Origin of the sequence: Pseudomonas sp. Snoq117.2 (genome assembly GCF_900110545.1) — a bacterium.
Lineage (GTDB): Bacteria > Pseudomonadota > Gammaproteobacteria > Pseudomonadales > Pseudomonadaceae > Chryseomonas > Chryseomonas benzopyrenica.
The window spans coordinates 1-49994 of sequence record NZ_FOED01000019.1; the positions used below are offsets into that span (position 1 = coordinate 1).

The following is a 49994-nucleotide window of genomic DNA, read 5'->3' on the forward strand; positions in this document are numbered from 1 at the left end:
CTTCCCAGCAAATCCAGGGCTCCCATGTGCTAACAGGTGCGGAATGCGCAAATGCGCACACACTTAAGCAAGCACCTAAGCACCTAAGCACCTAAGCACTTAAGCCCTTAAGTGAGCGGCTATTCCAATTTGTTTGATGAGTGATCAGGTCGCCGCTAAGAGCGCATCGTAGATACCCGTGCTCGCATAAGCACCCAAGCACCCAAGCACCCAAGCACCCAAGCACCCAAGCACCCAAGCACCCAAGCACCCAAGCACCCAAGCACCCAAGCATGTGTGGGGGTCGCCATTCCGGCAAGCGAGTTGGCCACCGGTCTCTACGAGAACGACGAAAGAGTCGCCGCATTGATTTCGGTGCATGAACCGTTACTAACGGGCGGCCTAGCGATACCCGTTATGGCTTACATCTATCTGCTTTCACCGGTTAACTATCTCCGACTTCAACCCAAAACTACCGTTTGTGACGCGCATGCTTATATAAGCAAATGCTTGGTTACGCACGTAGAGGGTGTCGATACCCGGGCCTCAGACTTGATTATTTCTAAGCGCCCCAAGCAACCACCTGGAAATCATAGGGCACACGCAAGCATTTACGCATTAAAGCACATGAGTGCTTACCTACGCACGCGTACGCTTGAGCGTGCGAGCATGCAAACGTATACTCGCACGAATTGCTTGCATGAACGCTCGCGTAAGCACGTACGTAAGCAAATGAGCAAACACGCACCTAAGCGGGCGAGCGCGTACTTAAGGAGATCTCTAGTGAAAACAGTGGTGATTGCGTCGAGGAAAGGCGGTGTTGGTAAGACCACTACGACGGAAGTCCTGGGAGTGGAGCTGGCTCGCCGTGGAAATCGGGTAATGCTGATAGATACGGATCCGCAAGGCAGCCTTACCGAATGGTGGCAAGAGCGTGAAATTGAAGAGCCGCAAATGTCAAACGTCCCATACGAGAGCTTAGGGGCGGCACTCAGCGTGCTGGAAGGGGAGGGGTACAACTACGTCCTCATCGACACACCCCCCGAGTCTAACGACGTTATCACTGCGACTGTAAAATTCGCTGACCTCGTGATCATTCCGGTCAAAGCAGGCCCACACGATTTGCGTGCAGTAAGGCAGACGCTGACGTTGGTGAAGGATGAGAACAAGCCCTTTGTGTTCCTTCTGAACGAAGTGACGCTCAACACGAACATTACTAAAGACGTGATGGTGGCCCTGTCTCAGCACGGCAAGCTGTGCCCACCGATGCCGCGCCGTACCATCATGGTCGAAGCCGGTATTGACGGTAGGGTACCGCAGGAGCTTCGACCAAGCTGCTCGGCAGCGCGGGACATCAGAAAGCTGTGCGACTACGTTTTGGAAGAGTTAGAATTCCAGCAAGCACGTGCTTAAGTGCTTGCTCAAGCACTTAAGCACTCGCATGCATGTCTAAGAATTTGCATAGAAGGTAGGACCAAATGGCTCGCACTCCTCGAGATCTCGGCTCAATGCTCAACACCTCCAAAGCGGCGGAGCCTGTCACATCTGCAGCACCGTCAGTACCTAGTGTTACTCAAAGCAACCCGGTCGCTACACAGCATACGACCGAGGAGCCTGCGCCAGCAGCGAAAGCTGGACAAAACAGGACGCTCAGCGTGAAGTGCGACGCTGACCGATACAGGAAACTCCAGTTGGCGCGTATCGACCTAGGGCTGACAGGCCAGGACATCTTCATCGAAGCTTTCGATCTTTGGTGCGAGAAATACGGGCGATAGGCCGCACGTTGCCTGAAAGCGATGTCTGGCATGCGATATCTCAACGCTTCTGCCAGATATCATGAAGTAGGTCAGCGCAAGCTGATGCATATCCTCAGCGCCGACACCTTCAGTCACAGCGGTGAACGTCTCAAGCTTGTTGGCCGCGGTAGGCTGATAGCTGCTTACAACGTAATTCACCGACCGGTGTGTCTAGCGCTGGCTAGCTTTAAGCTGGTGTTGTCGTCACTAGCTCGCTTGCCAGCGCGCCGCGTCTAGGATCCCATCCTCAAAGCCTCCCAGGACTGCTTCTAATAGCTGTATTGGGATTCGTTGCCAGCGTTCCGCGCGCTCCTGCGGCACCAGATCATCAAAACCCCTTAAACCCTAATGGGGAGCTGGTATTCGTGGCAGGCGAGGGCGGGGCGACTGTGCATCGTGGCTGGTTAGCTGCGTGAAGCACTCATCAGGTACTGATCGCCCAGAGCTGCTCGATACTTGCTAAACCTCCATGCTTGCGCACCTCAGTTAGCCAACCTGGTCGTACCAGCGTTTTTTGGTAGGTGCAAAGCTGCCGAGACCTCGATCAGTGAGGTACCTCAGTGCGTTAGGGTCAATATCCGGTGCTTAGGCTGTATGCCTTGGACATCAATGAATTTGGCGATCGGTGCCCTTCTGAGCAGAAGGTGATCACGTGCCATCTAGGAAGCTTGCTGTTTTGTGGGTGGGGCGACGTCGACTCTAGAATCGGGCGCATGGCGCTAGTACGGCCCGTTTTCGGTGTATTCCCGTCAGGATCACAGCGTTAGGTATTTGACGAGGGTCTTAACAAGGTCTTGATGGTTTGCGAAGCCGGTTGGATCCCCTGGACCTGCTGTCGACGAATATTTCGTTGGGCTGCCATCCGGTGGAAAGGGTAGGTGCGCAGACGTACAGGACCTTCACTACACAGGCTACGGTCCCTCAGCCGTGATCTGTAGTCGATTACAGATCAACGTCTATGCCGAGGCGTGCTTATCCACAGCTGCCTTCCCTTTAAGAGCTTTTTAGATCTTTATTTCTTGTTTTTCTCTTGTTTTTAAGACGCTGGAAGCCGCGCTAGCAAAGGGTTCCAAGGGGGGTATCGACTACAGAATCCGGTAATGCGACTAGGCATTACGGCTGACGCGACTACGAATTCCGGGTCGGTCGACTACAGATTCCGGCAGTCACGACTACGGATGCCGGCTGTTATCCACCGGTGAGCAGTCCCACCTGCTACAAATTGCGGCTGTCCAGATGCACAGCGCTAGCACGAAGGCGATAAAACGCGGGGTTAAGTTCGCTCCCCCTCGAGGCGTTCAATGTGAAGACCGCAGGAAAACCTTCCTAAGGTGCTGATTTTAAACGATAAAATCTGAGATCGTGCCTATCCGAGGCGGGCTTGCAGGTTGCACCTGCCATCGTCATCAAGCGCCTCGTACCAGTGGCGAGAAAATGCGTCCATCATGTCTAGCGACTACAAATTCCGGTAGTCATCGCAGCAATACTTCTCGGTCAACGACTACAGATTACGGCTTGGCCGTCCTCTAACCTGCTGAAACGACTACAGATTCCGGTATCTCATACCGCATGATCGAGTGACCCTCCTCCTTACGACTACAAATTACGGCACTAAACAGACGCTTAGGGAGCAAAAAATCGTTTTGCTCGGCCGATCGACTACAGATTGCGGCTGTTTAAGGGCTGACCTCTCCTAATGACTACAGATTGCGGTATAGGCGCAGCTAGACACCTATTCCGCGGTTCGAGCACGGTCACCGCCCACCCGATACGACTACAGATTACGGTACCCAGCCGCTCAGACCGATCACTGCGAGCCTAGAACACGTGTCGGCCATGCAATGCGACTACGGATTACGGTAGTGCAGCGGTCAGACCCGCTATGCCGCACCAAAGGGATTTCTAAGGTGGGTGTTGCGACTACAAATCACGGTATAAACGCCTCTCAGCAGGCCTCTCGGTAGCACGCTACGCTCCCTCTGATCGATCCGACTACAAATTACGGTACTCGCGTGTCCGCTCGGACGATGTTTTACTACCTGCCAATGCGTCTCCTCGAGACGACTACAACTCGACTCTGCCTGACTGCCAAGGCAGTTGATTGTCGCGCGGAAAGCGCGCCGTGCGGGCTTTTGACTCTTTTTTCGCTTGACCCGGTATCGACTACAGGGGAAGGCACTAGTAGGGTTTAAGGCTTCCTACCAGGTCCCTCCATGTCAAAGGTATCCACCCCCGTTCCTGATCAAGCTGACCCTCGGCCGATTCGGGTAACGAAGTCAAATACGCTCATCACAGCGTCGTATCGGCTTACCCTCAACGAGCAGAGGCTCATTTTGGCTGCGATAAGCCAAATCGACCCTCGGAAAGGGATGCCGAAGAAGATTTCTGTGTCTGCACTGCTCTATTCAGAGATATACGGTGTGCAGCTTCGTCATGCCTACGAGCAGATGAAGGAGACGGCCGACGTTCTGTTTGAGCGCGAGGTGAAGACCTTCGATGGATCTGCAGTGGAACGTAAGCGCTGGGTCGATGCTGCGCGTTACATCGCTGGCGAGGGGAGGGTGGAGCTGTCCTTCACGATCCACGTTATGCCGTACCTATCCCGACTTCACACCAAGCTCACCAGCTACGACCTCCGCCGGGTCGCACGTCTCGACTCTACTCACTCGTTTCGGCTCTTTGAGATGCTCATGCAGTTCAAGAAAACCGGATGGGCATACATCGAGATCGAGACACTCAGGACCGCTTTAGGGCTTTCTGACGCCTACCAGCGCTTTAACAATCTCCGCCAGCGCGTGATTGATCCTGCTGTGGAAGAGCTGCGTACCAAGAGTAGATTGGATGTCACCTACGAACTGAAGCGTGAGGCGAGAAGAGTCGTTGCGATCAAATTTATGTTCAAGGATCTCGCTCAACAGTTACCGCTCAACCTGGGTGACGAGGAGCTTGTGCCCTTGACTGAAATTGATCTGCCGGAGGATCCCAGCTTGCTGCTGGCGTCCGCCTTCGAAGATTTGAGCGAGGACGATCCGAACTTCACCTTCCCCATTGATGTAGATGAGTCCGGTGGCGCTTAGCCGAATTCTGCATCGGTTAGCGTGGAACCGTGTCGCTCACGATCCGCAGGTCTTGCCAAAGGTGTTTCACCGACAGCTCAGCATTAGGCGACCTGCGTAGAAAGCTCATCATCGCGCGATCCTGCCACCCAGGTTGTGGAGTGCCTTTGCGGCTTGCGGGTCTCCCTAACACCCCTTTCATTCCAAATGGCGCTAGACCTCCCACAAAATGGCGTCGTACTGGTCGTTCGGCAAGCCATGGGGGCTCGGCTTGCAAAGGACGCTGACGGCTAGGGTTAGCCACGTCGGCTATAGGCTGGGGTACTGCCTTGGTCGCCGCTGTTTCACGCTGAGCAGCACTACTTCTCATCCTTCCATCAGTACCTACTCACCTTCCTGTGAGGCTATCCAAAAAACCACATATTCCACAAATCCTAATTTTCTATGCTTGACCGTGACCTCGCTTCGCTGTTCAATGCCGCTCAGACACCTGAGCTGCGAAATGGTCTGGAATTCTATGCAAAAGCTGGATTTAGAGGGAATTGTACTCGATGTAATCAGCTCCGCCCAGCGCATTCGCGAAGGTCAACTGACTTCGGTCACGCTTGTGCAGGCTTGCCTGAAGTCCATAAAAGCCACTAATCCAACGCTTAGGGCTTTTGGAGACGTCTACGTCGATCATGCGTTGAACCAGGCACAGCTGCTAGACGCCGAGGCGCGTGAAGGACGCTTCCGCGGCCCGCTGCATGGCGTGCCTTTCGGCATCAAGGACCTGTTCCACACCGCTGGCCTGCGGACGACCCGGGGGTCGCTCACGGCGCTCGACTATGTACCGACCCAGGATGCTCCTATCATCCAGCGCCTCAAGGCGGCGGGTGGGATAGTGCTGGGCAAGACGGCGACCACCGAATTCGGCTGGACCGGCGCCAGCACCTCGCGGGTATTTGGCGACGGCCGCACGCCGTGGAATACGAGTTTGACCAGCGGTGGTTCGAGTTCCGGCTCCGCCATCGCCACGGCGGCGTTCATGGTGCCGGCGGCCCTGGGCTCGGATGGGGGTGGTTCGGTCCGGATCCCCAGCTCCTTTTGCGGCACCTTCGCCCTGAAAGGCTCTCTCGGCCGCATTCCTACCTGGCCGTGGTCGGCGACGGAAACGCTCAGCCACGCGGGGCCCATCACCCGTACCGTGCGGGACAGCGCCTTGCTGTTCGATGTGTTGTCCGGGCCGGATGCGCTCGATCACCAGGCGCTTCCGGCGCCGACGGAGTCCTACCTGGCGCGCTGTGATCAGCCATTATCCCCGCTGCGCGTAGCCTATTGTCCGACGCTGTTCGAGACCCCCGTCCATCCAGAGGTGGCCGCTGGCGTGGACGCGGCAGTGGACATCCTGGCACGCCAACTACCGCTCGAGGTCGAGCGTCTGGCCCTGGACTGGCGCGATCCGCTGACGACCTTCGAGACGCTCTGGGTAGCAGGGCGCGGCATCGCCTATGGCAAGACCTTGGGCGGCCGACTGGGCGAGCTCGATCCCGGCTTCGCCACCTTGATCGAGAAGGCGCGTCAGTACGATCTCGCCGACTATCTTGCGGCTTCCCAGCAGCGCGCGATGTTTGCCAACCAGGTCCACGCGTTGTTCGAGTCCTACGATCTATTGCTGCTGCCGACCTTGCCGATTTTGCCTTTTCCCGCCCACCTGACCGGGCCGGAGGAGGGCTACGAGGCAGCCGGCAGCGGCACCCCTTGGGCGCGCTGGACCCCCTTTACCTATCCCTTCAACCTGTCGGGAAATCCTGCGGCGAGCCTGCCCTATGCCTAGAGTGCCGACGAGTTGCCCATTGGCCTGCAGGTGGTGGGGCCCCGGCATGCGGATGCCGCGGTCCTGCAGTTCTGCGCCGCCGTCGAGGCCCTGCTGCCTTGGGCTCATAGAGTACCACCCCTGCTGCGTTGACCTGATCCACACGGCGCTCGCCCGCTAAAGAGGCTGGCCCGTTGCACCACCTTTCCAACCTGCCTTTCACCGCTCCATCCGTGAAAGGAACGTTCCATGGCTTCATCCGTCCCGCTATCGCCTCGCCTGTTCTCGCCGCCCAAGGTCGCGGCGAGGCTGCACGCACGCCGCGCGAAATCAGCCGGAGCAGCCCGTTACACTGAGCGCTTCTCTCTGTTGCGGACGACTCCTGCCATGCTGAACCAGCCTCGCCTTGACGAAATCTTGCGTCTCATCAACCTGCAGCAGCGCGTCAAGGCCGCAGACCTGGCGCAAGCCATGCAGGTATCGGAAGAGACGATCCGGCGTGATCTCAAGCACCTTGAGGAGGCCGGCAAGCTGCGTCGGATCCATGGCGGTGCGGTGCTGCCCAAGCCCAACGAAGAGCAACCCCTGCAGGTGCGTAGCCGCATCCAGACGCGCGCCAAGACCCGTCTGGCGGCCTGTGCGGCGGAACTGGTCCAGGACGGCATGGCGCTGTTCCTGGACACCGGTACGACGACCCTGGCGCTCGCGCAGCAGCTCACCCGGTTCAAAGCCCTGCGGGTGGTGACCAACTCCCTGGATATTGGCCTGCTGCTCACACAGCACAGCGCCAATCAGGTGCTGATGACCCCTGGGGATATCCGCCGCAACGATAACGCCCTGATCGGCCCGCATACCCTGGCGTTCGCCGCGGGCTTTCACTACGACATCGCCTTCATGGGGATCGGCGCGGTGGATGCCGAGCTGGGGCTCATGGACTACGAGGAACCCGAGGCGCATCTGCGTCGCACGCTGACGGTGAACTGTCGCCGCAGCGTCATCCTGGCGGACGACGCCAAGTTCGGTCACCGCACCTTCATCAACACCCTGCCGCTCTCGGCGGTGGATACGCTGGTCAGCAACCGGCCGCCATCCGCCGAGTTCGTGCGCTGTCTGGAGTCAGCCGATGTCGAGCTCGTTTACCCGTGACTTTCCCGTTGCCGACGCGGCGGACCTCGATGCCTTCGATGCGTTGTTCGCGCAGAGTTCGGCCATCGGTGCCACCGCCAACGGTGGCCTGCAGCGCCTGGCCGCATCCGCAGAGGATGGCGCCATGCGCGATGTTTTCAGCACCTGGCTCCGCGCCCATGGTTTCACGGTGCAGGTCGACGCCGTCGGTAACCAGTTTGGCCTGATGACCTTCGACCCTGCAGCGCCCTATGTGCTCTGCGGCTCCCATCTGGATACCCAACCCAAGGCCGGTCGTTTCGATGGTGTCTATGGCGTGCTCGCCGGTGCGGTCGCCATCGCTAGCGTGGCTCGCCAGCTCGAGGCGCGCGGTGAAGCGCCGGTCTTCAAGCCGGGGTAATCTGAAACGATAGCCTATCTTAATGAAAAATATGAGAAAAGTTCGGTTTGATATTTGTCTGGAATACCATTTGGAATACCGGGCGGCTGGATTTGAACTCAGGATGTCGGGGCGCTGAGAAGATCCATGGCTTGGGATTTAGGTGGCAGGCTCGAAATTTGCTCAGACTGACCTCGGGCTCAGCATCTCATGCTTGGCGACGGAGGCATCGATGGCCTCTTGGACTACACGCATTCGGCGTTCTGCAAGAGCTGTTGCGGCTGCTTCGTCTTCGTAGGATAGCTCGGGCAGTTCTTCTTTTAGAAAGGTTTCCCACCGCGCGAGCTGCTTCATGCAGTGGTGCAGCTGCTTTCTGGTCTCATCAATCCGAACTTTGTCCAGCTCCTGCGTAAGCTTGCGCGCATTGCGTGTGACTTTGGCCATTTGAGCGTCGCGACGCATCACCTCTTTCTGTTCTGCGGCTGCCTGGGCGGCGACTTCGATCAAGCGCTGAATCAGCGCTGTTTCGGTTGTTTTGTGCCCTTTGGCGAGGCTTTTGAGTGTGGTCTTGGTTTCGAGTGGGAGCGTGAAGGAGCAAGTCTTTCTGCCGCCTTTGGCTAATCGATACCGCCTTTGTCTGATGGCGTTTCTCAATCGCTCGATGAGCTTTACACCTTCAGCCTCGGATTCGAGGGCATGGATCGATCTGACCAGATGGCTGAAACCACTGTCGGCAAGGAAGCTGATCTTGCCTTGCAGCGACGGAGAGCACCGGCTCGATAGGTAACTTGCTGCCCATTGCCACTCTCCTCTGTCCTTCTCGTTCAGCCAGCCTGGTGCTGCTTCGGTCTCGCTCATTTTCGAGTTTCCTTCTCCGTCGCCATATTCAGGGTGCGATCAGTCGCCTCACTACTGGACGGTGTTACATGACCTGATGGTAGGTCTGTTGATCAGAATTTTTGTAAATGTTAGCGGTCATGTTATCGACGTAGTTAACAGATACGTTACATGATATTGATAAGCTGATTTTATAGGGTATAAAACGTGATCTAAATTTCCAGTTTTTCGGTAGGTGAAATGGCTAATCTTCTGGCTTTTTATGAAGACCTAGAGGTTGGTGCAGAGTCTAGGTTTTTCCTGCAAGCCCTGATATGCCGAGAGCAGGCACTCTTGACCGCCTCGTTCAAGGTCAAACCAGTTGCGAGACTCCTCTGCTTGACGGATAGATTGGTCAGAGACGCAGTGCGGGAGTTAGCCGAAGCTGGGCTGTTAGTGGCCAAAAAACAGGCTGACAAGGTGGGTCGTCCGGGGCAGGAATATGAGGCGTCGCAATACCTCCTCGATCTGCTTGCCCAGCCAAGAGGTAGTTCGCTTACTCATCGGGACCTGGTCCTGCGTCTCTTTAATGAGCCGGAGATTTATGCCGAGGGACCTCGGCCTGAAACAGATACCGGGAGCGAGAAGGTTGCGCGCAAACAGGTATGCAAGGACGGGCGGCCGGCAGCACCTGGGGCTTGTGGACGCCTGGGGACAGCCACGAGAGTGCTTTTGGCTGCCCTTTTAACCTTTGCCGATCAGTGCGGGGTTGTGGCCGGGGTGGGGGAGGCGAAGCTTCGTGCAATGACGGGCCTGAATCCGATTGCGCTCAAACATCAGGTGAGGCGACTAGTCAGCCTGGGCTTCATACGTGTTCATGTGCCGGGTGTATCCAATGGTTTCTTCGTTGGAGCCAAGGTTCCCAGTACCTACTACCTGAACCTTGACCACACGCAGATGGGGGCGCGGCGCCCTCATTGCGCAGTGCTGGTTTACGCGGAAGCTAAGCAGTCCCGTTATGAACGGTTGACCAGCGGGCTTACGCAGCCTGATGTAGCAAGAGCTCTTCTCGCTTTGGGACCTGCTGCGCTGGATGTCCTCTATCACAAGCTGGCCTGGTACACGTCGCATCTGCTGTCCCTGACATGGGGAAGGCCAGGCGAAAGGTACGGCGAAATTCCTGCTTCTCTGGAGGGCATGATTGGTCGAGAGTTAGATCAACTGAAGGTCGGTAAGCCGGGGCAGGACGAGGCTGGCTACTACTGGCCTGGAGTGCTCGATCACTTTTTTGAGGTGGCGTTTGAGTGGGCCGAGCATTTGAAGCAGAAGTTCAATGGCAAGGCATGGTCGGGGTACCAACCCCAGGTGATTAGGCTGATACCTGTGCCAAAGCCAGAAGGGCGCGATGATGCCTTGGAGGTCGTTTCTCTGATCGTCTATCCGGCTCCCGAGAATCAGAACTGCTGCATTGTGTACAAGGATGTCCGGGGCGGGTTTCTTCGTGAGTTCGACAGCGAGGCTGACCTGGATGTGTGGAACCGCTATCAGTTTGGCTTGCTAACCGAGTAGGTGACGGGGCTTCAGGTTATTTCTTACTGCTCCTGCAGATCCTCTGAACGAATATGAGGAGCCCCGTTCATGAGGATCATTCGCCTGAAAGAAGTCATCGATTCGACTGGTCTTGCCCGATCGACCATCTACAAACACATCTCGGAAGGTACCTTCCCGAAGCCGGTCTCGTTGGGCGACCGCTGTGTCGGCTGGGTCGATAGCGAGGTGCATGACTGGATCCTGGCAAGGATCGAGGAGCGGGACCTGGCAGAGGGGGCTGCGGTGCGCCCCACCGGCCACCTGAGTATGGCTAGCTAGAACTATCACCTACGCCATGACCGGCTAAGGCTGGTCATGGCGTTTATGCCGCTTGGAAAGTCCAGCGCTCTCAGCTAACTCTCCCAGGATGCGATTGGGTGAATCTCTCGGCAGGCTCGGTAATGTTGCTCCCCATTGCCAGGCCAGCCTGGGGTGATCGCTGAGTCTTGGAGCGGGATCTAGTTATATAGTTCTAGGCTATCACCGTGTCAATACTCGATAGGCTGAGTTTTTAGTAACCACACCGGCACTATCACCCTGCCTCCGGGTTAGGTCATCGGTTAATAAATACACATCCCGTACCTGGTATGCGAAACCACTCACCAGGTACAGAGCCATGACCAAACAAAACGCCAACACCCTCCAATCCCAGTCCGATATCGCAATTCGAATTGAGCGCCTCATCAACGCCATCCAGCGTACAGATAGCCAGGCCTGCCGAATCTCATATTCAAAGCATGGAGATGAACAGGTCAGAGAAACCATGCTTTCAAAATACTTCGATGGGATCGTGCAGATGGTCGCGCTGCTCGACGGAGATGTGGCGTATCAGTACAGCTGGCACTTGAGCCTTCTTCAGGAAGCCTGCCAGGCCATTGGGATTGAGCGCAGCCCCTTTGGCATCACCTGCTTGAACGAGGGTGAAACGCGCTATCTGAGCACCAGTGAGACGCTGAACGAGCTGACCAAGTGCATCCGTACACTCCTTGCCCAAAAGAGATTCAAGCGTAGGGAGCACGATCAGCGCTACCAGGCGATTCAGCAAGAGGTCGAAGTCGATCGCTACGTTGATGCCATGTTTGATCGCTACGCCCGGATCTGCGTGATCAGGGTTGATCTGTATTACCGTGCAGAGGTCCAGGCGAGGTTGCGTGTGGAGCGCGTATTCGACGATCTGAATCGGCTGATAGCTGAGCGTGAACGCAACCTAATTTTCGACCATGAAATTGGCTACATTTGCAGCGTCGAGCAAGGCGAGGACCGGGGCTATCACATCCATGCAGCGTTCTTCTTTAACGGTGCTGAAGTGAGTGCCGATATCTACAGGGCTCAGCGGATCGGTGAGCTATGGGAGCGTATTACCCGTGGTCAGGGCTACTTCCACAACTAGGGGCAGGCAAGGAAGGTTTCCGGGATTCCTAATCGATCCATTCCCCTGCGAGGTGCCGAACAAACATGTCGATGAGCCCAGCCTGCCGGCCGATCACCCGTTCAGCGAAACCAACCTGAACCCTGGCCTAAATGGTCGCGACATGCGCAAGGTGTCCGACACAGATGCTGGGACAGTGGCTGCACTCGCTTTGAAACGGTCATTGGAGACGATTCACGCTGAGGCAAGTACTGTCGGCCGCATTCGGCCGCTACTGGATGCTACGGTCGGGAAGCTAGCTGAGCGTGCATCTGATGCAGAACTGGTTCGGCTGACCAAGGCTACCAACGGCTGGCGCTTCGACCGCAAGGCCGGCAGCGCCGAAATCCACGCCCGGCGCATCGGCCGTAACGAGCTGGCTGCATTGCAGTCGGTCCTAGCCTATCACGACGCGCAGATGGACTACGCCTCGAAGGACCGCAACAGCAACGGCGCGCTGGAATATGCCCAGCAGATCTTCAGCACGCCCGGCAAGCATGACGGCCTGTTCTGGGAGGACGAAGAGGGCGGCGAGATCAGCCCGCTGGGGCCGCTGTTCGGCAAGGATGTGGTGGGCGATGCCTGGTACGGCTACCACTTCCGCATCCTTGATGGCCAAGGCTCGTCGGCCCCGGGCGGCGCCTACAGCTACCTGATCGGCAACCAGATGAGCCGCGGCTTCGCCCTGGTCGCCTGGCCGGCGAAATACAACGATAGCGGTGTCATGAGCTTCATGATCAGCCACGACGACCAGGTGTTCGAGAAGGATCTGGGGCCACAGGGCGACAAGATTGCCAAGGCCATGAAACGCTTCGATCCGGATGACAGCTGGAAGAGGTGGATGTCAGCGCCAGCGAATGACGGCCGGCGCGCACCGCCGACGGCAGGCTGCGTGGAAACTATCCAGTGCTGTTCCGCGTTGGTGCGCGCCCGCATCAAAACAGGTCTTAACGCACAGGTTTAATTCATCAATTCGGCAAAATAGTGTGCAAGGTGAACAGGTAAAGTTGTGCCGATTGCCCGCAAATTTCCTGTTTTTCGCGCTTGGCAAAAGCGGCCCGCATATTGCTCCCCTAGTCGCAACGACAACCCGGAGCACCGTGCCATGAGCTCACCTACCGAATTCCCGCTTTGCGAAGCCCCGCCATCCTCGCGCAAAGGGCTGCTGCCCATTGCCATGGTGTTGTTCAGCTTTACCTTCTTCACCGGCACCATGTTCGCCGGTGGCAAGCTGGGCATGGCCTTCAACTTCGTCGACATGCTGTGGGTCGCCGCCATCGGCAACACGCTGCTGGCGTTGTACGCGGCGGCCTTGGCCTTCATCGCCTCGCGCAGCGGCTTGAACAGCGTGCTGATGGGGCGCTTCTGTTTCGGCGAGGCGGGCAGCCGGCTTTCCGACTTCATCCTGGGCTTCGCCGAACTTGGCTGGTACGCCTGGGGCACCGCGACCGTGGCGATCGTGCTGGTCAAGTTGCTGGGCCTGGCGGGTGGTTTCACCGTGCCGCTGATGGTGCTGTTCGGCCTGGGTTTCAGCATTACCGCGATCATCGGCTTCAAGGGCCTGGACCTGCTGTCGCGGGTGTCGGTGCCGCTGATGTTCGCGCTGCTGCTGGTTTCGATGTATATCGCCACCGCCGATGCCGGGGGCTTTGCCGGCCTGGCGGCGGTGGTGCCGCATGAAACCATGACCTTCTCGGCAGCGGTGACCATGGTCTTCGGCACCTTCGCCAGCGGTGCCACCCAGGCCACCAACTGGACCCGGTTGTCGAGCAGCGGGCGGGTGGCGGTGGTGGCCAGCATCGTCGCCTTCCTGCTCGGCAACGGCCTGATGGTGGTGGCCGGGGCCTGGTGCGCGATGGTCTACCAGCAGGCCGACATCGTCGAAGTGATGATGCTGCAAGGCCTGTCGTTCGCGGCGGTGGTGATGCTCTGCCTGAACCTCTGGACCATCCAGGGACCGACCATCTACAACGTCTCGGCAGCGGCCTGCCACTTGCTGCGCAGCGAGCGTCGACGCATCGCCACGCTGGTCGCGGCAGCGGTGGGCATCGTGCTGGCGATTGGCGGGATGTATGAAATGCTGATCCCGTTCCTGGTGCTGCTGGGCTCGATCATTCCGCCAGTGGGTGGGGTGATCATGGCCGACTTCTGGTACCGCCACCGCGGCAAGTACCCGGCGCTGGCCTCGGTGCAGCTGCCGCGCTACAACTTCTTGGGCCTCGGGTCCTATGCGCTGGGTGCGGTGCTGGCCTACGCCTCGCCGTGGGTCGCGCCGCTGGTGGGCATTGGCGCCTCGGCCCTGTGCTACATCGTCATGCTTGAACTGAGCGGCCGGCGCCGGGCGCTGGGCCAGGCGGGTGTCGAACCGTGAGCCTGGCGCTGGACGAAATCCTGCACCTGCCCGGCCTGCAGGACATGACCGTCCGGGCCGGCGCGCGCAACCTGCAGCGGCGGGTGCGCTGGCCGTATGTGGCCGAGAACGAAGGCATTGCCGAGTGGGTGATGGGCGGCGAGCTGGTGTTCGTCACCGGCATCAACCACCCACGCGGCGAGGCCAACCTGCTGAGCCTGGTGGAAGATGGCGACGCCGTGGGCATTGCCGGCATGGTGATCCTCACCGGCGGCACGTTCATCCACGGCATTCCGCCTGTAGTGATCGAGCGCGCCGAGCAACTGGGGCTGCCGCTGATCGAGCAGCCGTATGCGCTGAAAATGGTGGTCGTCACTCACCTGATCGGTACGGCCCTGGTGCAGATGACCCAGGTGCGGCGCTCGCGCAATGACATCCTCGGCCAGTTGCTGACCGGCGACTACCCGAGCCTGGCCATCGCTCGGCAGCGGGCCGCGCACCTTGAGCTGGCGCTGGACGAGCCACGGCGCCTGGTGACACTGCGGCTGTCTGGCGTCGATGGATTGTTCGAGCGCCATGGGCTGGCCCAGGGCGAGCGCGTGTGGCAGGGCATTCGCCAGGCGCTGGAAGATCAGCTTGAGGCCTGGTGTCGTGGCAGGCCGGGGACTGTGACCGCGCAATTGCCGGGTGACCTGTTCGTGTTGTTACTGGCCGATGCCCACGGCCTGCACGCCACCCTGGCCGCGCTGCACCGGCAGTTGGCGGGCGTGGTCGGTGAACTGGGCCTGTTCATGGGCCTGTCGCGCCTGGCCGAGGATTGCGCCCACTACCGCCAGGCGCTCAATGAAGCGCGCCAGGCCTTGGAAGTGGCGCAGAACCTGCGCCCGGCCACCGGTTTCTGCGACTTCAGCGAGTTGGGCGTGCTGCGCCTGCTGCAAGGCATCGTCGATCGCTCGCTGATCGACGACTTCGTCGCCGAAACCCTTGGCCCACTGATCGCGCCCGGCCGCAAGCACCCCCATGTGCTGGTGCATACCCTCGACGCCCTGCTCAAGGAAAACGGCAATGGCCTGAAGGCCGCCCAGCGTCTGAGCCTGCACCGCAACACCATCAACCAACGTATTCAACGTATCGAACAACTGAGTGGGCAGTCACTCGACGACCCGCTATTTCGTATGAACGCTTCGGTCGCCATGCTGGTATGGCGCATGAGCGAAGCCCAATGCAAGGAGTAACAGCATGAACATCATCAACGCCCGTCTGCGTGGCAAGTCGGGCCTGTTTCGTATTGAACTGAACGGCGACCGTATCGCCGCCATCGAGCCCCAGGCCGATGTGGCGGTGCTGGCCAACCCCGACGACCTGGACGCCCAACAGAACCTGGTGGTGGCGCCCTTCGTCGAGCCGCACATTCACCTGGACGCCACCCTCACCGCCGGCGAGCCGAAGTGGAACATGAGCGGCACCTTGTTCGAAGGCATCGAACGCTGGGCCGAGCGCAAGGAAATCACCACCCACGACGACATCAAGCAGCGCTCGAAGAAGACCATCGACATGCTGGTGGACCATGGCATTCAGCACGTGCGAACCCATGTGGATGTGACCGACCCCAAGCTCACCGCGCTCAAGGCCATGGTCGAGGTGCGCGAGGAAGTACGCCACCTGGTTGACCTGCAAATCGTCGCCTTCCCCCAGGAGGGCATCGAGTCGTTCGCCAATGGCCGGGCCCTGATGACCGAAGCGGTGGCCATGGGCGCCGATGTGGTCGGTGGCATTCCGCATTTCGAGAACACTCGCGATCAGGGTGTGTCGTCGGTGAAGTTCCTGATGGAGCTGGCTGAGCGCACCGGTTGCCTGGTGGACGTGCACTGTGACGAAACCGACGACCCACAGTCGCGCTTCCTCGAGGTGCTGGCCGAAGAGGCCCGGGTACGTGGCATGGGCGCTCGGGTCACGGCGAGCCACACCACGGCCATGGGCTCTTATGACAACGCTTACTGCTACAAGCTGTTCCGCCTGCTGAAAATGTCGGGCATCAACTTCATCTCGTGCCCGACCGAGAGCATTCACCTGCAAGGGCGCTTCGACACTTACCCCAAGCGCCGCGGGCTGACCCGCGTGGCCGAGATCGACCGCGCCGGGATGAACGTGTGCTTCGGCCAGGACTCCATCGTCGACCCGTGGTACCCGCTGGGCAACGGCAACATCCTGCGCATTCTCGAAGCCGGGCTGCACATCTGCCACATGCTCGGCTACGAAGACCTGCAACGCAGCCTGGATCTGATCACCGACAACAGTGCCCGCACCCTCAACCTTGGGGAGCGTTATGGCATCGAGGTCGGGCGGCCGGCCAACTTGCTGCTGCTGTCGGCGCCGGATGATTACGAGATGGTCCGCAGCCAGGGCCACGCACTGGTTTCGGTGCGCAACGGCAAGGTGTTGATGCGCCGCACGTCGGCGCAGGTCGAACGCTTTGCCTGACGCCACCCTCTAGCAACGGCATTCATCATGCCCCGCCGGCTTTGGCCGGGCGGGGTGCTTTGCCATGGGCGCAGGATAATTACTGATGCCAAATTCGGTATCAATGGCTAACGAAATACGAATTATCAGAATCAAAGCCGCCCCTTAGACTCGAGTCCATGGCAACCCAGCCAGGTTGCCCGGACAGTTCTGAACCTGTGGAGTCAGTGCATGTTATCGAAGCAGACAATCGGGCTACGCCGCGTGGTCGTGACCGGCATGGGCATCGTCTCATGTCTGGGCAACAGCCCTGCGCAGGTCCTCCAGGCATTGCGCCAGGGGCGCTCGGGAATCGCCTTCAACCTGGCCTATGCGCAAGCGGGGCTGCGCAGCCATGTCAGCGGCCGGCTGGAGGTCGACTTTCAGCGCATCGACCGGCGCCACCGGCGCTTCATGGGCGATGCCGCAGCCTATGGCTACCTGGCCATGGCCGATGCCATCGCCGATGCACGGCTGACGCCCGAGCAGGTGGCCGACACCCGCACCGGCTGCGTGATGGGCTCGGGTGGCGGCTCCAGCGAAGACATCGTCGAGGCCAACCAGCTGCTGCACAGCCAGGGCGTACGCAAGGTGGGGCCGTACCGTGTACCCCGTACCATGACCAGTACGGTCTCAGCGTGCCTGGCCAGTTTCTTCGGCATCAAGGGCCTCAACTATTCCATCGCCTCGGCCTGCGCCACCAGCGCCCATTGCATCGGCCACGCCTTCGAGCAGATCCAGTTCGGCAAACAGGATGTGGTGTTTGCTGGCGGTGCCGAAGCCGAGCACTTCAGCCAGAGCTGCATGTTCGACGCCATGGGCGCGTTTTCCACCGGCTACAACGACCGGCCGGCCACTGCCAGCCGCCCTTATGACGTGGCCCGTGATGGCTTCGTTATCAGCGGCGGGGCAGGGGTGCTGGTGCTGGAGGCGCTGGAGCATGCCCAGGCGCGCGGGGCGACCATCCTCGCCGAAGTGATCGGCTATGGCACTGCCTCCGATGGCCAGGACATGGTTTCCCCCAGCGGCGACGGCGCACTGCGCGCCATGCAGATGGCCCTGGCCAGTTGCGCCGAACCGGTGGATTACCTCAATACCCATGGCACCAGCACCCAGGCCGGCGACCTGGTGGAACTGCAGGCGGCACTGGCTGCCTTCGACGGTGAACTGCCGCCGTTCAGCTCGACCAAGTCGCTGAGCGGGCACGCGCTGGGGGCGGCCGGGGTGCACGAGGCGATCTATGCGTTGCTGATGATGCGCCACGGTTTCATGGCGGCTTCGCACAACATCGAACAGCTCGACCCGCAGGTCGAGGGGCTGCCCTTGGTACGCAGCGTGCGCGAAGGGCAGCAGGTGAATTGCGTGATGTCCAACAGCTTCGGTTTCGGCGGGGCCAATGCCTCGCTGGTGTTCAGCCGTCGGGGGCTGGAGGCGCAGGGCGCACATTGACGGTGACGGCCCACCAGAGGCCCGCCCGGACTGAGCTTGAGGGCTGCGCCTGCAGCCCACTCGCTGCGTGAAGGTTTCGAACTGCCAATCGCTTGTTCTCCAACAGACAGTGAGGTGGATATGTCGGGTACGTCGCAGCAGCCGGTCGCGCCGGAGCAATTGAAACGCGTGGTCTGGGCCGCGTCCATCGGCAACTTCGTCGAGTGGTTCGACTTTGCCCTGTATGGTTTTCTGGCGACCACCATCGCCCAGTTGTTCTTCCCCTCGGGTGACAGCACCACGGCGCTGCTCAAGACCTTTGCCGTGTTCGCCGTTGCCTTTGCTTTCCGCCCGCTCGGCGGGCTGGTGTTCGGCATGCTGGGGGACCATTTCGGGCGGCGCCGGGTGTTGTCGATCACGATCCTGCTGATGGCCGCAGCCACCACCCTGATCGGGCTGCTGCCGACCTATGCCAGCATCGGCCTGGCCGCCCCGTTGCTGTTGACGCTGATCCGCTGTGTGCAGGGTTTTTCCGCCGGTGGCGAATACGCCGGTGCCTGCATTTACCTCATCGAGCACGCCCCGGCCGGGCAGCGCGCCCGCTATGGCAGTGCCGCGCTGGTGTCGACCTTCGCCTCGTTCGCGGCCGCCGCCATCGTCACCTATGCCCTGAACCGCTGGCTGACAGCCGAGCAGATGGCAACCTTCGGTTGGCGCCTGCCCTTTCTGATCGCCGCGCCCCTCGGGCTGGTGGGCCTGTACCTGCGCTGGCGCCTGGACGAGACGCCGGCGTTCAAGGCGCTGGCTAGCGCCGAGCGTGCCGTGCATGCACCGCTGGGCCAGACATTGCGCGAGCAGGGCGGGGCGATGTGCTGCCTGGCGGCGTTCATCTCGCTGACCGCGCTGTCGTTCTACATGTGCACCACCTACTTCGTAACCTACCTGCAACTGCAAGGCGGCCAGCCGCAGCCCACAGCGCTGTTGATCTCTTTGCTGACCTTGCTGTTCGCCGCAGCCTGCTGCCCCTTTGCCGGACGCTTTTCCGACCGCGTTGGCCGGCGCCCGACCATGGTCACGGCTGCCGCCTGGCTGGTGCTGACCATTTACCCGGCGTTTCTGCTGGCGCGCTCCGGGTTGTTCTACCCAGCATTGGCGGGGGCATTCCTGTTGGCCATCGGCGCGGTGCTGTGCGGTGTGGTCACGGCCGTGCTGTTGTCGGAAGTGTTCCCCACCCGCAGTCGCTACACCGCCTCGGCCATCACCTACAACATGGCCTAAACGCTGTTCGGCGGTACCGCGCCGCTGATCGCCACCTGGCTGATCGAGCGCAGCGGTGACCCGCTGTCGCCGGCCTATTACCTGGCCGGTATCGCCCTGTTCGCCCTGGCGGGCGGGCTGTCGTTGCCGGAGACGGCGGGGCGCCCCTTGAGCCACGCCGCCGATCAACCCGCCAACCCCTTGGCATAAAAAAAACAGGCCCCGCTTGGGGCCCCCGCACCTCAACAACAACCATAAGACCCACGTGCGAATCGGCTCGGCGGCGCAGTTGCCGAGTGCATTCGCGATCACCAGGAGTGACGCAGAATGGCCCGTATAGGCGTAGATGTCGGCGGTACCAACACAGACCTGATCCTGGAAACCACGGAGCGCGACTCCATCGGCCGGCGGATCTTTTCCCACAAGGTCCCCACCACCCTCGAAGACCAGTCCATCGCTGTGATGCGCGGGATTCTCGAGCTGTGTGCCAAGGCCGGAATCGGCGCCGAAGAAGTGGACCTGATCGTCCATGGCACTACGGTGGCGACCAACATTTCCATCGAACACAATGGCGCCGAGGTGGGCATGCTCACCACCAGGGGCTTCCGCGACATTCTGCACATTGGCCGGCACAAACGGCCCTACAACTTCTCGCTGCAGTTCGATGTGCCATGGCAGAGCACACCGCTGGTGCGTCGGCGTAACCGCATCGCCATCAACGAGCGCATCCTACCGCCCCATGGCCAGGTCGAGACGCCGCTGGACGAGCAGGAAGTCCGCGAGGCCGCGCAGTTGCTCAAGGCCCGTGGCGTGCAGGCCGTAATCATCGGCTTCATGTACGCCTTCCTCGACCGCTCCCATGAGCTGCGCGCCAAGGCCATCGTGCAGAAGGTGATGCCCGAGGCGTTCGTCTGCTGCTCCACCGATGTGGTGGACGTGATGCGCGAGTACGAGCGCTTTTCCACCACGGCCATGAACGCCTACGTCGGACCGCGCACCGCCCACTACCTGACCCACCTGGCCAGCCAGCTGCGTGAAAACGGCATCCAGGCCGACCTGCGCATCATGCAGTCCAACGGCGGTGTGGCCACCGTTGAAAGCTGCTGCGAGCGGCCGGTGAACATCCTCATGTCCGGCCCCGCCGGTGGCGTGATGGGCGGGCATTACTTCGCTGGGCTCGACGGTGAGCGCAACATCATCACCGTCGACATTGGTGGTACCTCGGCGGACATCTCGACCTTGGTCGATGGCCAGATCAAGGTGATGAACCCGCGCGACTCCTACGTGTCCGGGCACCCGGTGCTGGTGCCGATGATCGACCTGATCACCATCGGTGCCGGTGGCGGATCGGTGGCCTTCATCGACCCGGCCGGTGGCTTCCAGGTCGGCCCACGCTCGGCCGGTTCCAACCCCGGCCCGGCCTGTTACGGCCGCGGTGGCGAGGAGCCCACCGTGACCGACGCCAACATCGTGTTGGGCCGTCTGGACCCGGACCAGATGCTGGGCGGCGACCTGAAGATCGACCCGGCGCTGTCGTTCCAGGCCATCGAGGCGAAGATCGCCAAGCCGTTGGGCCTTAGCGTGCACCGGGCGGCCCTGGGCATCCTGCGGGTGGTCAACAACAACATGGCCCTGGCCATTCGTTCCAACTCGGTGGCCCGTGGTATCGACCCCCGCGATTTCGTGCTGATGCCGTTCGGCGGGGCAGGGCCGGTGCATGGTCCGGCGCTGGCCGATGAGGTCAATGCCAAGTCGGTGCTCATCCCGCCAGCGCCGGGCATCACCGCCGCCGCAGGCCTGCTGACCACCGACCTGCAGTACGAGGCCCTGCGCTCGTTGCTGTGCACCCTGAATACCATCGACGACACGCAATTGAATCGGCTCGAAAGCGCCTTGCAGGAACTGGAAGCCAATGTTCGGCAACAACTGCGCAACGATGGCGTGGACGATGCCTGCATGCAGCTGACCCGCATCGCCGAATGCCGCTACGACGGTCAGGGCTTCGAGTTGCGTGCCCTGATCCCTGGCGGCAGGGTGGACCACCAGGCCATTGCCCAGGTCATGGCGCATTTCCACCAAGTGCATGAGCAGGACTACGGCTATTGCTACGCCGATGCCCCGGTGGAAGTCGTCAGCCTGCGTGTCATCGGCCATTCCCAGTCCGAGAAGCTGGCCTGGCAGCCGCTGCCGGCGGCGGTCGACAGCGACACCGGCCAGGCCTTCCTTTACGAGCGCGACACCTGGTTCGACGATGGCCAGTGCCTGCCCACGCCACGCTATGACCGCAGCAAGCTGCACGCCGGCCAGTACATCGAAGGCCCGGCCATGCTCATGCAGCACGACTCCACCTCGCTGGTGCCGCCGGGTTGGGTGGCCAGGGTGAGCGCCCACGGCAACCTGATCATCTCCCGCCAGTAACGCCAGAGGACACAGCCATGAATACGCAACCGGTCGATCCGATCACCCTGCAAGTCATCAGCGGCGCCTTGAAGACCATCGCCGAAGAGATGGGCCACGTGCTGTACCGCATGTCGTTCTCATCGATCATCCGCGAGTCCCAGGACATGGGCGCCGGGCTGTTCGACACCCGCTACCAGACCATCTGCGAGTCCGAATCCACGCCGATGCACATCGGCTCGATCCCGGCCTACCTGCGCGGCATCGAGGCCACCCTGCAAGGTGGCGCCTGGCACGAGGGCGATGTGGTGGTGCACAACCATCCCTATCACGGCTCCAGCCACAGCCCGGACCTGGCGGTGATCGTGCCGATTTTCCATGAAGGCGAGCTGGTGGGCTTTTCCGGCAACACCGCGCACCACATCGACATCGGCGCAGCTACGCCGGGGTTGATCATCGACGTAGGCGACGTGTACGCCGAAGGCATGCTGATGGCCGGGCTCAAGCTCTATGAGCGCGGTGTGCGCAACGAAGCGCTGGTGCAGATGTTCCGTTACAACAGCCGTGCATCCGACCAGCTGATTCGCGACATCGAAGCCCAGGTGGCCTCGGCGCAGCTGGGCGCCCGGCGCTTCAAGGAACTACTGACCCGCTACGGCAAGGACTTCAGCTTTACCGCGATCAACCAGTTGATCGACTACGCCGAAACCATCATGCGCCAGCAGATCGCGCAGATTCCCGATGGCGACTACCGCGCCGAAGGCTTCCTCGACGACGACGGCCGCAACCGCGAGCGGCGCCTGCCGGTGGTGGTCACGGTAAAAGTGAGCGGTGATGCCCTGGAGGTGGACCTGACCGGTTCGGCGTTGCAAACCGAAACCGCCTATAACGTGCCGTTCGAAGGTTCGTGCAAGGTGGCCGCCTACGCCGCCTTCCGCAAGCTGCTGCTCGACGCTGCCACGCTGCCCAGCCCGGTGCCGTCCAACGAGGGGTCGTTCCGCCCGATCAGCGTCGTGGCGCCGCTGGGCACGATTTTCAACCCAGTGTTCCCAGCCGCTGCCGAGGCGCGCTTCACCCAGTGCAACCGGATGATCGATCTCATCATCAAGGCCCTGGCCCCGGTGCTGCCGGAGCGGGTGATCGCCGGCAGCTCGGCGTCGATCTCCTTCGCTGCCTATTCCGGGGTGAAGGCCGATGGCGACTATTGGGTATTCCTCGAAGTCAACGAAGGGGCATACGGCGGGCGGCCGAAATCCGACGGGCCCGATGCCATCGACAACCTGATGGCCAACACCCGCAACAACCCCATCGAAGACCTGGGGATGCACCTGCCGATGATCTGCGACCGCTACGAGCTGCGTGACGATGTGCAGCCAGGCGCTGGCAAGTACCGCGGTGGCATCGGTGTGGTAAAGGCCCAGCGGGTGCTCACGGCGGGCTTCATCACCCACGAAAGCGAACGGCATTTCGATGTGCCCTGGGGGGTGTTCGGTGGCTGCGACGGGGTGGTAGGCAAGACCGAGATCTACAATGTCGCCAGCCCCGGGCAGGTGGTGTCGATGCCGTCGAAGTTCTCCGGGTACGCGTCCAAGGCGGGGGATGTGATGGCCTACTACTCGCCCTGTGGCGGTGGCTATGGCAACCCGCTAGAACGCAGTGCCGAGCAGGTGCGCGAAGACGTGCTGGATGACTTCTGCAGCCTCGAACAGGCCTTTGAGGTGTACGGAGTGGTGCTCGACGAGCAGGTGCGCCTGGACATCGAGGCCACCCGCGCCCGGCGCCAGCAACTGCAGGGCTGACCACAGGTCTGCCCGCCGCAGCCTTTGCTGGGTTGCTATTCGCCAGCAAAGGCCGTTGCCCACGTTCGTTCCTTTCCCCAAGAGCCTGCGGCCATCGCCATGGCAGGTAGGTTGCGCCTTCCATTCATGCACAGGTGCTTCGATGAACAGCCCCGAATTGACTTCTGTCTCACCGACTCCGGCCGTCTCCCGTCACAACCTGTTGGAACCGTCGATTCTTCCGGTACAACGACGACATCGCTCGATCGGTACCCTGGGTTTCACCTGGATCTGGATCGGTATCGCGTTCATGATCGCCACCTTCCAGCTGGGTGCTACGGGTGTTGCCGGCCTGCCGCTGCCACAGGTCGTAGCGATCATTCTGCTGGCCAACATCGTCCTGGCGCTACTGATGACCCTGACCGCGGACATCGGTACCGAACATGGTTTGTCTTTCGCGGTGTATTTGCGAGCGCCGTTCGGCGTGCATGGCACACACATTCCGTCATTGTTTCGCGGCCTGGTCGCGGCGATCTGGTTCGGTATCCAGACCTACCTCGGCGCCCTGGCCCTGAGCGGTATCGTCGAGTACTTGACCGGGTTCGACAACTGGGCCTTGTGGTATGTGATCTTCGCAGTGGTGCAAATCATCAATACCGCGCTGGGTATCAAGGCGGTAGAGTTTCTCTCGTCCATCGCAGCGCCGGCGATCATTGCCATCTCGGTTTGGATGTACCTGACCCTCGATGTGCTGGCAGTCACCAAAGGGGTCAATATCTGGACGTTCGTCGGCGACAAGCAGCTGACCATCATTACCCTGTTCCTGGCTAACGTGGCTTTCTGGTCGACCTTGGCCATCGACATTCCCAATATCACCCGTTACGTGCGGACACCAGTCAATGCTCGGGGGTTCCTGTCTCGTAACCGGCATATCTTTCTTGCTCAACTGGTCGCATTACCGCTGACTCAGACCTGGATCGCGGTCATTGGCGCGGCATCTTTCGTCGCCGCCGGAGACTGGAATCCAATCAATGTCATCCAGGCCCAGAGCACCGGGCTGAGCCTGGTCGTGCTGATGGTCCTGGTGGTGCTGGCACAGTGGTCGACCAATACTGCAGCCAACCTGATCCCGGCGGCGCTGACCTTCGTCAATGCTGGAGCACCACGAGTCAGATACCCGACTGCAGTGATGATCGCGGGAGTCATCGGTACACTTTCGATGCCGTGGGCCATCCTCGATAACCTGTTCGCCTTCCTGTTTTCGTATGGATCGTTCCTCTCGGCAATTGGCGGGATCATGGTGGCTGACTATTACCTGATTCGGCGACGCCGGTTGAACGTGCCGCAGTTGTATGAGCTGCAAGGGCAATTCCACTATTGGCGCGGTTTCAACCCTGCCGGCTTGTTAGCGTGGGCTGCGGCCAGCGTGTTGGCGTACTGTTCCGGTGACTGGGCATTTGTAGTCGGTTTCGTCAGCGGTTTGGTGATCCATGCCATGCTAATGAAGTTCTGGATCGTTCGGCGCTATCCCCAGCAAGAGCTCACCGGCAATGGCGCGCAGTGGCTGGCCAGCAGTGTCGGCCACGACTGGCGCTACGATGCCAGTACCGATCGCTTCGGCCTTACGCCATCAGATCAGGCGTGAAGCTCCGCAGCTCGGTGCCCTAGTAGGGCTTTGAAACGCGCGGCGGTAGGGCTCTGGTATTCCTCGTTCCACGCGGCGATGGTCTGCACCTGGGCATGCTCGTCCTGCAGCGGCACGATGACCACGCCTTCGCGCTGGATCCGGTAGGCGCATTCCGAATACAGCGACACCCCCATGTTGGCCGCCACCAGCCCGAGGATACCGATGCTGGTGGTGGCCTCCTGGTGAATGTTCGGGCTGAAACCGGCGCGCTGGCACAGCTGAAACGCCTGGTCGCGGAATTGGCTCCAGCCACTGGGCGCACCGAAGATGAAGCGCTCGTCGCGCAACTGTTCGATGCGCAAAGTGGCCTGTCCGGCCAGCGGGTGCCGTGACGGCAGAATTGCCACCATGCGTTCCTGGTTCACCGGCAATGAGGCGATGTCCGGCTCGGTCATTGGCCCCAGCAGGAACCCCACGTCGATCAGGCAATCGCGGATCGCCTTGTACTGCTCGTGAGAGGGCATGTACAGCAACTCCACGGTCACATCCGGGTGCAGGTCCTTGAAGCGCTCGAGAATGCCCGGCAGCGCGCCGTTGATGGCGAAGTCGTTGTAGGCCACGGTCAGGTGGCCGATGTCCCCCGCCGCGGCGCTACGCGCCAGGTCGATACCGCGTTCGATATGGCGGAACACCTGCTGGCATTCCTGCAAGAACAGCCGACCGGCCTCGGTCAGCGCCACATGGCGCGTGGTGCGCATGAACAACTCCGCCCCCAGCTCGCTTTCCAGCGCCTTGATCAGGCGGCTCAAAGCCGGCTGGGTGATGAACAGGGCATCGGCGGCGCGCTTGAAATGCAGCAGTTGCGCGACGCGGACGAAGGCTTTTATCTGCTTGAGATCAAAGCGGATATTAATGCTCATTTTGGTATCAATGCTCGCCAACAATGAATTGGATGTCATCAGTGGCCGAGATTATCGTGAGTTCCAGGTCAAGGCAAACCTTCCTTGCCGAACCGCTCACAACGACCCACTGGGGAGATTCACTATGTCGCAAGACCTGATGACCATGCTCGAACGCGCCTTCGAAGAATCGACCAAGCTCTACAAGGAGCGTGGCTTCCAGCGCCGTATCGGCTTCGGCAAGCGCCCGGCGCTGATCAACGTCGACCTGGCCAACGCCTGGACCCGCCCAGGCAACCCGTTCACCTGCGAAAAGATCGACGACGAAATCATCCCCGGCGTGCAGCGCCTGATGAAGGTGTTCCGTGCCAACCACTTCCCGATCGTCCACGTCACCACCTGCTACCAGAACACCGACCGCCATGACCCCAACACCGACATGGGCCAGTGGCACAACAAGATCCCGGTGGACGTGGTCAACCAGGCCGATGAGAACCTCTGGGCGATCGACTCGCGCATCGCGCCAGTCGATGGCGAGTTCGTGCTGGTGAAGAAGCGCGCCAGTTCGTTCAGCGGCACCTCGCTGGCCGGGTACCTGCGCTCGGCAGGGGTCGACACCATCCTGGTGACCGGCGTGACGGCCTCGGCTTGCGTGCGTACCACCCTGTGCGACGGCCTGGCCGAAGGCTTCCGCACCATCGCCGTGAAAGAGTGCATCGGCGACCGGGTACCGGGCGCGGTGGCCTGGAACCTGTTTGACATTGATGCCAAGTTCGCCGACGTGGAAACCGTCGACAGCTGCCTGGATTACCTGGCTAGCATTGGCAAACGTTGACCGCCCGGGTGTGACCCGCGCCATGCTGAAGCCGGGCTTCAGCATGGCGCGTTGCGTTTGTCCAGCCGCATGGCTGAAACACACCTGTACGCCAGGCTCATTGATTGCAAGCTAAGCGATTGTTAAGGTCGGTCCTCCCAAGAATCATCATGAGCGTCTGGTCGAGCTGGCAACTATCTTCAACTGCGAAACAGCCGACCTGCTGACCGAGGGAGCTCCCGCCCGGAGGACCAGGCCCGCAGGCTCCATGACCTTCTTTCCCGGCTGACAGCGGCAGACCGTGAGCTTGTCATGGACATGGTGGAGCGCCTGGTTGCCCGGCTCGGCCAGGACTGAGCGCTGAATCATGGCGACTACATGGCGGGCTCGGACGCCTCCTCTGTACCCGGCTCATCGAACAGCGATCCACAGCGCAGGCACAAATACCTGAACCCTCCGAAGTGATATTTGGCGACCCCAGGGTTGGGGTATCTGTGTCCGCCTCCTGAGCCCCCTGCAATGCACTGTCGGCCAGGCTGACCAGCAGGGCGATGCCCTTGGCAACGTCCCGCGTCAGAATGGCCTTGGACTCGCAGATTAAGCATCTGATCATGGTTCCTCGTGGTAATAACGGCCGAATGCACAGCCGCTGGTGATGACTGGTTGGCGGTTGTCGCTGGGGGTTTTCAGCAGGGATTGCCCGGGCGTGGGCAGAGCAATCTGAGCAGGCGATTCAGCATCCAGCAGGCCAGGACCACGGCGAGCAGCAGCGGCGGGAAGCGCAGCATGAGCAAGATGCTCAGCACCACCGTAGCAGCGGCCGCGAGCGCGCCGATGAAGATGAGCAGGTGGAGTAGAAATCGAAGTAGAAGCATAGTGAGTCTCCAAGAAAACCTGCCTGGCCGATGACGGCAGCGCAGGCAGGTGGGATTCAGTGGGGCTGTGAGGCGAGGGCTTCCAGTTTGTCTGCGAGGAATTTGGGCGCCGCCTGTGAATCAACGGGGGCGGTCGAGCTGGCTGGCTCTGGGGCGGTGAAGAACTCCTCGATCACGGCGTGACTGTCTTCTTCGCTGTCCTCAAAGGCGCCATTGCCGAAGCCCCGGCGGGCTGCCTCATCCAGCGCCCCTTGATCGAAGCCGGCGGCTTGCCGTTGCGCCGCGAGCTCGCCCGCCTGCTGCAGAGCTTCAGCCATGCCCATGCCGTTGCGTACCGTGAGGTCGACGTAGAAGATCGGGGTGCCGTGGCTCTGGCGCGTCGACTTGCCGCGTAGGCGCAGCTCCAGCGGCAGGCAGGCCAAGCGATTGCCGGAAATGGCCTGGAAGTAATGTAGCCGGGCTGCCAGGGTGCGTATGCTGTTGAAGCCGGTGGTGCGGAACACGAAGCTGCCCAGCGGATCGTCGTCACCAATGATCACGTTCAGTCGGCCGTAAGGTTTGCAGGCATTGCCTTTGGCCAACGAGCAGGTGTCTGGCGAAGGGCAGGGCAGTGACTGCATGCCGTCCTGGGTGACCCGCTTGCAGATCTCGCCGTTGCCCACGCACAGCGGCCGCCCGGATTGCCGGTCGAACAGGGTGTAGTCGGCGCGAAAGTTCAGCTCCGGTTCGTTGAACAGCAGGCGTACCGGGATGCTGCGCAGCTTGTCTTCCTTGCCCTGACGCAGCTCATCATTGAGCGGGTGCAGCAACCAGCCGTCATTGCCTTGTACCTGGGAGGTGATGGTGAACTGGTCATCCTTCTCCGGAAGGCGCTTGCCGTTCTTCTTGACGACCTTACCGATAGAGATGCGTCCGAGCACCGGGGGCGTGATAGCCAGACCTTTGAGCATGGGGGTTCTCCTGAAAATGAAAAAAGGCCAGCCACGCAGCACGAACTGCATGGACTGGCCAAGGGGGGGAAGAGTTGATGGAGATGGAAATCAGCCGACCAGGAAACGCCGCGCACCGGGTTTCAGCAGCGGGTACTTGGCCTGCAGGTAGGGCTTTTCCTGGAGCAGTTGAGCGACATCGAGACCGACGCTGTCCTTGGCCTTGCGCCAGCTGACGTAGCCGCTGGAGAACTCCGCCCGACTGGCATCACCCATGGCCTGTTGCAGCATCTGCTTGAGCTCGGCCTCGCGCTTTTCCTTGTCGGCAATCGACTGGCGAACGGCCTTGAGCTCGATGAAGGCAGCGGCCAGTCCGGCATGGCTGCTGAAGTCGACGACCTGACCGTTATCCTCTGGATAGAGGCAGCGCAGTGCTGCTTCAGCAGAGACGGTGCCATCGGCTGGCGGTGGCGTATCGGTTTCCACGTAGTGCCAGAACTTGCGCTCCAGTTCGATCAGGCGAGCGATCATCTGCTCGTCCCGCTCGATGCGGTGGATATCCAGCGTCTGTCCGCCGAGCAGCACGGCCACATCCGCAGCCTGCTTGCCGGTGACGGCGAGCTGGTGCATCACCTGCAGCTGCACATACTCGGGCACGCCTTCTTTCCAGAGGCGTGCCCCGTTTATGCCGCCGGTCTTGCATTCGAGGATCTGCACGTCGTCGGCACCGATCACCTCACGGTCGATGTTGGCCAGCATCCAGGGCAACTCGGGATCGGGATGCTGCAGCACGGCGTTGATACGCCGGACTTTGTTCTTGGTGCGCTTGCTGTAATGCCAGGCTACGATGGGTTCCAGGACATTGCCCCAGTACATCGGGCTTTCCTCATCGTGGGGATCGGCCTTGGGCAGCTCGGTGTCGCGGCCGGTTTTCTCCAGCCATAGCTCCAGCTGCGACTTGTAGGGGTTCAGTCCCACGGCAGCGGCGGCATCCGAACTGCCGATGCCCTGCTTGCGGATCTGCAGCCAGTCCTCGCGCGGCAGCTCCTTGGTGCTGACCAAGCGCAGGGCAGGACGTTTCTTGCGGGTGCTGCCGTTCAATGACGTTGCTTTCATGGTATTCACCTGCTGACATAAAAACGCCCAGCCAGCACAAGGCTGACCGGGCGCGATGGGTGAGGTAGGTGACGATTAAGCGGCGAGTTGCAGTGCGGCATCTAAGGCGCGTTGCTTAATCTGTGCGCCCTGGCCGAACCAGGCCGAGTCCATGCGGTATCTCGGTATTCCCCTGGGTGGTCATGGGCATCCAGGCACTGGCCATGCTGTTCCAGTTCGCCAGCTTCGGCAGCTGGGGCATCACCGCCTGCCTGACCGCGGGCGTGCTGGTGGTGCTGATCCGCCAATACTGGACGGTGAGCATGGGCATGCGTGGCCTGATCATGACCGACATGTACCAGGGCCTGATCGCCTACGTCCTGGCCGCGGCGCTCTGCGTCTTCCTGCTGGGGGGCAGTGAAAACGCCTCCTTCGCCAACCTGGCCGAACTGCCGGCCAAGATGCTGCTGATTCCCGGAGACACCGGCACCGGCTATGGCGCCTGGTACATGTTCAGCCTGATCTTCACCGGGGTGATCGGCTCCATGTGCTGGCCCATGAGCTTCCAGCGCATCTACACCGCCAGCGGCGTCCGCTCGGTAAAGAAGGGCACGGTCTATACCATCCTGCTGGTGGGCGGCTTCTACGGCATCCTCATGCTGTTCGCCGCCGCGGTCAGCCAGGACCCGAACGTGGCGGCCCATCCGCAGCAGGGCTGGTTCCTGTCCCTGTTCGATATCGGCGGGCCGTGGCTGTTGGCGCTGGCCATCGCCATCGTCCTGGCCGCGAGCATCGGTCACGTCGACGGCTGCGTGCAGGTCTGCGGTGTGCAGTTCGCTAATGATCTCGCGACCTGGACCACGCCCCGGACCGACCGCCAGCTCACCGCGCTGGCCAAGGGCGGAATGATCGTCTTCATCGCCGCCGCCGCCGTGGTGGCCTACCTGACGTTCAACTACTCACGCCTGCAGCTGCTGGCCCAGATCTCCTACCAGGGGATCATCCAGCTGGCCGTGCCGCTGTTCTTCGGCATCTTCACCCGCTGGGGCAACAAGCAGGGCGCCATCCTGGGGATGCTCACCGGCATTCTCATCGCCATCGTCCTGACGGTGCTCTACCCGGACGACATCGCTGCCCTGGGTTCGCTCACCAGCGGGATCGTCGGCGTGATCTTCAATGCCCTGGTGTTTGTGGGTTGCGCTCTGGCCATCAAGCCCAGTGAGGCGGAAAGCCGGCGGGTCGCCGATCTGTTCGAGCTCGGCGTGGCCCCGCGTCCGGCCGCCAAAGGTGCGGTAGCGCCGGCAATGGGCTGAGCCGTCCCTCCCGGCCGCCAGCGCGCTGTTGGCGGCCGCGTCTCTTCAACACGCTGGAAAATTCCCATGGCTCTTGCTTTGTTCGACCTCGACGAAACCCTCATCCACGGCGATTGCGCCAGCCTCTGGAGTGCCTGGATGGCACGCATCGGCTGGGTAGACGCCGAGGACTTCCCGCGCCGCGACCAGGCGCTCATGGCCCTGTACGGCCAGGGGCAACTGGCCATGGAAGACTACATGGCGTTCAGCCTCGAACCGCTGGTTGGCCGGACGCCCAAGGAGGTGGCCGAGGTGGTGCACGGTTACCTCGATACGGTCATCGCACCGCGCTTCTATCCCGACGCCCGCAGCACCGTGGAGGCCCACCGCCAGGCGGGCGACCGTCTGCTGGTAATTTCGGCCTCGGCGGCCTTCCTGGTCCAACCCATCGCGGCCTGCCTCGGTATCGACGAGGTGCTGGCGATAGACGTGGAGGTCGTCGCAGGTCGGTATACGGGGCGCACCTCGGGCGTGCTCACCTACCGTGAGGGCAAGGTGATCCGTCTCGAGCAGTGGCTTCAGGAGCAGCACGAGTCCCTGGCGGGCGCCAGTTTCTACTCAGACTCCCGTAACGACCTGCCCCTGTTGAGCAAGGTCGAGCACCCGGTGGCGGTCAACCCCGACGAGGTACTGCTGGCTCAGGCCCAGGCCGCAGGATGGAAGGTGCTCGACTGGCGGCCGGCGTAACCGCCCAAGCGGCGCCAACCAAAGCGGTGCGTGCATCAGCCGACTGCACGCTACCGGTGCACGGGGCGCACATTGGGCCGTCACCTCCGTTCTTTTAGCTGGTGTCTGAAGGCTCAAGGACGGGGAATAGAAGCCGCCCTTGGACACCAAGCACAACTTGGCACAGAGCATGCAAATCTTGAATTCACACTTGTATACAGGAATGGATGCTCATGAATCCGTACCCCATCAGTACCCGGACCCAGCGCTATGCCGCAGGTGATCTGACGCCCAGCCAGACCGTACAGACCTTGCTCGAGATGCTGGAGCTCAGTGATCGACCGGAGGTATGGATTCACCGTCTGCCGCAGGCGGCCCTGCAGGCGCGGGCCCGGGAGTTGGAGCAGCAGGCCAACGAGCTCGGCGGCGCGCTGCAGGAGCGGTTTCCACTCTTTGGCATTCCCTTCGCGGTCAAGGACAACATCGATGTGGCAGGACTCCCCACCACGGTGGCCTGTCCGGAGTTCGCCTACGTGGCCCGGGAAAACGCCTACGTCGTCCAGCGTCTGCTGGATGCCGGCGCCATCCTGGTCGGCAAGACCAACCTCGATCAGTTCGCCACGGGCCTGGTGGGCGTCCGCTCGCCCTATGGCGCCGTGCGCAACGCGGTCGATGAGCGCTACGTGTCCGGTGGCTCCAGCTCCGGCTCGGCCGTCGCCGTCGCCCTGGGCTATGTCGCCTTCGCCCTGGGGACGGATACGGCCGGCTCCGGGCGGGTGCCCGCCGGATTCAATGGGATCGTCGGGCTCAAGCCGAGCCTGGGACTGCTGAGCAGCCGCGGCGTCGTGCCGGCCTGCCGGAGCGTCGATACCCTGTCCATCTTCGCCGCGGATGCCGCCAGTGCCTGGCAGGTCATGCAGGTGGCGGCCCACTACGATGCAGAGGACGCCTATGCGCGCCAACCCCTGACCCGGCCCGTGCAGCGCCGGCGGCGTAGGGTGGCGGTACCGGCGCAGCCGGAATTCTTCGGCGACGGCCAGGCCGCGCAAGCCTACGCGCAGAGCCTGGCGCGGTTGCGCCAGGATCCCAGCGTCACGATCGACGAAATACCCTATGCCGTCCTGGCCGAAGCAGCCGCACTGCTTTATCAGGGACCCTGGGTGGCCGAAAGACGGGCTGCCGTAGGGCAGTTCTATGCTGAACGACCGGCTGCCCTCCATCCCGTGGTCAAGGGCATCCTGGCTGGCGCGGATCGTTTTACCGCGGTCGATACCTTTGAGGCGCAATACCGGCTGCAAGCCCTGACCCGGGACGCCGAGCGACTGCTGGCGGGCTTCGACCTGCTGGTGGTGCCCACGGCGCCGTGCATGCCCACCATCGCCGAGGTCATGGCGGATCCCGTCCAGAGCAATGCGCGCCTGGGCTACTACACCAATTTCGTCAATTTGATGAACATGGCGGCCTTTGCTTTGCCAGGGGTACCCCGGGGCGATGGTCTGCCGGCAGGTATCACCCTGATCGGCCGGGCTGGTTCGGACCAGTACCTGGCCGAGACCGCCGCCCGCTGGCAATCGCTATTCGGAGGCGAAGACCAAGGCGACGCCATCGCCCTCGCGCCGCTGGACGCCGGTGAACCCCAGGTGGAAGTGGCCGTCGTGGGCGCGCATCTCTGGGGCCAGCCGCTGAACTGGCAACTGCTCGAAAGCGGTGCCCGGCGCCTGTCCAGCACCACCACCAGTGACCACTACCGACTCTATGCCCTGGCCAATACCCAGCCGGCCAAGCCTGGCCTGGTCAGGGTGGCGGAGGAGGGCGCGGCGATCGACCTCGAGGTCTGGACCATGCCACTGCGCCTCTTCGGCGCCTTCGTCGCCGCGATTCCCGCGCCGCTCGGCATCGGCTCGGTCGAGTTGGCCGATGGACGCTGGGTCAAGGGCTTCATCTGTGAGCCTGCCGGCCTCGATGGCGCCCAAGACATCACCCGCTTTGGAGGCTGGCGCGCCTATCGCGCTTCGCTCTGATCCCGACACCCACCGAGGACCTTGACATGAATCCTATCGACCGTCGCAATTTCATCAAGCTGGCAGGGCTGATCGGCGCCAGTGCCGCACTCCCGTTCAGCCTGGCCCGGGCTGCCGACAAGCCCCTCGTCGTCGGCTTCATCTATGTCGGCGCCCGCGATGATTTCGGCTACAACCAGGCCCATGCGCAGGCCGCTGCGATCATCAAGACCCTGCCCAACGTCAAGGTGATCGAAGAGGAGAATGTCCCGGAGACGGTGGCGGTGCAGAAATCCATGGAGGCGATGATCCGCCAGGATGGCGCCACCCTGATCTTCCCCACCTCCTTTGGCTACTTCGACCCCCATGTGCTCAAGATGGCGAAGAAGTATCCGGATGTCCGCTTCGCCCACTGCGGTGGCCTCTGGCAGGAGGGTAAGGATCCGCTCAATGCGGGCAGTTTCTTCGGCTACATCGATGAGGGTCAGTACCTCAACGGCGTGGTGGCGGGCCATATGAGCCAGTCGAAGAAGCTCGGCTTCATCGCGGCCAAGCCCGTGCCCCAGGTGCTGCGCAACCTCAATGCCTTCACCCTCGGTGCGCGCTCGGTCGATCCGAGCATCACCGTCACGGTGATCTTCACCGGTGACTGGTCGCTGCCGGTCAAGGAAGCCGAGGCGGCCAACAGCCTGATCGACCGCGGCTGCGACGTCCTGACCTGTCACGTGGATGGTCCCAAGGTGATCGTCGAAACCGCCGAAAAGCGGGGCGTCATGACCTGCGGCTACCACGCCAGCCAGGCGGCCCTGGCGCCTGAGGGCTATCTCACCGGTGCCGAGTGGAATTGGGAAACCCCTTATCGCGCCCATGTCGAGGCCGCCCAGGCCGGCAAGCCGATGATCAACTTCATGCGTGGCGGGCTCAAGGACGGCTTCGTGAAGACCTCGGCCTACGGCCCGAAGGTGAGCGACGCGGCCAAGCAGCAGGCCGACGCCATCAAGGCCCAGATGCTCGCGGGCAGCTTCGTCATCTTCAAGGGCCCGATCAAGGACAACAAGGGCACTGTCGTCATCGCGGAAGGTACCAGCCAGCCGCAGACCGACGTGGTGCTGGAGCGGATGAACTACCTGGTCGAAGGCGTCCAGGGCCATATCTGAGGGTGGCATGAATAGCCTCGAACACAAGCTGCAACGGCTGGCGGCCAGGGCGCTGCCCGGACTGCCCACGCTGCTCGCCGTGCTGTCCTCGGGCGCACTGTTTCTGCTCTTCCTCGCCGTGCAGAACAAGCCGGCGCTGGCGGCGGGCGCCTTGGTCTTCGAAGGCGCCTTCAGCTCTTCCTTCGCCTGGGAAAATACCCTCCAGCGCGCCGCGCCCCTGATGCTGACCGCCCTGTGCGTCGCGCTGCCAGCCCGGGCCGGGCTGATCATCATCGGCGGGGAAGGGGCCCTGGTACTGGGCGGTCTGGCCGCCGCGGTGCTGCCCCTGTGGCTACCCGCGCTTCCCGGGCCTTTGATGCTGGTACTGATGGGCCTGGCGGCCATGCTGGTCGGCGGTCTGTGGATCGGGCTGGCGGGCTGGATGCGGCAGAGCCGCGGCCTCAACGAGACGATCGGCAGCCTGCTGCTCTCCTACATCGGCATCGCGCTGTTTCGGCAATTGGTCGAAGGCCCGCTGCGCGATCCGGCGAGTCTGAACAAGCCCTCGACCGTACCGCTCGAGGATACCTATCTCATCGGTACCGTGAGCGACGCCTTTGCCGTGCACTGGGGATTGGTGGCGGGCGTCATCGCCTGCCTGCTGGCCTATGTCCTGTTGCGCCATAGTGTCAGCGGCTTCGCCCTGGGCATCGTCGGCGGCAACGTGCGAACCGCGCGGATGCTGGGACTTTCCGTCAATCGCCTGGTACTGATGACCTGCCTGCTCGGCGGGGCGGCGGCGGGGCTCGCCGGGATGTTCGAGGTCGCGGCGGTGCAGGGCAGTGCGAACGCGGCGCTGATCGCCGGCTATGGCACCAGCGGCATTCTGGTGGCCTTCGCCGCCCGGCATAACCCCCTGGCCATCATCCTCTGCGCCACGCTGCTGGGCGGGGTAGAGGCCAGCGGCAGCCTGTTGCAGCGGCGCCTGGACCTGCCCGATGCGACGACGCTGATCCTCGAGGGCATCCTGTTCACCAATCTGCTGGCCTGGGAAGCCCTGAGCCCACGCCTCACGGCCTGGCGTCTGCGGCTGTTGGCGAAGGCGGCAACCCCGGTCGGAGGCGTTCCCGAACATGGCTAACCTCGATTGGCTGACCTTCTTCCTGGCGCTGCTGGCCGGCGCGGTGCGGGTGGGTACGCCCTTTCTGTTCGTCAGTCTGGGCGAGTGCCTCACCGAGAAAGGCGGACGCATCAACCTGGGCCTGGAAGGCATCCTAGTCGCGGGGGCCATGACCGGCTATGCCGCGTCCTACCTGTCCGGCTCACCCTGGCTGGGCGTGCTCGCGGCAGGCTGTACCGGCCTGCTGTTGGGGTTGCTGCATGGCATCGTCTGCTCGCTACCCAAGGTCAACGACATCGCCTTCGGTATCGCCCTGATCCTGCTGGGAACGGGCCTGGCGTTCTTTCTCGGCAAGGCCTTCATCCAGCCGCAGGCACCCATGCTGCCGTCGTTTTCGCTGGGGCACTGGTCCGCGGATGAGCGGGTGCGCTCGGCACTGAACATCAATGTGCTGTTCTTCCTGGGTGTGGCCCTGGCCATCCTGCTGCACTGGGGGCTGCGCAGCACCCGCTGGGGCCTGATGCTGCGCCTGGTCGGTGATCATGCCGAATCGGCCCAGGCCCTGGGCTATCACCCGATCAGGGTACGCATCTGGGCGACGTCGGTCGGCGGCTTTCTCGCCGGCGTCGGCGGCGCCTATCTCTCGCTGTATTACCCCGGCAGCTGGAACGAGGGGCTTTCCAGTGGCCAGGGGTTGATGGCCGTGGCCCTGGTGATCTTCGCGCGCTGGCAACCGCTGAATTGCCTGTGGGCCTCCTTGTTGTTCGGCGCGGCCGGCGCCATTGGCCCCGCCCTGCAGGCAGTGGGTATCAGTACGGGTTACTACCTGTTCGCCGCCGCGCCCTATGCCCTGACGCTGCTGGTGATGTTCGTCACCTGCCGGCCAAATCGAACCCTGACTGGCGCTCCCGGCGAGCTCAGTCTCACCCGCTAGAGGTAAAAGCTCATGTCCAGTGGTCTTGGTGGTTTGAACAAGTCGCCCAATGGCGTCGTGATCGGTCTGGCGCAGCTGTCGCTGCCGGATCCCCATACCCGGGAGGCCCTGTGGGCGCAGACCCAGAGGGTGGTGGAAATGGTCGGCAAGGCCCGGCGGGGCATGCCGAGCCTGGATCTGATCGTCTTCCCGGAATACTCGCTGCACGGGCTGTCCATGGATACCTCACCGGAGATCCTCTGCTCCCTGGAAGGGCCGGAAGTGGCGGCGCTACGCCAGGCCTGCGTCGATAACCGCATCTGGGGTTGCTTCTCCATCATGGAGGCCAATCCAGCGGGCAACCCTTTCAACAGTGGTCTCATCGTCGACGATACCGGCGAGATCCGCCTGTACTACCGCAAGATGCACCCTTGGGTGCCGGTCGAGCCCTGGGAGCCGGGCGACCAGGGCATTCCAGTCTGTGACGGTCCGCGTGGCAGCAAGCTGGCATTGATCATCTGTCACGATGGCATGTTCCCGGAAATGGCGCGCGAGTGCGCCTACAAGGGTGCCGAGATCATGATTCGTACCGCGGGCTATACCGCCCCGATCCGTCATGCCTGGCAGATCACCAACCAGGCCAATGCCTTCTGCAATCTGATGCAGACCGCGAGCGTCTGCATGTGTGGGTCCGATGGCACCTTCGACTCGATGGGCGAAGCCATGTTCGTCGATTTCGACGGTAGCGTGATGAACCAGGGCGGCGGTCGTGCCGACGAGATCGTCTGCTGTGAAATGCGTCCGGACCTGGTGCGTGAAGCGCGAGTGCACTGGGGCGTGGAGAACAACATCTACCAATTCGGCCACCGTGGCTATTCCGCCGTCAAGGGCGGCGCCCAGGATTGCCCCTACACCTACATGCATGACCTGGCGGCGGGTCGCTATCGGCTGCCGTGGGAGGACCAGGTGGTCCACACCGATGGCACCTCCTGCGGAATGCCCGCACCGGAGCGCCCGTTCACGCCCTCAGCTCAGGAGTGACCCATGAGTCCACGTCTGCTCGCCTCAGCGCCTTACCCCTGGCCCTATGACGGTCGGCTCGATCCGGCCAACACCGCCCTGGTGATCATCGACATGCAGACCGACTTCTGTGGCGTCGGCGGCTATGTCGATGCCATGGGCTACGACCTGTCGCTGACCCGCGCGCCCATCGAGCCAATAAGGTCGGTGCTCGAGGTCATGCGGGCCCAGGGATTTCCCATCATCCATACCCGGGAGGGCCATCGTCCCGACCTGTCCGACTTGCCGGCCAACAAGCGCTGGCGCTCGCGGAACATCGGCGCCGGCATTGGCGATGACGGTCCCTGCGGTCGCATCCTGATCCGGGGTGAGCCGGGGTGGGAGATCATTCCGGAGCTGGCGCCGCTACCCGGCGAGATCGTCATCGACAAGCCCGGCAAGGGGTCGTTCTACGCCACGGATCTTGAACTCATCCTGCGCACCCGCGGCATCGCCAACCTGATCCTCACCGGGATCACCACGGATGTCTGTGTCCATACCACCATGCGCGAGGGCAACGACCGCGGCTTCGAATGCATCCTGCTCGAAGACTGCTGCGGCGCCACGGACCACGGCAACCACTTGGCCGCGCTCAACATGGTCAAGATGCAGGGTGGGGTCTTTGGCGCGGTGGGCGACTCGTCCATGCTGCTCGCCGTGCTGGCAGGGGACTGAGCCATGCGCGCCCTGGATCTGGAGATCATCGGTGCCGGCAAGACCTTCGGCAGCTTTCGCGCCCTGGCTGAGGTCTCCCTGAAGGTCAGGGCCGGGACCGTGCACGCTTTACTGGGCGAAAACGGGGCGGGCAAGAGCACCCTGGTTAAGGGCATCGTCGGCTATGGCCCGCTCGACGAAGGCGCGATCCTGGTGAACGATCGCGAGCGACAGATCCGCACGCCGAGGGACGCCCACGCCCTCGGAATCGGCATGGTCTATCAGCACTTCACCGTGGCACCGGGGCTCAGCGTCGCGGAAAACCTGGTGCTGTCGCGCGGCGACCTGGCCTGGCGTATCGACTGGTCGCAAGAGCGCGAGCGGCTGGCCGCTTTCATGGCGGGCATGCCGTTCCGCCTGGACCTGGAGCGTCCCGTGAGCAGCCTGGCGGCGGGTGAAAAACAGAAGCTCGAGATCCTCAAGCAGCTGTACCTGGAAAGGCACCTCATCATCCTTGATGAGCCGACCTCGGTCCTGACGCCCCAGGAGGCCGATGAAGTCTTGGGGTTGATGCAGCAGATGGCCCATCGAGGAGATATCTCGGTGCTGATGATCACCCATAAGTTTCGTGAAGTGACCGCCTTCGCCGATGACGTCACGGTCCTGCGCAAGGGCCGGCTGGTTGGTAGCACAGCCGTTGCAGACACTTCGCCCGAATTCCTGGCCAGCTGGATGATGGGCGAGGCGGGCGCCGCCGCGGCCAAGCTCGAGCGGTCCGGCGTGATCGAGGCGGCACCTCGCCTGGAGGTGGTTAAGCTGGATGTGCCAGGCGACAAGGGGACGCTGGCGGTCAGCGGGCTGTCGCTGGCCGTACGCCCCGGCGAGATCGTGGGTATCGCCGGGATTTCCGGTAACGGCCAGCGTGAGCTCACCGAGGCCCTGCTGGGGCAGCGCAAGGCCGGTGCCGGCGAGATCCGGGTGAACGGCCAGCGCTATCACGCCACCCGCCGCGAGATGCAGCACCTGCGCCTCTACAGCCTGCCGGAGGAGCCGCTGCGCAATGCCTGCATCGCCAGCCTGAGCGTGGCGGAGAACCTGGCCTTGCGCAATTTCGACCAGGCACCGCTGTGCCGCCAGGGCTGGCGCCTTGATCGCCGAGCCATCCGTACTCAGGCGCGCGACCTCATCGCGCGCTTCCAGGTGACGCCGGCCGATCCGGAGCGGCCCATCGGTACCCTGTCGGGGGGGAACGTCCAGCGTGCCGTCCTGGCGCGGGAGTTGACCGAGGGGGTCGCGGTACTGATCGTCTCCAATCCGGTGTTCGGACTGGACTTCGCGTCGGCGGCGCTCATTCACCAACGGATCGTCGCGGCCAGGAATTCCGGTGCGGCGGTGCTGCTGTTGAGCGAAGACCTGGATGAACTGCTGGAACTGGCCGACCGCATTCTGGTGATGCATGACGGCCATATCGGCTTCGAGACCGCCATCGCCCAGGCCGACCGGGCCGTGCTGGGTCACCATATGGCGGGCGGTGCGACGCAGGCGGAGGCCGTATGATCCAGGTGAGCGCCCGTCCCGACACCTTCGCCTTCGAGCCGGCCAGTACGGCGCTCGTGGTGATCGACATGCAGCGGGATTTCATCGAACCTGGCGGCTTCGGCGCGGCGCTGGGCAACGATGTGACGCCGCTGAAAGCCATCATCCCAGCCGTGCAGCGGCTGCTGGCGTTGGCCCGTCAGCACCGGGTGCTGGTGGTCCATACCCGCGAATCCCACCTTCCCGACCTGTCCGATTGCCCCCCTGCCAAACACGCCCACGGACTGCCCGGACTGCGGATCGGCGACCCCGGGCCGATGGGGCGCATCCTGGTTCGTGGCGAACCCGGCAACCAGCTCCTCGCCGAGGTCGCCCCGATAGAGGGCGAGTGGGTGATCGACAAACCGGGCAAGGGCATGTTCCATGCGACCGGTCTGCACGAGCGACTGCAAGCCGAGGGCGTCAGTCACCTGGTGTTCGCCGGCGTCACCACCGAGGTCTGCGTGCAGACCAGCATGCGGGAAGCCAATGATCGCGGCTATCGTTGTCTGCTGATCGAGGACGCCACGGAAAGCTATTTCCCGGCGTTCAAACGCGCGACACTGGACATGATCGTCGCCCAGGGCGGCATCGTCGGCCGGACGGCCTCTTTGGCGGCCCTGGAAGCCGCTCTGCACAAGGACCTGCCATGACTTCGGTTTCCGCAATCAATCTTCCCGAGGTAGTGGCCGCGGTAACGGCGGCCTTTCGCGATTACGAGCGGGCGCTGATCGCCAACGAGCTGGAAACGCTCGACGGGTACTTCTGGTCGTCGCCCCACACGGTGCGCTTCGGGGTGGCGGAAAATCTCTATGGCAGCGAGGCCATCGCCGCGTATCGACGGCTCTGCCAACCGGTCGGGGCGGGCAGACGTCTGCACCACACGGTGATCACCACCTTCGGCGAGGACTGCGCCACCGTCAGCACCGAATTCAGCGATGGCGTTACCGCACGGGTCGGACGCCAGATGCAGACCTGGCTGTGTCTGGAAGGGGAGTGGAAGGTCGTCGCCGCCCACGTCAGTATCGACCTGGACACCTTGGACACCCGGGATAACCCATGACCCAGTTCCAGACCAACGCCCTGGGCGAGCAGATCTACCTGAGAATCAAGCAGGAAATCTTCGATTTCTATCTGCTGCCTCATGACCGCTTCACAGAGACGCAGATCGCCGAGCGCTACCAGGTGTCCCGTACGCCGGTCCGCGACGCCCTCTATCGCTTACAGCGCGAAGGCTATCTGGAGGTGGAGTTCCGCCGCGGCTGGATGGTCAAGCCGCTCGACTTCGCCCGTATCGACGAGCTCTACGACCTGCGCATTGTGCTCGAGTCCGCCGCCGTGGATCGGCTGTGCGGGCTGGTCGACCTGCCGGAAATGCTGGAAGCCCTGTGCCAGGTCTGGATCGTGCCGCAGGAACAGCGCCACACCGACATGCAAACCGTTGCCGAACTGGACGAAGCCTTTCACAGCGGGCTGGTGGCCGCGACGGGGAACCGGGAGATGCTGCGGGTGCACCGCGAGGTGACGGAGCACATCCGCATCGTCCGGCGTCTGGACTTCTCCCAGCGCGCCCGCATCGAAGAGACCTACAACGAGCACGTGAGCATCCTCAAGGCACTGCGCCTGCGCAAGCGCGATGACACCCTGCTGATGCTGAGGGCCCATATCGAGCAGAGCAAGATCGAGGTCCGCAAGCTCAGCCTATCGATGCTGTCCGAGGCGCGTCGCCGGTTCGAGCGTCCACCGGTAGCGTCCGACGCGTGAGGGCCGCACGAGTTCCTAAAAGAGATCGGCCACCACTGCGACGTACTCCCTCATAAATAGGTGATAAGCATTCATGTAAGTGCATAAGCGAATAAGTGCTTAAGTAAGCACGTAGTGGCTAGAAGTTGTTACGCATTGCCCGGCTTGCTGAGGTTTCTTGCTCCAGTACCGCTGCCATCGATAGGTGGCTGGCCTAGTAGCGTTTAGGAGCGCCGCAAGAAATTTTAGGGCTTCCAACGAGTCATCACGAGAGCTCGGGCGTGCGCTCCAAAAATAGATAGTGGGTACTCGCCTGACGTTAGACAGAGTCCTACCCGTGCTCCCGGCAGCTACAGCGCCACAAACACTTAGACGGCTGATTATGCTTTGTCGTATGCATACGACAAAACGGTCAATCGCTTCGCTGAGCTGACCACGTCCGCGCTCGACGCACAGGATCTGTCGTATGCATACGACAAAATCGTCATGGCTTCCGACCTGCACCAGGTGTCCGATCAGGTTGCTTCGGATTTGTCGTATGCATACAAACTGGATGGCCTTGCTTATAGCGAGTTGTGCCACCGGCAATTGAGGCTAACCACGATTGGCCTCCATCGCCAATCAGCGGGCTATGCGTCCGCTCCGCCCCTGTCCGCAAGGTGTCCCCTTGGGAAGCGCCACCGGCGCCGGAGGCAATGCGCCAAAGCTGCTGCTGACCGAGGGTAATCAGGGCGAGCTTCGCCTGGACGGAACGCTTGCTGATGACTTGGCCGCTCGGCACTGGCTCGTCAAATTTCCCCGCAACCAGGGGCGCGCTTCTGACCAAAACGTGCTTCGTAGCGAATACCGCTACTACCTGGCGCTCGATAGCCTGGGGCTGGAGACGATCCCCGTTAATGGGCTTGCGCTTGAGGAGGGTAGGCAGACGAGCCTATGGTTGCCGCGCTTCGACCGCCGGCCAGGTGCCGCGGGTCTTGAGCGGGTCGCTGTCGAGTCAATCTATTCGTTGACGGACACGCTGGTGCCCGGGAGCTACCTAGGGTACCTCGACGCTATTGAGGCGCTGGTAAGGGTGTGGCGGGCTTCCGGCCAGGAAGCGGCCATTCCAGGCCTACTTGATGAGTACCTTTTGCGAGACCTTCTGAATCAGGTGGTCGGCAACACGGACAACCACGGCCGCAATACCGCCATCCTGCGCGACGGAGAGGGCGTACGGCTGGCGCCGATCTACGACCTGGCGCCAATGGTGATGGATGAGCAGGGTGTAACCCGGGCGACAAAGTGGCCGGCGCCGGTGGAGCAGGCCGGCACCATCAACTGGCGGGAGGTCTGCCAGCTTTTGGCGGTATGGGACGACCCGGAGAGGCTATGGCTGGCGTTGAGGGAAAACGCCGAGCGACTGCGTGCGCTGCCTGACCTCCTCCAGCCGGTGCTGCCGAGGGGTACCTGGGAGCATCCTCGGATCCCGCTGCGGTGGCTAGAGGGTTACCTGCAGAACGCGGATCTGCGATAGCGAGACCCGGCACCGTACGATGGTAGGTAGGTGCGAGACAACTCGCCGGGTGTGCCGGCGAGAGGGTAAGCAAGAGGACAGGCACGTGCGACAAGGGCCTGCTGAGGCGGGGGCTAGGGTCGGTCGGAATGGCTAGCTGGCGAATGCCGCGGCGAGGGCTGTTGCGTGAGCTGACACCTTCAGCTGGCGCAGCTCGGCGTTTTCGATGGCGAGAGCGCAGATGAGCCCCTCAGCCAGCTGGTCGGCAGTGCTCAGATCCGCCTGGTCGAAGTCCAACTCAAGCTCTTTGTACTTGCTATAGGCGCTGACCTTCGAAGCGACCGCCTGGATGGCGAGAGGCCCGTATGCATCCGGATCCTCGTGATAGAACGCGAAGTCGCCGACGGCCAGGTCACCCGCTTGGCTGTGCGCTCCATAGGCCTCAGCCAAGGTACGAGCGTAGGCCGCCAACTGGTCAGCGCTCGCCGGTGTCGCCGCTTTGCCGGCGAGATCAATGATGACTTCGGCCAGCTGCGCGGCAGTGAGGAGCGCCTCCGGCTCAAACGGTAGGATCTGGTGCTGCTTCATCGAGAGGCCCTTCACCAGGCCATCCTGACTCATTACTTCAATGGCACCGAAGCGGGACGGCTCGTCGCGATGAAAGACCAGGCGGCCCGGTACGACGGTGCTCTGTGCCGTATCGGTGGTAGAGGAGGGGAGGGTTTCGCTTTTCATGGTAAGGCTCCTGGTTGATATCTGGCCTCCACCCTGACACAGCTTTTCAGAACGCAAGCAGGCGGCTACCCAGCGCCTTGCGTCAATTTCCAGGATTGCCGCGACATTCTGAAGCTACCCAAACCTGAAATAGCCACTGACAGCAATCGACCCATAGCTGCCGTTCAGGCCCGCAATTGATCGCCAACACCGTCTCTCTTGACCTGCCTTAGTTGAGCACGTCCGCTGGCTGCGGGACCTGTGCTTCCCTGTGTCGATCAGACATTTGGATCTGCGATGACTTTGATTCCCTGGCCACCACCGGCGTCTGCTGACTTCCAAGATCGGCGGCGTCTCCGGCGACTTAGTCACTGCGGAGAGCTGCTGTGCCCACCTGAAATAGCGCGGCAAATGCAAGTGAGGTCTATACGCCCGCCTGTCTGATTGCAGGGAGCGGCAAACTGATCTGTAGATGCAACTGCGCTAGCTCGAAGAGTTTTTAATCTGGAAATTTCACCTGTATTTCACGCTAATTTCACAATCAGGACCTAAAAACGCGCCGCGCCTCATGGGGGCAGAATATTTACACCTGTCAACATGTAAATGACCAATCGAGACATTGCTTGTCGGCGACTAGTGGTAGAACGTGCTCCTCGTTATCACGATATCTTTTACAGCAATAGGTACTGCTCGGGAGCTCGTCGATGACTCGTTATCTTCCTATACCTGCATCTCTTGATCGAGATTATTTACTTGGCGTTCATGTCCTCTTGTCACAAAAAATTGACCGCCTGCGTGCTATGGACGTTAGAAGCCCTGACTTTCAGCAGCAATTACGTCACTTCGAGTACATTACAGCGAGAGTTCTTGATTTAGTCGAAGAATTGAAAATTAGGCTTGCTATTGAAGAGAATCGCATTCCGGAGTTGAGTGGTGGGCTCATGCTACCAAAGCGCAATTATCGCTTGATGAGCGACTCATAAAAGCTTAGAGACAACTAGCATGCATGAGAGTCACCGCGCAAGCAGTAATATATCCATTGTTACAGCATGGTCAGAACCTTCGGAATTGCCTGAACATCCGCGTTTAAAGCAGCCTCATGTATTTGCTATTCTTGAAAAGCTTAATAGGAGTCTTGCGTCCGCCCAGCGGCAGCATGTGATTGATATTAAAAAGTGCTATTCTTCGTTTAGCCGCGCGACTATTGATCGGCTGCTGGAGAAGCTGCAGCATACTTAAGATTATGATATATTGATTAATGTGTCTCACTAGAAATTTTCTTCAAAATAGACCAAGGTAATGCATATGAGTCCTCACTATACGCTTGCCCACTCGCAACAATTAGCAAGTAAACTGTCACGCAAACTCATTAACTATACGTTGCTAGTAAGTCCACCCGCTCCTGATGGCGCTATCTTCGCGCACTTTTATTCGCCCTCCAACAATCGCGCACTCACAATCTCCTTTGATGCACAGACAATCCATAAAGACGATTATATTCGCGAGCGGCTATCTACAATTTCGTAGGAGTCGATATGTTAGCCACGAGAAGCTAGCGGTGTTGCTAGCCCTGGACGCGGTCTTTATCGCCTCAACCTATACTCGTCGCTTTCTAGCGGGGCTCCGGGCGTAGAGCCAACCAGCTTTCTTCCTGCTGCTCGGTCTGAGACTGGCTGGGTCTATCTGTCCTGACTTCACCGTAAGCTTCCTGCAATGCGGCTACCTCTCCATTGCGACTAATCTTGGCGGCGGCCGCAATTACGTTCGCCTTCACTGCAGGCGCTGGCGTCTTCTGGGCAGTCAAAGCAACCTTGGTGGTCCGGCGCCAGTCCTGTGAGCAAATGGGGCGGATGGCGGCATTGGCAGTGATCTGCTTGATGCGTTTAGTCCGAGCGCGCTATGGATGGCACTGCCCTTCCCATGCCTTCTATCTTTCTAATTCGTAGCGGCATCACTAGCGCCGACTTTTTCATTGCTAGTCTTCTACTTTCGCCTTTCCGCTCCATCCTCTGTCGCGCGCAATCGGTGAGCCATGTACGCGTTTTAGTGGCCTACGGGCAAAGTTCGCCGCGGATACTGGCCGCAATGGATTCCATCGAGCAGATGTCAAGGATCGATAATGCCGACCCCTTATAAGAGGCTGTCTTACCGGTAATGCGGTTTCGAACGATAAGGACCCGATCATCCGGATCATGAAGGCTTCGTCTAAGGGACACTTCGAAATCGGATGGGAAAAACGCCTGGACGTAGGCATGTAACCTTAGCTGCTCAACTTCATAACGCATGGCTTCATCCTTATATGATCGATGCGTCCAGGCTACCTGCGCCAGGTACGCTTCGATCAAGCGTAAGCGTTAAGCAATTTTTTCAGTGGGAAGCTTTCCTGCTATGTAGGGGAGATGTGCTCAGTCGCTAGTCTTATCGCTACCTCCTCTACCAATTCCTTGGTGAGCTGAGTGAGGTCTTCGAATTCTCGGAGAATCTTAGCCAGCTTAGGGTCATCCATCCTTAATCGGTGAAGCTCATGGAGACGGGCATTGAGGTGGCGATGCACGCAGAGCAGGTATTGCCGCGACGGGCTATCTGGTATAGGTAAGAAGCTTTCCATGACGCTTTCTCCAATGCGTGATCCACAGTTGGTTATCGTCCCACTTTCTGCATTGTTTAACGGCCGGCACAAGCGAGCCTTTTGTGCTTTTGGGGTACTGAAAAGGATCTTTCTGATCTGAACGGCGGAACCCCGTCATATGGCTCACCGGCAACGGTATGGTGCTTGCTCTATGTCAAGTTCCCCTCCGGGATCAAGTCAGCGCTTGCAAACGATTGCCCTGAACCATATCTGCTCGAGCGCCTGATTACATGGAACAACCCTCGGGCGTCCAACCTAAAGCGCTAGCGCTCCGGTCAGCCGTGTGTCATGGATGATGACTCGGAAATAGAGCTGCAGAAACTTGTAAAGCAAGGGCGGTTCACGACGGTGAAAGGAAGATCTACTTTTATGGTAGATTGGGCCAGTCCATGCGAGCAGTGAGACCAAGCGTCCACTGATATGTGCCTCACCGCTTTGCAGCAATAAAAGCGATAGCGAACCAGCCTCTAGATTTCGCGTGTCATCTGATTGCGTACTACGCGTCATCGCCTAGCCTGCTAGTGGTCACATCTGTCACCGGGGTCGTTATCCGAAACTGAAGGCCGTTTCTGGCCGTTTCCACCTCGGTGGCCGGCTGATGGGACGGATAGCTCCGTCCCATGGTCGGGCCCATGCTTGTACACCCTCACTGAGGAGAACAAGCCATGAAAGCGATAACAGTCGTTAGCCGCGAGCCTTGGAACAAGGGAAAGCTCGTTGGTCAGAAAGCCCCGCTCAGGATTAGGGATATCTGGGCTATCCGCGTCAGACTCCAGCTTGCGGAGAAGACCAGGGACTTGGCTCTTTTTGACCTGGCAATCGATAGCAAGCTGCGCGCCTGTGACCTCACCAGACTGCGCGTGCGGGACATAGCCCACGGGGAGCACGTCTCACCGAGAGCTATCGTGATGCAGTTAAAAACTCATCGTCCGGTGCAGTTTGAGATCACAGAGCAAACACGCTCAGCGGTGGAGGCTTGGATACGCCATGCCAAGCTTCGAAGCGAGAATTTCCTGTTCCCAAGTAGGCTTGCCCACTCCGAGCATATCTCCACCCGACAGTACGCACGGATCGTCAAAGCCTGGGTGACAGCGATTGGTTTGGATCCAGCCTTGTACGGAACCCATACCCTGCGGCGAACCAAGGCGTCGCTGATCTACCGCAGGACAAAGAACCTTAGGGCCGTACAACTCTTACTGGGCCATACGAAGCTGGAGAGCACTGTCAGGTACCTTGGCATCGAGGTGGACGATGCTCTGGAGATGGCCGAACAGACAGAGGTTTAGCCGCATGACCTGGCGACGGCTGCGGGGCCGTCGCTATCCGACCCAAAGCTGCGGTCGGGGGATGGCAGCCAATGGCCAGTTAGCGACTGGTCTAACTTTAGCCGGCGCTACACAAGATCAAACGTCAGTCTGTTCCGCCATTTCTAATGTGTCATCAACCTCAATCCCCAGGTATGGAACAGTGCTCTCCAGCTTCGTATGCGCGCACCTACTGCTTGCCTAGGTGTCGCAGACCCGGGACCGTGAGCTACAAATTCACTCGACGCCGCTTGCGATGGAGGTCATAGAACGCATCTGGGTAGGCTATCAACCGCTAGACCGGCGACGTTTCGCCAGCCGTACCGAGCGGCGCTTGTTTCGCCACAAGCGGCGTACGTCGCCAAGCGGCGCGGTACCAATGCGGATGGACCAGTATGCCCACCCGGTGGTAGTCATCAGGCCACGGCGCTGCTTTTGCTCTTCCAGTAGCACCAGCTCCTTGATGTACCGGTAAAACCCGGCATCGCTGAGATAGTCGTCGTTGGCGCGCTCGACTGCTCTGTGCCCTAGTCCGGTAACCATATCGAGAATGCACGCCACAGGTAGGACGCACGTGGCTATCGGTACCACGATTATCTGGAACAATGCCGAGTAGGCGAATGAGAAGTCCGACCAGAGTGTTGGAATCGCAGGATAGAACGTTTCCTTGTCGATGAGGGCCACGACCACTGCCGCTATCACAGCGAGAAGCCCACCCAAGTACGTCGCGAAATTGCCTGCACTCGGGAGGCTGAAAAAGTGGCGTGTACGAAGGGTTGCGGGGCTACCGGCGCGTTGCTCAAGAGCCTGACGCCACTCCCATTGTTCGATGAGCTCTTTGGCCAGCTGGGCAAAGTCTTCTCGGCCAGCGAATTGTTCGGAGATCATTCGCCGCTTCGCTCGATCCGTTGCCGCCATGGCCTGCCGGATGCCCAAGATTCTCTTGCCCGGGTGATTTCGGGCGAAGCGACGCCGGTCGACCTCTATCAGGATCTGGGCGAGGCCCAGCAGCATCGGGATCTCCCAAAAGAGAGTCCAATAGGAGAGATTGGCGTAGGTCGGAAGTTGCAGATAGACGTGGTGGTAGAAGAAAAGCGCTATCGACAGGACGACAAGCAACATCGATGAGGCGAAGAGGATAAAGATTCGCGATCCCCAGACGAAGCTAGGTATGAGTCGGAATTCCCGTCGAAAGGTCTTAACGTGGTGGGCCACGGTCCGCATGGCTAGCTTCCCTGCTTGTTGATCGCTGAAGATATTCCAGGGCAATACCATGTCACCAGCGACGCTTGTCCGTCCGTGGCCATAACCGCGACGACTGGCTACCCATTCGCCGATAGGTATCGATCCGTTGCGGCCGGATCCGAGCTGATGAGCCAATCACCTTCTGCTGGAACGGCGCGGATGCTGTCCACGCGGTTGAGCGGTACCCGGTAGGTCTTACAGGACCTGAATGCCTAGACCTCAGCGTCACTGGCGATCTTCATGTCTATGGCATCCTGCATAGTGGCGACCTGGGTGCTGGCGTACTGCAGAAGCAGGGCGCGTTACCGGGTAGCCAGGTCCTTCGCTGCGGCCAACTAGGCTGCCTCGTTCATATTGAGATTTCCTATAGAAGCGGCGAGATTCAAGGCTGACCACAATACCACTTGGCTTACGCTAACTTACCGTGATCCAGGTTAATGAAAGCGCGAAGGGCACTTCTGGCCATAAACAACCTGCCGAAACCGTCAGCTTTGGGTCGA

General features: G+C 61.1%; 36 protein-coding genes and 6 pseudogenes. 34 read left to right on the top strand and 8 right to left on the bottom strand.

Translation table 11 applies throughout. The features are described from left to right. Nucleotides 1-762: 762 nt before the first annotated feature. The 5 genes and pseudogenes from BMZ43_RS23830 to BMZ43_RS23850 form a co-directional block, all read left to right on the top strand. Nucleotides 763-1392 (top strand): ParA family protein, encoded by a 630-nt coding sequence (locus BMZ43_RS23830; protein WP_223855338.1) that lies wholly within the window; start codon nucleotides 763-765, stop codon nucleotides 1390-1392. A gap of 2596 nt (nucleotides 1393-3988) precedes the next feature. Further along, a complete protein-coding gene (locus tag BMZ43_RS23835) occupies nucleotides 3989-4852 on the top strand; it encodes a replication initiation protein (protein ID WP_074585148.1) in 864 nt (287 codons plus the stop codon). A gap of 496 nt (nucleotides 4853-5348) precedes the next feature. Further along, nucleotides 5349-6779: pseudogene (locus BMZ43_RS23840) on the top strand (amidase). A 234-nt stretch (nucleotides 6780-7013) separates the two neighbouring features. Further along, nucleotides 7014-7772, top strand: a complete 759-nt coding sequence (locus BMZ43_RS23845; protein WP_074585150.1) for a DeoR/GlpR family DNA-binding transcription regulator — start codon at nucleotides 7014-7016, stop codon at nucleotides 7770-7772. After that, nucleotides 7750-8133, top strand: a pseudogene (locus BMZ43_RS23850) (Zn-dependent hydrolase); the annotation flags it as partial. The gene BMZ43_RS23845 and the pseudogene BMZ43_RS23850, both read left to right, overlap by 23 nt. Before the next feature lie 180 nt (nucleotides 8134-8313). Here BMZ43_RS23850 and BMZ43_RS23855 read toward each other — a convergent pair. Further along, nucleotides 8314-8988 carry a hypothetical protein gene (locus BMZ43_RS23855; RefSeq protein ID WP_009683502.1) on the bottom strand — a complete coding sequence of 225 codons (675 nt, stop codon included), beginning with the start codon at nucleotides 8986-8988 and terminating at the stop codon, nucleotides 8314-8316. 219 nt (nucleotides 8989-9207) lie between these two features. On the opposite strand from BMZ43_RS23855, the gene BMZ43_RS23860 reads away from it, so the two are divergent. The 12 genes and pseudogenes from BMZ43_RS23860 (at nucleotide 9208) to BMZ43_RS23915 (ending at nucleotide 25298) form a co-directional block, all read left to right on the top strand. Next, nucleotides 9208-10515 (top strand): hypothetical protein, encoded by a 1308-nt coding sequence (locus tag BMZ43_RS23860; RefSeq protein WP_093257297.1) that lies wholly within the window; start codon nucleotides 9208-9210, stop codon nucleotides 10513-10515. A gap of 69 nt (nucleotides 10516-10584) precedes the next feature. Continuing rightward, complete coding sequence (locus BMZ43_RS23865) at nucleotides 10585-10815, top strand: helix-turn-helix transcriptional regulator (RefSeq protein ID WP_009683504.1); 231 nt, start codon at nucleotides 10585-10587, stop codon at nucleotides 10813-10815. A gap of 337 nt (nucleotides 10816-11152) precedes the next feature. Then, entirely contained in the window at nucleotides 11153-11926 is a 774-nt protein-coding gene (locus BMZ43_RS23870) for a YagK/YfjJ domain-containing protein (protein WP_093257299.1), read from the top strand. A gap of 52 nt (nucleotides 11927-11978) precedes the next feature. Further along, nucleotides 11979-12908, top strand: a complete 930-nt coding sequence (locus BMZ43_RS23875) for a DUF2950 family protein (protein WP_256563275.1) — start codon at nucleotides 11979-11981, stop codon at nucleotides 12906-12908. 141 nt (nucleotides 12909-13049) lie between these two features. Then, nucleotides 13050-14315 carry a cytosine permease gene (codB, locus tag BMZ43_RS23880; RefSeq protein WP_023101490.1) on the top strand — a complete coding sequence of 422 codons (1266 nt, stop codon included), beginning with the start codon at nucleotides 13050-13052 and terminating at the stop codon, nucleotides 14313-14315. After that, entirely contained in the window at nucleotides 14312-15529 is a 1218-nt protein-coding gene (locus BMZ43_RS23885) for a PucR family transcriptional regulator (protein ID WP_093257301.1), read from the top strand. The genes codB and BMZ43_RS23885 overlap by 4 nt, the downstream gene beginning before the upstream one ends. Before the next feature lie 4 nt (nucleotides 15530-15533). After that, entirely contained in the window at nucleotides 15534-16775 is a 1242-nt protein-coding gene (codA, locus tag BMZ43_RS23890) for a cytosine deaminase (RefSeq protein ID WP_023101488.1), read from the top strand. 210 nt (nucleotides 16776-16985) lie between these two features. Then, nucleotides 16986-18242: a beta-ketoacyl synthase N-terminal-like domain-containing protein gene (locus BMZ43_RS23895; protein WP_009683511.1), complete on the top strand. Its 1257-nt coding sequence runs from the start codon at nucleotides 16986-16988 to the stop codon at nucleotides 18240-18242. A gap of 120 nt (nucleotides 18243-18362) precedes the next feature. Next, nucleotides 18363-19688 (top strand): annotated as a pseudogene (locus BMZ43_RS23900) (MFS transporter). Nucleotides 19689-19805: 117 nt separating this feature from the next. Continuing rightward, complete coding sequence (locus BMZ43_RS23905; RefSeq protein ID WP_023101487.1) at nucleotides 19806-21896, top strand: hydantoinase/oxoprolinase family protein; 2091 nt, start codon at nucleotides 19806-19808, stop codon at nucleotides 21894-21896. A gap of 17 nt (nucleotides 21897-21913) precedes the next feature. Then, on the top strand, nucleotides 21914-23674 hold the full coding sequence (locus BMZ43_RS23910; protein ID WP_009683515.1) for a hydantoinase B/oxoprolinase family protein: 1761 nt from the start codon (nucleotides 21914-21916) through the stop codon (nucleotides 23672-23674). Between the two features lie 142 nt (nucleotides 23675-23816). Next, nucleotides 23817-25298, top strand: coding sequence for an NCS1 family transporter (locus BMZ43_RS23915; protein ID WP_023101486.1), 1482 nt, complete (start codon nucleotides 23817-23819; stop codon nucleotides 25296-25298). Here the strand turns inward: BMZ43_RS23915 and BMZ43_RS23920 are convergent. Then, nucleotides 25289-26200 carry a LysR family transcriptional regulator gene (locus tag BMZ43_RS23920; RefSeq protein WP_093257303.1) on the bottom strand — a complete coding sequence of 304 codons (912 nt, stop codon included), beginning with the start codon at nucleotides 26198-26200 and terminating at the stop codon, nucleotides 25289-25291. The two genes, BMZ43_RS23915 and BMZ43_RS23920, sit on opposite strands and share 10 nt — an antisense overlap. A gap of 124 nt (nucleotides 26201-26324) precedes the next feature. Here BMZ43_RS23920 and BMZ43_RS23925 point away from each other — a divergent pair, with 124 nt between their 5' ends. Together BMZ43_RS23925 and BMZ43_RS27545 are read left to right on the top strand one after the other, a co-directional pair. Continuing rightward, nucleotides 26325-27014 (top strand): isochorismatase family protein, encoded by a 690-nt coding sequence (locus BMZ43_RS23925; RefSeq protein ID WP_009683518.1) that lies wholly within the window; start codon nucleotides 26325-26327, stop codon nucleotides 27012-27014. 151 nt (nucleotides 27015-27165) lie between these two features. Beyond that, nucleotides 27166-27350: pseudogene (locus BMZ43_RS27545) on the top strand (transcriptional regulator); the annotation flags it as partial. Nucleotides 27351-27679: 329 nt separating this feature from the next. On the opposite strand, the gene BMZ43_RS23940 reads toward BMZ43_RS27545, so the two are convergent. The 3 genes from BMZ43_RS23940 to BMZ43_RS23950 all read right to left on the bottom strand — a co-directional run bounded on the left by BMZ43_RS23940 (nucleotide 27680) and on the right by BMZ43_RS23950 (nucleotide 29913). Further along, on the bottom strand, nucleotides 27680-27868 hold the full coding sequence (locus tag BMZ43_RS23940; protein WP_009683519.1) for a hypothetical protein: 189 nt from the start codon (nucleotides 27866-27868) through the stop codon (nucleotides 27680-27682). 56 nt (nucleotides 27869-27924) lie between these two features. Further along, the gene (locus tag BMZ43_RS23945; protein ID WP_093257305.1) at nucleotides 27925-28818 is read right to left on the bottom strand and encodes a recombination directionality factor; all 894 of its coding nucleotides are present in this window, start codon (nucleotides 28816-28818) and stop codon (nucleotides 27925-27927) included. A 90-nt stretch (nucleotides 28819-28908) separates the two neighbouring features. Then, on the bottom strand, nucleotides 28909-29913 hold the full coding sequence (locus BMZ43_RS23950; protein WP_033959472.1) for a YqaJ viral recombinase family nuclease: 1005 nt from the start codon (nucleotides 29911-29913) through the stop codon (nucleotides 28909-28911). Between the two features lie 158 nt (nucleotides 29914-30071). Here BMZ43_RS23950 and BMZ43_RS23955 point away from each other — a divergent pair. From BMZ43_RS23955 to BMZ43_RS24015, 13 genes and pseudogenes are all read left to right on the top strand, one after another. Further along, nucleotides 30072-31205 (top strand): annotated as a pseudogene (locus BMZ43_RS23955) (sodium:solute symporter family protein); the annotation flags it as partial. A 66-nt stretch (nucleotides 31206-31271) separates the two neighbouring features. Beyond that, nucleotides 31272-31931: an HAD family hydrolase gene (locus BMZ43_RS23960; RefSeq protein WP_093257307.1), complete on the top strand. Its 660-nt coding sequence runs from the start codon at nucleotides 31272-31274 to the stop codon at nucleotides 31929-31931. A 212-nt stretch (nucleotides 31932-32143) separates the two neighbouring features. Continuing rightward, nucleotides 32144-33931, top strand: coding sequence for an allophanate hydrolase (gene atzF, locus BMZ43_RS23965; RefSeq protein ID WP_093257309.1), 1788 nt, complete (start codon nucleotides 32144-32146; stop codon nucleotides 33929-33931). Nucleotides 33932-33957: 26 nt separating this feature from the next. After that, nucleotides 33958-35067: a BMP family ABC transporter substrate-binding protein gene (locus tag BMZ43_RS23970; protein WP_093257311.1), complete on the top strand. Its 1110-nt coding sequence runs from the start codon at nucleotides 33958-33960 to the stop codon at nucleotides 35065-35067. A gap of 7 nt (nucleotides 35068-35074) precedes the next feature. Further along, nucleotides 35075-36187, top strand: coding sequence for an ABC transporter permease (locus BMZ43_RS23975; protein WP_074585156.1), 1113 nt, complete (start codon nucleotides 35075-35077; stop codon nucleotides 36185-36187). Next, a complete protein-coding gene (locus BMZ43_RS23980) occupies nucleotides 36180-37100 on the top strand; it encodes an ABC transporter permease (RefSeq protein WP_007162800.1) in 921 nt (306 codons plus the stop codon). The genes BMZ43_RS23975 and BMZ43_RS23980 overlap by 8 nt, the downstream gene beginning before the upstream one ends. A gap of 12 nt (nucleotides 37101-37112) precedes the next feature. Beyond that, nucleotides 37113-38120: a formamidase gene (locus BMZ43_RS23985; protein WP_007162801.1), complete on the top strand. Its 1008-nt coding sequence runs from the start codon at nucleotides 37113-37115 to the stop codon at nucleotides 38118-38120. Between the two features lie 3 nt (nucleotides 38121-38123). After that, nucleotides 38124-38813 (top strand): biuret amidohydrolase, encoded by a 690-nt coding sequence (locus BMZ43_RS23990; protein WP_007162802.1) that lies wholly within the window; start codon nucleotides 38124-38126, stop codon nucleotides 38811-38813. A 3-nt stretch (nucleotides 38814-38816) separates the two neighbouring features. Continuing rightward, nucleotides 38817-40349 carry an ABC transporter ATP-binding protein gene (locus BMZ43_RS23995; protein ID WP_007162803.1) on the top strand — a complete coding sequence of 511 codons (1533 nt, stop codon included), beginning with the start codon at nucleotides 38817-38819 and terminating at the stop codon, nucleotides 40347-40349. Then, nucleotides 40346-41020, top strand: coding sequence for a cysteine hydrolase family protein (locus tag BMZ43_RS24000; RefSeq protein WP_007162804.1), 675 nt, complete (start codon nucleotides 40346-40348; stop codon nucleotides 41018-41020). The genes BMZ43_RS23995 and BMZ43_RS24000 overlap by 4 nt, the downstream gene beginning before the upstream one ends. Continuing rightward, nucleotides 41017-41430, top strand: a complete 414-nt coding sequence (gene hpxZ / locus BMZ43_RS24005; protein WP_007162805.1) for an oxalurate catabolism protein HpxZ — start codon at nucleotides 41017-41019, stop codon at nucleotides 41428-41430. Before BMZ43_RS24000 ends, hpxZ begins: the two co-directional genes overlap by 4 nt. Then, the gene (locus BMZ43_RS24010) at nucleotides 41427-42131 is read left to right on the top strand and encodes a GntR family transcriptional regulator (protein WP_007162806.1); all 705 of its coding nucleotides are present in this window, start codon (nucleotides 41427-41429) and stop codon (nucleotides 42129-42131) included. The genes hpxZ and BMZ43_RS24010 overlap by 4 nt, the downstream gene beginning before the upstream one ends. A 646-nt stretch (nucleotides 42132-42777) precedes the next feature. Next, nucleotides 42778-43623: a HipA domain-containing protein gene (locus BMZ43_RS24015; protein ID WP_007162807.1), complete on the top strand. Its 846-nt coding sequence runs from the start codon at nucleotides 42778-42780 to the stop codon at nucleotides 43621-43623. A gap of 132 nt (nucleotides 43624-43755) precedes the next feature. Here the strand turns inward: BMZ43_RS24015 and BMZ43_RS24020 are convergent, their stop codons facing one another. After that, nucleotides 43756-44337 carry a hypothetical protein gene (locus tag BMZ43_RS24020; protein ID WP_007162808.1) on the bottom strand — a complete coding sequence of 194 codons (582 nt, stop codon included), beginning with the start codon at nucleotides 44335-44337 and terminating at the stop codon, nucleotides 43756-43758. 683 nt (nucleotides 44338-45020) lie between these two features. Between BMZ43_RS24020 and BMZ43_RS26310 the strand changes: the two genes are divergently transcribed. Together BMZ43_RS26310 and BMZ43_RS24035 are read left to right on the top strand one after the other, a co-directional pair. Then, the gene (locus tag BMZ43_RS26310) at nucleotides 45021-45299 is read left to right on the top strand and encodes a hypothetical protein (RefSeq protein ID WP_143075235.1); all 279 of its coding nucleotides are present in this window, start codon (nucleotides 45021-45023) and stop codon (nucleotides 45297-45299) included. 2311 nt (nucleotides 45300-47610) lie between these two features. Further along, entirely contained in the window at nucleotides 47611-48231 is a 621-nt protein-coding gene (locus tag BMZ43_RS24035) for a tyrosine-type recombinase/integrase (protein ID WP_093251033.1), read from the top strand. A gap of 117 nt (nucleotides 48232-48348) precedes the next feature. Here the strand turns inward: BMZ43_RS24035 and BMZ43_RS26315 are convergent. Both BMZ43_RS26315 and BMZ43_RS26635 read right to left on the bottom strand, forming a co-directional pair. After that, nucleotides 48349-48432: pseudogene (locus BMZ43_RS26315) on the bottom strand (integrase); the annotation flags it as partial. A gap of 105 nt (nucleotides 48433-48537) precedes the next feature. Then, nucleotides 48538-49524 carry a hypothetical protein gene (locus BMZ43_RS26635; RefSeq protein WP_177344779.1) on the bottom strand — a complete coding sequence of 329 codons (987 nt, stop codon included), beginning with the start codon at nucleotides 49522-49524 and terminating at the stop codon, nucleotides 48538-48540. Nucleotides 49525-49994: the final 470 nt, after the last annotated feature.

Coding starts and splice junctions, on each gene's coding strand:
- BMZ43_RS23835 (WP_074585148.1), top strand. CDS start 3,989: ATGTCAAAGGTATCCACCCCCGTTCCTGATCAAGCTGACCCTCGGCCG.
- BMZ43_RS23845 (WP_074585150.1), top strand. CDS start 7,014: ATGCTGAACCAGCCTCGCCTTGACGAAATCTTGCGTCTCATCAACCTG.
- BMZ43_RS23855 (WP_009683502.1), bottom strand. CDS start 8,988: ATGAGCGAGACCGAAGCAGCACCAGGCTGGCTGAACGAGAAGGACAGA.
- BMZ43_RS23860 (WP_093257297.1), top strand. CDS start 9,208: ATGGCTAATCTTCTGGCTTTTTATGAAGACCTAGAGGTTGGTGCAGAG.
- BMZ43_RS23865 (WP_009683504.1), top strand. CDS start 10,585: ATGAGGATCATTCGCCTGAAAGAAGTCATCGATTCGACTGGTCTTGCC.
- BMZ43_RS23870 (WP_093257299.1), top strand. CDS start 11,153: ATGACCAAACAAAACGCCAACACCCTCCAATCCCAGTCCGATATCGCA.
- codB (WP_023101490.1), top strand. CDS start 13,050: ATGAGCTCACCTACCGAATTCCCGCTTTGCGAAGCCCCGCCATCCTCG.
- codA (WP_023101488.1), top strand. CDS start 15,534: ATGAACATCATCAACGCCCGTCTGCGTGGCAAGTCGGGCCTGTTTCGT.
- BMZ43_RS23895 (WP_009683511.1), top strand. CDS start 16,986: ATGTTATCGAAGCAGACAATCGGGCTACGCCGCGTGGTCGTGACCGGC.
- BMZ43_RS23905 (WP_023101487.1), top strand. CDS start 19,806: ATGGCCCGTATAGGCGTAGATGTCGGCGGTACCAACACAGACCTGATC.
- BMZ43_RS23910 (WP_009683515.1), top strand. CDS start 21,914: ATGAATACGCAACCGGTCGATCCGATCACCCTGCAAGTCATCAGCGGC.
- BMZ43_RS23915 (WP_023101486.1), top strand. CDS start 23,817: ATGAACAGCCCCGAATTGACTTCTGTCTCACCGACTCCGGCCGTCTCC.
- BMZ43_RS23920 (WP_093257303.1), bottom strand. CDS start 26,200: ATGAGCATTAATATCCGCTTTGATCTCAAGCAGATAAAAGCCTTCGTC.
- BMZ43_RS23925 (WP_009683518.1), top strand. CDS start 26,325: ATGTCGCAAGACCTGATGACCATGCTCGAACGCGCCTTCGAAGAATCG.
- BMZ43_RS23940 (WP_009683519.1), bottom strand. CDS start 27,868: ATGCTTCTACTTCGATTTCTACTCCACCTGCTCATCTTCATCGGCGCG.
- BMZ43_RS23945 (WP_093257305.1), bottom strand. CDS start 28,818: ATGCTCAAAGGTCTGGCTATCACGCCCCCGGTGCTCGGACGCATCTCT.
- BMZ43_RS23950 (WP_033959472.1), bottom strand. CDS start 29,913: ATGAAAGCAACGTCATTGAACGGCAGCACCCGCAAGAAACGTCCTGCC.
- BMZ43_RS23960 (WP_093257307.1), top strand. CDS start 31,272: ATGGCTCTTGCTTTGTTCGACCTCGACGAAACCCTCATCCACGGCGAT.
- atzF (WP_093257309.1), top strand. CDS start 32,144: ATGAATCCGTACCCCATCAGTACCCGGACCCAGCGCTATGCCGCAGGT.
- BMZ43_RS23970 (WP_093257311.1), top strand. CDS start 33,958: ATGAATCCTATCGACCGTCGCAATTTCATCAAGCTGGCAGGGCTGATC.
- BMZ43_RS23975 (WP_074585156.1), top strand. CDS start 35,075: ATGAATAGCCTCGAACACAAGCTGCAACGGCTGGCGGCCAGGGCGCTG.
- BMZ43_RS23980 (WP_007162800.1), top strand. CDS start 36,180: ATGGCTAACCTCGATTGGCTGACCTTCTTCCTGGCGCTGCTGGCCGGC.
- BMZ43_RS23985 (WP_007162801.1), top strand. CDS start 37,113: ATGTCCAGTGGTCTTGGTGGTTTGAACAAGTCGCCCAATGGCGTCGTG.
- BMZ43_RS23990 (WP_007162802.1), top strand. CDS start 38,124: ATGAGTCCACGTCTGCTCGCCTCAGCGCCTTACCCCTGGCCCTATGAC.
- BMZ43_RS23995 (WP_007162803.1), top strand. CDS start 38,817: ATGCGCGCCCTGGATCTGGAGATCATCGGTGCCGGCAAGACCTTCGGC.
- BMZ43_RS24000 (WP_007162804.1), top strand. CDS start 40,346: ATGATCCAGGTGAGCGCCCGTCCCGACACCTTCGCCTTCGAGCCGGCC.
- hpxZ (WP_007162805.1), top strand. CDS start 41,017: ATGACTTCGGTTTCCGCAATCAATCTTCCCGAGGTAGTGGCCGCGGTA.
- BMZ43_RS24010 (WP_007162806.1), top strand. CDS start 41,427: ATGACCCAGTTCCAGACCAACGCCCTGGGCGAGCAGATCTACCTGAGA.
- BMZ43_RS24020 (WP_007162808.1), bottom strand. CDS start 44,337: ATGAAAAGCGAAACCCTCCCCTCCTCTACCACCGATACGGCACAGAGC.
- BMZ43_RS26310 (WP_143075235.1), top strand. CDS start 45,021: ATGACTCGTTATCTTCCTATACCTGCATCTCTTGATCGAGATTATTTA.
- BMZ43_RS24035 (WP_093251033.1), top strand. CDS start 47,611: ATGAAAGCGATAACAGTCGTTAGCCGCGAGCCTTGGAACAAGGGAAAG.
- BMZ43_RS26635 (WP_177344779.1), bottom strand. CDS start 49,524: ATGGTATTGCCCTGGAATATCTTCAGCGATCAACAAGCAGGGAAGCTA.